Annotated in this window: 57 protein-coding genes and 3 pseudogenes (1 of these 60 cut by a window edge); 34 read left to right on the top strand and 26 right to left on the bottom strand. The window is 71.0% G+C overall.

The annotated features are described in order from the left end of the window. On the top strand, window positions 1–111 hold a 111-nt coding region (locus tag ABZ910_RS28255), incomplete at its 5' end, for a formate dehydrogenase accessory sulfurtransferase FdhD (protein ID WP_361370102.1). A gap of 90 nt (window positions 112–201) precedes the next feature. After that, window positions 202–1,128, top strand: coding sequence for a LysR family transcriptional regulator (locus ABZ910_RS28250; RefSeq protein WP_361370084.1), 927 nt, complete (start codon window positions 202–204; stop codon window positions 1,126–1,128). A 21-nt stretch (window positions 1,129–1,149) separates the two neighbouring features. Here the strand turns inward: ABZ910_RS28250 and ABZ910_RS28245 are convergent, their stop codons facing one another. The 3 genes from ABZ910_RS28245 to ABZ910_RS28235 form a co-directional block, all read right to left on the bottom strand. Then, window positions 1,150–1,542, bottom strand: coding sequence for an NUDIX domain-containing protein (locus ABZ910_RS28245; protein ID WP_361370082.1), 393 nt, complete (start codon window positions 1,540–1,542; stop codon window positions 1,150–1,152). A 126-nt stretch (window positions 1,543–1,668) separates the two neighbouring features. Beyond that, a complete protein-coding gene (locus ABZ910_RS28240; protein WP_361370080.1) occupies window positions 1,669–3,267 on the bottom strand; it encodes a glycerol-3-phosphate dehydrogenase/oxidase in 1,599 nt (532 codons plus the stop codon). Continuing rightward, window positions 3,264–3,863, bottom strand: coding sequence for a TetR/AcrR family transcriptional regulator (locus ABZ910_RS28235; protein ID WP_361370078.1), 600 nt, complete (start codon window positions 3,861–3,863; stop codon window positions 3,264–3,266). Before ABZ910_RS28235 ends, ABZ910_RS28240 begins: the two co-directional genes overlap by 4 nt. A gap of 106 nt (window positions 3,864–3,969) precedes the next feature. On the opposite strand from ABZ910_RS28235, the gene ABZ910_RS28230 reads away from it, so the two are divergent. Further along, on the top strand, window positions 3,970–5,598 hold the full coding sequence (locus tag ABZ910_RS28230; RefSeq protein WP_361370100.1) for an FAD-binding oxidoreductase: 1,629 nt from the start codon (window positions 3,970–3,972) through the stop codon (window positions 5,596–5,598). Window positions 5,599–5,752: 154 nt separating this feature from the next. Next, complete coding sequence (locus ABZ910_RS28225; RefSeq protein WP_361370076.1) at window positions 5,753–6,631, top strand: YegS/Rv2252/BmrU family lipid kinase; 879 nt, start codon at window positions 5,753–5,755, stop codon at window positions 6,629–6,631. 57 nt (window positions 6,632–6,688) lie between these two features. Here ABZ910_RS28225 and ABZ910_RS28220 read toward each other — a convergent pair whose 3' ends face one another. After that, window positions 6,689–6,904, bottom strand: a complete 216-nt coding sequence (locus ABZ910_RS28220; RefSeq protein WP_361370074.1) for a hypothetical protein — start codon at window positions 6,902–6,904, stop codon at window positions 6,689–6,691. Between the two features lie 14 nt (window positions 6,905–6,918). Further along, entirely contained in the window at window positions 6,919–8,115 is a 1,197-nt protein-coding gene (locus ABZ910_RS28215; protein ID WP_361370072.1) for a CapA family protein, read from the bottom strand. Between the two features lie 116 nt (window positions 8,116–8,231). Here ABZ910_RS28215 and ABZ910_RS28210 point away from each other — a divergent pair, with 116 nt between their 5' ends. Both ABZ910_RS28210 and ABZ910_RS28205 read left to right on the top strand, forming a co-directional pair. Further along, window positions 8,232–9,089: a DMT family transporter gene (locus tag ABZ910_RS28210; protein ID WP_361370070.1), complete on the top strand. Its 858-nt coding sequence runs from the start codon at window positions 8,232–8,234 to the stop codon at window positions 9,087–9,089. A 126-nt stretch (window positions 9,090–9,215) separates the two neighbouring features. Further along, a complete protein-coding gene (locus ABZ910_RS28205) occupies window positions 9,216–9,896 on the top strand; it encodes a ScbR family autoregulator-binding transcription factor (protein ID WP_361370069.1) in 681 nt (226 codons plus the stop codon). A gap of 111 nt (window positions 9,897–10,007) precedes the next feature. On the opposite strand, the gene ABZ910_RS28200 is transcribed toward ABZ910_RS28205, so the two are convergent. Beyond that, window positions 10,008–10,604, bottom strand: a complete 597-nt coding sequence (locus ABZ910_RS28200) for a TetR family transcriptional regulator (RefSeq protein ID WP_361370067.1) — start codon at window positions 10,602–10,604, stop codon at window positions 10,008–10,010. 181 nt (window positions 10,605–10,785) lie between these two features. Here ABZ910_RS28200 and ABZ910_RS28195 point away from each other — a divergent pair, with 181 nt between their 5' ends. From ABZ910_RS28195 to ABZ910_RS28180, 4 genes are read left to right on the top strand one after another with little or no spacing between them, the layout of a single operon-like run. After that, window positions 10,786–11,961 carry an alkane 1-monooxygenase gene (locus ABZ910_RS28195; protein ID WP_361370065.1) on the top strand — a complete coding sequence of 392 codons (1,176 nt, stop codon included), beginning with the start codon at window positions 10,786–10,788 and terminating at the stop codon, window positions 11,959–11,961. Next, window positions 11,958–12,128, top strand: coding sequence for a rubredoxin (locus tag ABZ910_RS28190; protein ID WP_361370063.1), 171 nt, complete (start codon window positions 11,958–11,960; stop codon window positions 12,126–12,128). The genes ABZ910_RS28195 and ABZ910_RS28190 overlap by 4 nt, the downstream gene beginning before the upstream one ends. After that, complete coding sequence (locus ABZ910_RS28185) at window positions 12,125–12,319, top strand: rubredoxin (protein ID WP_361370061.1); 195 nt, start codon at window positions 12,125–12,127, stop codon at window positions 12,317–12,319. The genes ABZ910_RS28190 and ABZ910_RS28185 overlap by 4 nt, the downstream gene beginning before the upstream one ends. Then, window positions 12,312–13,517, top strand: a complete 1,206-nt coding sequence (locus tag ABZ910_RS28180; protein WP_361370059.1) for an FAD-dependent oxidoreductase — start codon at window positions 12,312–12,314, stop codon at window positions 13,515–13,517. Before ABZ910_RS28185 ends, ABZ910_RS28180 begins: the two co-directional genes overlap by 8 nt. A gap of 128 nt (window positions 13,518–13,645) precedes the next feature. Here ABZ910_RS28180 and ABZ910_RS28175 read toward each other — a convergent pair whose 3' ends face one another. Next, the gene (locus ABZ910_RS28175) at window positions 13,646–14,143 is read right to left on the bottom strand and encodes a hypothetical protein (RefSeq protein WP_361370057.1); all 498 of its coding nucleotides are present in this window, start codon (window positions 14,141–14,143) and stop codon (window positions 13,646–13,648) included. Window positions 14,144–14,415: 272 nt separating this feature from the next. Between ABZ910_RS28175 and ABZ910_RS28170 the strand changes: the two genes are divergently transcribed. From ABZ910_RS28170 to ABZ910_RS28160, 3 genes are read left to right on the top strand one after another with little or no spacing between them, the layout of a single operon-like run. Continuing rightward, a complete protein-coding gene (locus tag ABZ910_RS28170) occupies window positions 14,416–14,583 on the top strand; it encodes a hypothetical protein (RefSeq protein WP_361370055.1) in 168 nt (55 codons plus the stop codon). A gap of 27 nt (window positions 14,584–14,610) precedes the next feature. After that, window positions 14,611–16,500, top strand: a complete 1,890-nt coding sequence (locus tag ABZ910_RS28165; protein WP_361370053.1) for an ABC transporter ATP-binding protein — start codon at window positions 14,611–14,613, stop codon at window positions 16,498–16,500. Continuing rightward, window positions 16,497–17,420 (top strand): serine/threonine-protein kinase, encoded by a 924-nt coding sequence (locus ABZ910_RS28160; RefSeq protein ID WP_361370051.1) that lies wholly within the window; start codon window positions 16,497–16,499, stop codon window positions 17,418–17,420. Before ABZ910_RS28165 ends, ABZ910_RS28160 begins: the two co-directional genes overlap by 4 nt. A 39-nt stretch (window positions 17,421–17,459) precedes the next feature. On the opposite strand, the gene ABZ910_RS28155 is transcribed toward ABZ910_RS28160, so the two are convergent. The 4 genes from ABZ910_RS28155 to ABZ910_RS28140 all read right to left on the bottom strand — a co-directional run bounded on the left by ABZ910_RS28155 (window position 17,460) and on the right by ABZ910_RS28140 (window position 20,324). Further along, window positions 17,460–18,200 carry a hypothetical protein gene (locus ABZ910_RS28155; protein ID WP_361370050.1) on the bottom strand — a complete coding sequence of 247 codons (741 nt, stop codon included), beginning with the start codon at window positions 18,198–18,200 and terminating at the stop codon, window positions 17,460–17,462. Beyond that, window positions 18,190–18,777 (bottom strand): sigma-70 family RNA polymerase sigma factor, encoded by a 588-nt coding sequence (locus ABZ910_RS28150; protein ID WP_361370098.1) that lies wholly within the window; start codon window positions 18,775–18,777, stop codon window positions 18,190–18,192. The genes ABZ910_RS28155 and ABZ910_RS28150 overlap by 11 nt, the downstream gene beginning before the upstream one ends. Window positions 18,778–19,120: 343 nt before the next feature. Continuing rightward, window positions 19,121–19,600, bottom strand: coding sequence for a hypothetical protein (locus ABZ910_RS28145; protein WP_361370048.1), 480 nt, complete (start codon window positions 19,598–19,600; stop codon window positions 19,121–19,123). Between the two features lie 232 nt (window positions 19,601–19,832). Then, on the bottom strand, window positions 19,833–20,324 hold the full coding sequence (locus tag ABZ910_RS28140) for a DoxX family protein (protein WP_361370047.1): 492 nt from the start codon (window positions 20,322–20,324) through the stop codon (window positions 19,833–19,835). A 479-nt stretch (window positions 20,325–20,803) separates the two neighbouring features. Here ABZ910_RS28140 and ABZ910_RS28135 point away from each other — a divergent pair, with 479 nt between their 5' ends. From ABZ910_RS28135 to ABZ910_RS28110, 6 genes are all read left to right on the top strand, one after another. Next, entirely contained in the window at window positions 20,804–21,721 is a 918-nt protein-coding gene (locus tag ABZ910_RS28135; protein WP_361370096.1) for a cation diffusion facilitator family transporter, read from the top strand. Between the two features lie 25 nt (window positions 21,722–21,746). Next, on the top strand, window positions 21,747–22,535 hold the full coding sequence (locus ABZ910_RS28130) for an SDR family oxidoreductase (protein WP_361370045.1): 789 nt from the start codon (window positions 21,747–21,749) through the stop codon (window positions 22,533–22,535). Between the two features lie 152 nt (window positions 22,536–22,687). Next, a complete protein-coding gene (locus ABZ910_RS28125) occupies window positions 22,688–23,431 on the top strand; it encodes an FCD domain-containing protein (protein ID WP_361370043.1) in 744 nt (247 codons plus the stop codon). A 186-nt stretch (window positions 23,432–23,617) separates the two neighbouring features. After that, window positions 23,618–24,973, top strand: coding sequence for an MFS transporter (locus tag ABZ910_RS28120; RefSeq protein WP_361370042.1), 1,356 nt, complete (start codon window positions 23,618–23,620; stop codon window positions 24,971–24,973). Window positions 24,974–25,098: 125 nt separating this feature from the next. After that, on the top strand, window positions 25,099–25,338 hold the full coding sequence (locus ABZ910_RS28115; RefSeq protein ID WP_361370040.1) for a hypothetical protein: 240 nt from the start codon (window positions 25,099–25,101) through the stop codon (window positions 25,336–25,338). Further along, a complete protein-coding gene (locus ABZ910_RS28110; protein ID WP_361370038.1) occupies window positions 25,338–25,715 on the top strand; it encodes a toxin Doc in 378 nt (125 codons plus the stop codon). The genes ABZ910_RS28115 and ABZ910_RS28110 overlap by 1 nt, the downstream gene beginning before the upstream one ends. Window positions 25,716–26,043: 328 nt before the next feature. On the opposite strand, the gene ABZ910_RS28105 is transcribed toward ABZ910_RS28110, so the two are convergent. The 3 genes from ABZ910_RS28105 to ABZ910_RS28095 form a co-directional block, all read right to left on the bottom strand. Beyond that, window positions 26,044–26,871, bottom strand: coding sequence for an SAM-dependent methyltransferase (locus ABZ910_RS28105; RefSeq protein ID WP_361370036.1), 828 nt, complete (start codon window positions 26,869–26,871; stop codon window positions 26,044–26,046). Between the two features lie 242 nt (window positions 26,872–27,113). After that, window positions 27,114–27,839 (bottom strand): FadR/GntR family transcriptional regulator, encoded by a 726-nt coding sequence (locus ABZ910_RS28100; RefSeq protein ID WP_361370034.1) that lies wholly within the window; start codon window positions 27,837–27,839, stop codon window positions 27,114–27,116. A 4-nt stretch (window positions 27,840–27,843) separates the two neighbouring features. Next, window positions 27,844–29,190, bottom strand: coding sequence for an enolase C-terminal domain-like protein (locus tag ABZ910_RS28095; RefSeq protein WP_361370032.1), 1,347 nt, complete (start codon window positions 29,188–29,190; stop codon window positions 27,844–27,846). 316 nt (window positions 29,191–29,506) lie between these two features. Here ABZ910_RS28095 and ABZ910_RS28090 point away from each other — a divergent pair, with 316 nt between their 5' ends. The 5 genes from ABZ910_RS28090 to ABZ910_RS28070 all read left to right on the top strand — a co-directional run bounded on the left by ABZ910_RS28090 (window position 29,507) and on the right by ABZ910_RS28070 (window position 35,110). Beyond that, window positions 29,507–30,829: an MFS transporter gene (locus ABZ910_RS28090; RefSeq protein WP_361370031.1), complete on the top strand. Its 1,323-nt coding sequence runs from the start codon at window positions 29,507–29,509 to the stop codon at window positions 30,827–30,829. Continuing rightward, complete coding sequence (locus ABZ910_RS28085; protein ID WP_361370029.1) at window positions 30,804–31,745, top strand: fumarylacetoacetate hydrolase family protein; 942 nt, start codon at window positions 30,804–30,806, stop codon at window positions 31,743–31,745. Before ABZ910_RS28090 ends, ABZ910_RS28085 begins: the two co-directional genes overlap by 26 nt. 2 nt (window positions 31,746–31,747) lie before the next feature. Further along, window positions 31,748–33,247 carry an aldehyde dehydrogenase (NADP(+)) gene (locus ABZ910_RS28080; protein ID WP_361370027.1) on the top strand — a complete coding sequence of 500 codons (1,500 nt, stop codon included), beginning with the start codon at window positions 31,748–31,750 and terminating at the stop codon, window positions 33,245–33,247. 106 nt (window positions 33,248–33,353) lie between these two features. Further along, the gene (locus tag ABZ910_RS28075; RefSeq protein WP_361370026.1) at window positions 33,354–34,061 is read left to right on the top strand and encodes a VOC family protein; all 708 of its coding nucleotides are present in this window, start codon (window positions 33,354–33,356) and stop codon (window positions 34,059–34,061) included. 74 nt (window positions 34,062–34,135) lie between these two features. Next, entirely contained in the window at window positions 34,136–35,110 is a 975-nt protein-coding gene (locus ABZ910_RS28070; protein ID WP_361370025.1) for an asparaginase, read from the top strand. Window positions 35,111–35,281: 171 nt separating this feature from the next. Here the strand turns inward: ABZ910_RS28070 and ABZ910_RS28065 are convergent, their stop codons facing one another. The 4 genes and pseudogenes from ABZ910_RS28065 to ABZ910_RS28050 form a co-directional block, all read right to left on the bottom strand. Beyond that, entirely contained in the window at window positions 35,282–35,578 is a 297-nt protein-coding gene (locus ABZ910_RS28065) for a hypothetical protein (RefSeq protein WP_361370023.1), read from the bottom strand. Window positions 35,579–35,601: 23 nt separating this feature from the next. Next, window positions 35,602–35,916: a hypothetical protein gene (locus ABZ910_RS28060; protein ID WP_361370021.1), complete on the bottom strand. Its 315-nt coding sequence runs from the start codon at window positions 35,914–35,916 to the stop codon at window positions 35,602–35,604. A 169-nt stretch (window positions 35,917–36,085) separates the two neighbouring features. Beyond that, window positions 36,086–36,335, bottom strand: a pseudogene (locus ABZ910_RS28055) (IS1182 family transposase); the annotation flags it as partial. Between the two features lie 323 nt (window positions 36,336–36,658). Continuing rightward, window positions 36,659–37,462, bottom strand: a complete 804-nt coding sequence (locus ABZ910_RS28050; protein WP_361370019.1) for a WD40 repeat domain-containing protein — start codon at window positions 37,460–37,462, stop codon at window positions 36,659–36,661. 536 nt (window positions 37,463–37,998) lie between these two features. On the opposite strand from ABZ910_RS28050, the gene rox reads away from it, so the two are divergent. After that, the gene (rox, locus tag ABZ910_RS28045; RefSeq protein WP_361370017.1) at window positions 37,999–39,426 is read left to right on the top strand and encodes a rifampin monooxygenase; all 1,428 of its coding nucleotides are present in this window, start codon (window positions 37,999–38,001) and stop codon (window positions 39,424–39,426) included. Between the two features lie 293 nt (window positions 39,427–39,719). Here rox and ABZ910_RS28040 read toward each other — a convergent pair whose 3' ends face one another. Together ABZ910_RS28040 and ABZ910_RS28035 are read right to left on the bottom strand one after the other, a co-directional pair. Then, window positions 39,720–40,676 (bottom strand): alpha/beta hydrolase, encoded by a 957-nt coding sequence (locus ABZ910_RS28040; protein ID WP_361370015.1) that lies wholly within the window; start codon window positions 40,674–40,676, stop codon window positions 39,720–39,722. 105 nt (window positions 40,677–40,781) lie between these two features. Further along, window positions 40,782–41,324: a GNAT family protein gene (locus tag ABZ910_RS28035; RefSeq protein ID WP_361370013.1), complete on the bottom strand. Its 543-nt coding sequence runs from the start codon at window positions 41,322–41,324 to the stop codon at window positions 40,782–40,784. 120 nt (window positions 41,325–41,444) lie between these two features. Here ABZ910_RS28035 and ABZ910_RS28030 point away from each other — a divergent pair, with 120 nt between their 5' ends. Next, complete coding sequence (locus tag ABZ910_RS28030; RefSeq protein ID WP_361370011.1) at window positions 41,445–41,798, top strand: antibiotic biosynthesis monooxygenase; 354 nt, start codon at window positions 41,445–41,447, stop codon at window positions 41,796–41,798. 188 nt (window positions 41,799–41,986) lie between these two features. Here ABZ910_RS28030 and ABZ910_RS28025 read toward each other — a convergent pair. Next, window positions 41,987–42,272, bottom strand: a pseudogene (locus ABZ910_RS28025) (SAM-dependent methyltransferase); the annotation flags it as partial. Window positions 42,273–42,312: 40 nt separating this feature from the next. Then, a pseudogene (locus tag ABZ910_RS28020) lies at window positions 42,313–42,564 on the bottom strand (MFS transporter); the annotation flags it as partial. Window positions 42,565–42,887: 323 nt separating this feature from the next. Between ABZ910_RS28020 and ABZ910_RS28015 the strand changes: the two are divergent. The 8 genes from ABZ910_RS28015 (at window position 42,888) to hypA (ending at window position 49,555) form a co-directional block, all read left to right on the top strand. Next, window positions 42,888–44,528 (top strand): hypothetical protein, encoded by a 1,641-nt coding sequence (locus ABZ910_RS28015; protein ID WP_361370094.1) that lies wholly within the window; start codon window positions 42,888–42,890, stop codon window positions 44,526–44,528. Then, the gene (locus tag ABZ910_RS28010) at window positions 44,525–45,613 is read left to right on the top strand and encodes a hydrogenase expression protein HypE (RefSeq protein WP_361370009.1); all 1,089 of its coding nucleotides are present in this window, start codon (window positions 44,525–44,527) and stop codon (window positions 45,611–45,613) included. The genes ABZ910_RS28015 and ABZ910_RS28010 overlap by 4 nt, the downstream gene beginning before the upstream one ends. Window positions 45,614–45,665: 52 nt before the next feature. Next, window positions 45,666–47,462, top strand: a complete 1,797-nt coding sequence (locus tag ABZ910_RS28005) for a nickel-dependent hydrogenase large subunit (RefSeq protein WP_361370007.1) — start codon at window positions 45,666–45,668, stop codon at window positions 47,460–47,462. Next, window positions 47,455–48,018: a NifU family protein gene (locus tag ABZ910_RS28000; RefSeq protein WP_361370005.1), complete on the top strand. Its 564-nt coding sequence runs from the start codon at window positions 47,455–47,457 to the stop codon at window positions 48,016–48,018. The genes ABZ910_RS28005 and ABZ910_RS28000 overlap by 8 nt, the downstream gene beginning before the upstream one ends. After that, a complete protein-coding gene (locus tag ABZ910_RS27995) occupies window positions 48,015–48,611 on the top strand; it encodes a DUF5947 family protein (RefSeq protein ID WP_361370003.1) in 597 nt (198 codons plus the stop codon). Before ABZ910_RS28000 ends, ABZ910_RS27995 begins: the two co-directional genes overlap by 4 nt. A gap of 51 nt (window positions 48,612–48,662) precedes the next feature. Further along, complete coding sequence (locus ABZ910_RS27990) at window positions 48,663–48,869, top strand: hypothetical protein (RefSeq protein WP_361370092.1); 207 nt, start codon at window positions 48,663–48,665, stop codon at window positions 48,867–48,869. Between the two features lie 187 nt (window positions 48,870–49,056). Beyond that, window positions 49,057–49,191 (top strand): hypothetical protein, encoded by a 135-nt coding sequence (locus tag ABZ910_RS27985; protein ID WP_361370001.1) that lies wholly within the window; start codon window positions 49,057–49,059, stop codon window positions 49,189–49,191. 7 nt (window positions 49,192–49,198) lie between these two features. Then, window positions 49,199–49,555 (top strand): hydrogenase maturation nickel metallochaperone HypA, encoded by a 357-nt coding sequence (gene hypA, locus ABZ910_RS27980; RefSeq protein ID WP_361369999.1) that lies wholly within the window; start codon window positions 49,199–49,201, stop codon window positions 49,553–49,555. A gap of 57 nt (window positions 49,556–49,612) precedes the next feature. Here the strand turns inward: hypA and hypE are convergent, their stop codons facing one another. The 4 genes in view from hypE to hypF are tightly spaced (at most 3 nt apart) and all read right to left on the bottom strand, a layout consistent with a single transcriptional unit that may run on beyond the window. Next, window positions 49,613–50,695 carry a hydrogenase expression/formation protein HypE gene (gene hypE, locus ABZ910_RS27975; protein WP_361369997.1) on the bottom strand — a complete coding sequence of 361 codons (1,083 nt, stop codon included), beginning with the start codon at window positions 50,693–50,695 and terminating at the stop codon, window positions 49,613–49,615. Continuing rightward, the gene (gene hypD, locus ABZ910_RS27970) at window positions 50,688–51,830 is read right to left on the bottom strand and encodes a hydrogenase formation protein HypD (protein WP_361369995.1); all 1,143 of its coding nucleotides are present in this window, start codon (window positions 51,828–51,830) and stop codon (window positions 50,688–50,690) included. Before hypD ends, hypE begins: the two co-directional genes overlap by 8 nt. Further along, window positions 51,827–52,147 carry a HypC/HybG/HupF family hydrogenase formation chaperone gene (locus ABZ910_RS27965; protein WP_361369993.1) on the bottom strand — a complete coding sequence of 107 codons (321 nt, stop codon included), beginning with the start codon at window positions 52,145–52,147 and terminating at the stop codon, window positions 51,827–51,829. Before ABZ910_RS27965 ends, hypD begins: the two co-directional genes overlap by 4 nt. Window positions 52,148–52,150: 3 nt before the next feature. Continuing rightward, on the bottom strand, window positions 52,151–52,299 hold the final stretch of the coding sequence (gene hypF / locus ABZ910_RS27960; RefSeq protein ID WP_361369991.1) for a carbamoyltransferase HypF. 2,203 nt of this gene lie beyond the right edge of the window; 149 of the gene's 2,352 nt are visible here — the last part of the coding sequence; the start codon falls outside the window, past its right edge; the stop codon is at window positions 52,151–52,153.

The raw sequence follows: 52,299 nt of genomic DNA, 5'->3' as shown, positions 1-52,299 counted from the left end.
GCCGCCGACCTCGCCGCCGAAAGCGGACTCACCCTCATCGGCTTCCTCCGCGGCACCTCCATGAACATCTACACCGGCGCCGAACGCCTCCAACCACAACCCGTGGCCTGACGCTTCCCAGCGTCGCTCCGGTCGGACAACGCCCACCCGGTCGGACGAATCCCCCTTACCGATCCGGCCGGATGGACCAGAGAGACCAAGATGCTGTTCCGCCAACTCGAATACCTGGTGGCGCTGTCCCGCGAACGTCATTTCGCACGTGCCGCCCAGTCCTGCTACGTCTCCCAGCCCGCCCTCTCCGAGGCGATCCGCAAGCTGGAGGAGGAGCTGGACGTGCCGCTCGTCCGGCGCGGACGCAGCTACGAGGGACTCACTCCCGAGGGCGAGCGCATCCTGATGTGGGCGCAGCGGATCCTGGCCGACCGTGAGGCCCTCACGGACGAGGTCGGGGCGCTGCGCACCGGTCTGAGCGGACGGCTGCGGATCGGCTCGGTCCCGACCGCGTCGGGCGCTGTGTCGCTGCTCACGGGCCCGTTCTGCGTGGAGCACCCGATGGTCACCGTGGACGTGATGGGCAACCTGCCGTCCGAGGAAATCCTGCGGCAGCTGCAGAATTTCGAACTGGACGCCGGAATCACCTACGTCCCCGAGAACCTTTCCGAGAATTTCCACGTCGTCACGCTGTACGAGGAGAAGTACGTACTGCTGACCAACATCGGCGACGGCCTGGCCCGGCAGTCGACGGCGACCTGGACCGAGGCGTCACGGCTTCCGCTGTGCCTGCTGAACCCGACCATGCAGGGGCGGCGGGTGCTGGACGAGATCTTCGCCGAGGCGGGCCTGCGTCCGGCGCCCCGCGTCGAGTGCGATTCGGTGGCCGCGCTGTTCTCCCACGTCCGGACGGGCCGGTGGGCCAGCATCGTGCCGCACTCCTGGCTCCATGTCTTCGGCGTCCCGGACGGGATGCGGGCGGTACCGCTGGTGGAGCCCACCCGCACGATGCCCATCGGGCTGGTGACCACGTCCCGCGAGCCGGGTCCGGTCATGGCCAGGGCCCTGGCCGAGACCGCCCGGGCCACGGATGTCGCCGCCATCCTGGAGCGGCTTCCCGGCGCCACCCCGGCCTGATCGGTCGCAGGCGCCGCCGGCTCACACCGGGGTGTGCCCCTCCAGGTAGTCACGTACGACCTGGGGCAGTCCGGCGTCGACGTCGGCGGCTTCCGCGAACGGGACCCAGCGGATCTGCTCCGGGGTGAGCCGGGCCCCGTCCGACGGGTCCTCGCTCAGCAGCTGGCACACCACGGCCGGCGGCGCGTCCGTCCCCGTGCCCGTCGCCGCCGGTGAGCGAAGCGGCTGGGAGCCGTCGACGAGGTAGCCGGTCAACTCGTACACGAGGCGTGCCGCGGTGGCCTCCGGTGTCTCGGCCGGCTCCGGGGCGCCCGACGGCAGCCCCCAGCCGTCCTGCCGTTCCACCAGCAGCAGGCGTCCGTCGTACACGGCGACCGCCTGCACCGCACCTCCGCCGGCGTCTTCCAGCGTCATGGCCCGACCATCCCTTCCCTGTTCCGACGACGTGGTACGGCGTCCGACGACGTACCACGCGCTCTACCCGGGCCCTGCTGTCCTACCCATCGCGCAGTGGCGTACCCCAAGGCCGCGGGCGAACCGTCACGACGAGCGGGACTCGCTCTCGCCGAGCACCTCGCGGGCGGCCTCCAGCGCGGCGGCGCGGTCGCCGGGGACGAGCCCGATACGGGTGCGCCGGTCGAGGAGGTCGGACGCGTCGAGGGCGCCCTCGTGGCATACGGCCCACAGCAGTTCGGCACGGGTGACGGGGTGGCCGGGCAGGACGGGTTCGCTCAGGCGCGGATCGTGCGCGGCGAGCGCGTGCACGGCCGGGGCCTCGGTGCCGTAGCGCCGGATCAGGCGACGGGGTACGGGCAGCGCGCCGAGGCGGTGGGGCGCGGCCGCGCCGACGAGCGGCACGGAGGCGGTGGTGGCCGGGCCGGCGGGGAGACGGCGGGCCGTGACGGCGGCGTCGACGGCGTCTTTCGCCATGCGCCGATAGGTGGTGAGCTTGCCGCCCACCACGGTGACCACGCCGTCGGGCGAGGTCAGGACCGCGTGTCGGCGGGAGATGTCGGAGGTCCGTGCGGGCGCGCCGCGGCGGTCCGCGGCGGTGTCCAGCAGGGGGCGCAGCCCGGCGAAGGCGCCGACGACGTCGTCGCGGCGTACAGGTACCTCCAGGACGGAGCCGAGGACGTCGAGCAGGAAGCCGATGTCGGTCTCGGGAACCTCCGGGACGTCGGGGATCTCGCCCTCGACGGGCTCGTCGGTGAGCCCGACGTACACGCGCCCGTCGCCCTGGGGGAGGACCAGCACGAAGCGGTTGGTCTCCCCGGGGACCGGGACGTGCAGGCCTGCGGGGAGGGGGCCCAGCAGGTCCGAGCGGAGCACCAGGTGGGTGCCCCGCGAGGGCCGTATCCGGATGCCGTCCACCAGGTCGCCCGCCCATACGCCGGAGGCGTTGATCACCGCACGGGCGCGGATCTCGCCCTGCTCTCCGGTGAGTTCGTCGCGTACGCGGGCGCCGCCTCCGGTCAGCTCCAGGGCTCGGACCCGGGTCAGGACGCGCGCACCGTGGGCCGCGGCGGTGCGGGCGAGCGCGGTCACCAGGCGGGCGTCGTCGATCACCCGCCCGTCCCAGGACAGCAGCCCGCCGCGCAGGCCGTCGGCCCGGACGGACGGGGCCAGGGTGCGGGTCTCCACCGCGGACAGGCGGCGGGGTGCGGGCAGGGTGGTGCGGGACGTGCGGGCCGTGAGGCGCAGGGTGTCCCCGGCCCGGAAACCGGCCCACGCCAGCGACGCCTGGCCCCGGGAGACCAGGGGCGTCAGGGGTAGCACGAACGGCTGGGCGCTGACCAGGTGAGGGGCGGTGCGCTCCATCAGCACGCCGCGTTCCACCGCGCTCTCGTGGGCGACGTCGAACTGCCCGGCGGCCAGATAGCGCAGTCCGCCGTGGATGAGCTTGGAGCTCCAGCGGGACGTACCGAAGGCCAGGTCGTGGGCGTCGACGGCCACGACGCTCAATCCGCGGGCGGCGGCGTCCAGGGCCGCTCCGGCGCCGGTCGCGCCGAGCCCGACGACCAGGACGTCGACCTCGGTGCCGTCGACCGCCTGGGCGAGTTCGCGCCGGCGGCGGCCGGCGGAGAGGGACGATCCCGGGGTCGGAGCGGTGGGGACGGCGGGGCGGTGTGCGGGGCTCATGGCGTGAGAGTCCTCTCCAGCAGGAAGCGCATTTCGTCGAGGAAGGCCGCGGAGGTGAGGTCGGCGTCGTTCTCGTCGGTCATGGTCCGCAGGGACAGGGTGAAGGACTGGACGACCAACAGCAGGGCGCGGGCCTGCCGTTCGACGGGGCCGGGACGCACCGACCCGTCCGCGTGACCCGCGCGCAGGGCGTCGCCCAGCAGCCGGAGGAGCGCGTCCTGGCTCGCTCCGCGGCGGTCGAGCACATAGGGGAGGAGCAGTTCGGGATCGACGTCGATGATCTTGCGGAAGAGCGGATGGGCACGGAAGGCCGCCACCCCCGCCACCAGCCCGTCGACGATCAGGCCCCGGGAGTGCTGCCCCGGCCGGCGCTGGGGCATGGCCCCTGTGGCCACGTCGACCCACTCACGGGTCATCAAGTCGCCCACCAGGGTGCGCACATCGGGCCAGCGCCGGTAGAGCGTCATCCGGGAGACCCCGGCGCGGCGGGCCACGTCGGTCAGGGTGGTGCGGCGGACTCCGACGGCCAGAACGCAGTCACGCGCCGCGTCGAGCACGCGATCATTGTCCGAACCGTTGTGACGAATAGGCGTCATGTGTCACAGTGTAACGCCTGAGGCCGCGTCGGATACGGCGCTTCGCGAACCGGCGGACCACCGCATGACGAACCGGCCGACCACCGAACGATGGGGACAACCGTTCATGGACATGCTGTGGAGCGGCTGGGGCGACCCGGCCAAGGCCGCGCCCCTGCCCGACACGGTGATCGGGCTGCTGCGCGACCTGCTCGGCGTCAAGCCGCGCGACACCGCCGTACACGCCCTGGAGGACATCGCCGTCCCCGAAACCCCGCTGGACTCCGCCGCACTCGGCGCCCTGGCGGACGCCGTCGGCGACGCGGCCCACGTCCGTACGGACGCGGAGAGCCGCATCCGGCACACCCGGGGGAAGTCCACCCCGGACCTGCTGCGGATCCGCGCCGGTGACACCGAGGACGTCCCGGCCGCCGTGATCCTGCCCGCGACCCACGACGAGGTGCTCGCCGTGCTGCGCGCGTGCGGTCAACACGGCCTGGCCGCCGTCCCGTTCGGGGGAGGAACCTCCGTCGTCGGCGGACTCGCCCCCGAGCAGCCCGAGCGATCCGACGGGTCCGAGCGGTCCGGGCCGCGCGCCTTCGTCGCCCTCGACCTGCGCCGCATGGACGGCCTGCTCGACGTCGACCCGGTCTCCCGCACCGCCACGCTCCAGCCCGGCCTGCGCGCCCCGCAGGCCGAGGCGCTCCTCGCCGAGCACGGGTTCACCCTCGGGCACTTCCCGCAGTCGTACGAATGGGCCACCATCGGCGGGTTCGCCGCCGCGCGCTCCAGTGGACAGGCCTCGGCCGGGTACGGCCGCTTCGACGAGATGGTGCTCGGCCTGACCGTCGCCACCCCTCGGGGCACCCTCGACATCGGCCGCGCCCCGCGGTCGGCCGCCGGACCCGACCTGCGTCAGCTGATCCTCGGCTCCGAGGGCGCGTTCGGCGTCGTCACCGCCGTCACCGTGCGCGTCCGGCCCGTCCCGCGGACCCGCCGCTACGAGGGGTGGCGCTTCGCCTCGTTCGAGGAGGGAGCCGCCGCTCTGCGCCGCCTCGCCCAGGACGGCCCGCTGCCCACGGTGCTGCGCCTGTCCGACGAGACCGAGACCCTCATCGGTCTGGCCCAGCCCGACGCCATCGGCTCGGCCGACGCCGGGCAGAGCGCCGGCTGCCTCGCCATCGCCGGGTACGAGGGCACGGAGGAGGAGACGGCGCACCGCCGGGAACGCGCGGCGGCCGTGCTGCGCTCGTGCGGCGGCGAGTTCCTGGGAGCCGAACCCGGCGAACGCTGGGCCCACGGCCGCTACTCCGCCCCCTATCTGCGCGACTCCCTGCTGGACGCGGGCGCGTTCGCCGAAACGCTGGAGACCGCGACCTTCTGGTCCCGTGTCCCCGCGCTGTACACGGCCGTCCGCGGCGCGCTCACCGAGACCCTCACCGCGGCCGGCACACCGCCGCTGGTGATGTGTCACATCTCCCACGTGTACGAGAACGGTGCCTCCCTGTACTTCACGGTGGTCTCGGCGCAGGGCGAGGACCCGGTCGCCCACTGGGCCCCGGCCAAGCACGCCGCCAACGAGGCCGTCCTGGCGGCGGGCGGCACGATCAGCCACCACCACGGAGTGGGCACCGACCACCGCGACTGGTACGTCAGGGAAGCCGGCCCCCTCGGCATCGAGGCCCTGCAGGCGGTCAAGCGGTGCCTGGACCCGGCCGGAATCCTGAATCCGGGCATCCTGCTGCCCACCGACTGACCAGTTCCCGCACCCACGCCCCCGTCCCCTGTCTCCCCTGCGGACAACGCCAGTTGCCGGGGAGTACCCCCTCCCCGGCAGCCCTCGGCCACCATCCGTTACCCTCCACCATCCGTCACCGCCGACGTCCCCCTCACCGCCCGGAGGCTCACCGATGCGCCAGTTCACCGCCGTCGTCAATCCCACTGCGGGCGGCTCCACCGGGGCGGCGCTGCTGCGCATAGCCCGCCTGCTGCGGGAGGCCGGGGCCGAACTGGAGACCGAGTACAGCCGCAGCCTGGCCCACGCCCAGGAACTCGCCCTCGCCGCCGGTGCACAGGGCCGGGTCGTGCTCGCGGTCGGCGGCGACGGCATCGCCGGTGGCATCGGCGGTGCCCTCAGCGGAACCGGCACGGTGCTCGGCCTGGTCCCCGCCGGCCGCGGCAACGACTTCGCCCGCGCCCTGGGGCTGCCCGCCGACCCCGCCGACCTGGCCCGGGTCCTGCTCGACCACGAACCGCGCACCGTGGACACCATCGAGGTGGAGTCGGCCGTACACCCGCGCACCGTGGTGCTGGGCAGCGTGTACGCAGGCGTCGACGCGCTCGCCAACCAGCACGCCAACAACGCGCGGCTGCTGCGCGGAGCCGCCTCCTACTACCTCGGCGGACTGCGCGCGGTGACCACCTGGCGGCCGGCGTCCTTCCGCGTCACGGTCGACGGGCAGGAGCACGCTCACCGCGGCTATAGCGTCGTGGCCGCCAACTCCGCCTACTACGGCTCCGGCCGCGCCATCGCGCCCGCGGCCCGCCTGGACGACGGAGTGCTCGACGTCGTGATGATCCGTGAGGCCCCGCGCCACCTCTTCTTCGCCCTCATGAACGAGCTCAAGACGGGCGCCCACATCAACCGGCCCGAGGTGCAGATCCTGCGGGGCCGGGAGATCCGTATCGAGGCCGACCGTGCCGTCCCCTACGGCGCCGACGGCGAGGTCGAGGCCACCCTCCCCGTCACGGCCAGGGTGCGCCCCGGCGACCTCGCGGTGCTGTGCTGAGCGTGCCGAGTGTGCTTCGCGTGCTGAGCACCGGGGCGCCGGGGCATCGAACGTCCCCTAATCGAAGAGCCCTTGGACCACTCGTGCCGCCGCCTCGCTCTCGGCGGCGGCGGGCGAGAGCTCGCTGAGCGTGTCGAGGGCGGTGTCGTCTCTCAGTTCCGTCTCCCAGGCGTCGGCGAGTCTCTCCTGTTCCTCGCGCGGGCGGCGTTGCACGTGTTCCCGGGCGTGCGGGCTGAGGGCGGCGAGGAATCGCTCGACGGTTTCGATCGGCATCTCGTTCTCCTTGATCACGAGGGGTGTCGGCCCTCTGTGGGGCGACTGCGGTGTGCGGGTCCCCAGCGGCGGATGGGCCCCATGCGTTGCGTGGGCCCGTCGCGGTCCGTGGGTACCAGCGTCAGTGACCCGTCGGCCGCCATGCCGATGGACACGCCCTCGCTCACCCGCTCCAGCGTCGCGCGCAGCCAGGCGCCGTCCTCGGCGGACGCGGGCTCCAGCCGCATCCGGCGGGCCCGCAGCGGCACCATGCGCAGACCGGCTAGGCGACCCGTGTCCGCCTCGACCGAGACCAGGAACGCCAGTCGGAGGTCGTCGCGGTAGTCCTCGTAGCCCGTGATGCCTTCGTAGTCGTCGACGAAGTCGCCGCAGCCGTGCAGGACCAGCCGCTCGCCGTACACCTCGACGGGGCGGGGGTGGTGCGAGGAGTGGCCGTGGATCACGTCCACGCCGCCGTCGACGAGGGCGTGCGCGAAGCGGACCTGCCGGCCGGGGACGCGGTAGCCCCAGTTCGAGCCCCAGTGCACGGACACGACCGCGATGTCCCCGGGGCGCTTCACGCGTCGTACGTCCTCGGCGATCGCGTCGGCCGCGGCAGGCGTCAGGGCCGGGACGAAGGCGACACCGGAGCGCTCCGCGCCCGCCGCCCAGTCGTCCGGTATGCCGCTGCACGACGTCCCGATGCCGAACACGAGCACGCGCCGGTCGCCGCCCACCGGGACGGCCGCGGGCGTGCGTGCCTCGTCGGCGTTCCGTCCCGCGCCGGCCGTGCGCAGGCCCCCGTGGGAGAGGGCGTCGAGTGTCTCGGTGAGCCCCTCGCGGCCGAAGTCGAGGACGTGGTTGTTGGACAGCACGCAGACGTCGGGCCGGGCCGCCAGCAGGGCGGGCAGGTTGGCCGGGTGCATGCGGTAGTGGACCGCCTTGCCCGGCGCGAACACGTCGCTGCGGGTGACCGACGTCTCCAGGTTCACGATCCGCGCGTCCGGGGCCGCCTCCTCCAGCACCCGCAGGGCGTCGCCCCACGGCCAGGAGGGGGAGACAGGAGCGGGAATCGGGCCGTTGACGGCCTCGGCGGCCCGGACGTAGCCGCGGGCGTCGCCGACGTACTCCTCCCGCAGGGCCGGATCGCCGGGGTGCGTGAGGATCTGGTCGACGCCGCGCCCGAGCATCACATCGCCGCACAGGAACAGCGTCACCGTGCCGCCGTCCATGTCTCCACGGTAGGACGGGTTCCCGCCGGTGTCCGCCCGCGTGGGTACGCCGGCCCCCGGCGACCGGCGTCGATCACCGCCGAGAGGGGGCGTCCGAGGCGAGGCATGATGGATGCGTGATTGCGCTTGCCGTGTTCTGTGCCGTTCTGGGTGCCGCCAGCAACGCCGCTGGAACGGCGTTCCAGCGCAAGGCGGCCCGCACGGTGTCCCAGGGCGGCGGGCTGCGTCTGGTGCTCGCTCTCGCGCGGCGCACCGCCTGGCGCATCGGCATCCTCGGCGTCATGGGCGCCGCTCTGTTTCAGGCCCTGGCCCTGATCAACGGACCCATGGCCCTGGTCCAGCCGCTGTTCATCCTGGAGCTGCCGTTCGCTCTGTTGATCTCCGCTCCGCTGCTGCACATCCGGCTGCCGCCCGAGGGCTGGTGGGGGGTCGGGGGAGTGGTCGTCGGGCTTGCCCTGGTCCTGGGGGCCGCGGCGCCCTCGGGCAGCCGCAACCAGGCGCCCATGTCGCACTGGGTGCCGGTGCTCGCGGTGTGCCTGGGGGCGATGGCCGCGGCGGTCGTCCTCGCGCGTCCGTCCCGCTCGTCCCTGTTCCGCGCGGCCGCTCTCGCGACGGCCGCCGCGATCGGCAACGCCCTGACCGCCGGGCTGATGAAGTCGGCCACGGGGACGCTCGCCCACGACGGCTTCCGCGCCTTCCTCGCCACCTGGCAGACCTACGGGTTCGCGATCGTCGGGGTCTGCTCGCTCGTGCTCCTGGAGAACTCCCTGCAGGCCGGCCTGCTCGCCGCCTCCCAGCCCGCGCTGACCATCGGCGACGCGACGGCGAGCCTGCTGCTGGGCGTGACCCTGTTCAGCGAGGAGATCCGCACGGGCTGGTGGCTGCTGCCGGAGGTGGCGGGTCTCCTGCTGCTCCTGTGGGGCGTCCTGCGGCTGACGCGTGCGGTGCCCAACATCCTCAAGCTCGTTCAGTAGGGCCACGGTGGACGCGGGGCGCGCTTGTACGCCGTACGCCTTGAAGGCGCGTCGGACGGCTGGAAACATACGCACGCGTCGGTTTATCCAGGGCGGCTTTCAGGAGCCGGCGCGGAGGTGCGATCCGTGGCGCTGCAGGAACGGGCGATCAGGACACGGCAGTCCATTCTGGCGGCGGCCGCCGCGGTGTTCGCCGAGGTCGGGTACGAGGCGGCGACCATCGCGGAGATCCTCCGACGGGCGCGCGTGACCAAGGGGGCCCTGTACTTCCACTTCCCCTCCAAGGAGGAACTGGCCCGGGCGGTGCTGGCGGAGCATCTCTCGGCCGTCCCGCAGCCGCCGCCACGGGAACTGATCCTGCAGGAGAGCCTGGACGGAACGTTCCTGCTCGCCCATCTGCTGAGCCGGGGCGAGCCGTTGGTCCAGGGCGGTGTCCGGCTGGCCATGGACCAGGGCCGCCCGAACGACCGGCTGGAGCGGCGGCTGCCGATCGCCGGGTGGATCGAGCGCAACGTAGCGCTGCTGTCCCGGGCGAAGGAGAAGGGGGAACTGCTGCCCCAGGTCGACGTCGCGGCGGCGGCCCGCAACCGTGTGGCGGTGTTCGCCGGTGCCCAGGTTCTCTCGAAGGTCATGACGGGACACGCCGACCTGGAGGAGCGGGTCGCCGACATCGAGCGGCACGTGATGGCCAGCATCGCCGTACCGGCCGTGCTCGTCCGGCTGGACATGGCGCCGGACCGGGGGGCCCGGGTCTACGAGGAGGCCATGCGCCTGCGCCGGCGGACCGAGGCCGCGACCGCCGGCTGAACGCTGCCCGGCACGCGTGCCGGGCAGGCGCCGCTCGCTCGCGTGCACCGCATTGCTTGCGTCGCCCGCCGGCCCCCAGCTGGTGTCGCAGGCTCAGCCCATCGCGCTCGGTCAGTCACGCCCGCCCGGGTAGGCGATCCGCGAAGTGATCAGCGCGATCCGGCGCGCGGACTCCTCCGGGGGGCCGACCGGCTGGACGATGTGGCTGATCGTCAGGCGGACGATCGTCTCGACCGCCAGGCCCCGCGACTCCGCGTCGACGTCCGGCCACGCCTCGGTCGCGTACCCGTCGAGCATCGCCATGGCGGTCGCGAAGACCGGCTCGGTGCGGGTGGTGAGATAGGCGAGGAGCTCGTCGTCGCCGCCGCGCGCCGCCAGCAGGATGGCCTTGATCAGCGGGTTGTCCACGGCCTGTTGGAGGGTGTACACGACGCCGGCCGCGGCCGCCGCGTTCAAGTCGCTGCGATGCGCGTCGAGTTCGCGCTGGATGCCGATCAGGAAGCCTTCGAGTTCACGCTGGACGAGGGCCTTGCCGATCGCCTCCTTGGTGCCGAACTCGTTGTAGAGGGTCTGCCGGCTGACACCTGCCGCGCGCGCGATGCCGGCCATGCGCAGCCCGCCCCAACCGTCCGCGGCCACCAGGTGGTAGGCCGCGTCAAGTACCTGCTCACGCAGCAGAGATCGAACACTTTCACGGAATCGACTCATCGTGCACTCACTCTAACCAACCCTCCGTGGCGGCCTCATATCCCTCCCGAACGATCCGGTCCGAATACTGCCCGATCTGATCGATCGCTGTCCGAAGTATTGACGAGTACACGCCCCTCTGTCTATCTACTGGACTGAACGCATGCAATGTGTCCAACCAGTGACGGCGAGGAGGCCGCGCATGGCCGTGCAGAGCGAACAAGAAGCAGTACCGGCGGGCATCCCCTGGCGGGATCCCAAGCGTTATCTCTGGCTCATGGGCCTGATCGTCCCGTCCTTCCCGTTCCTCTCCTGGGGGCTCGTGGAGCTCACCGGGCTGCGGCTGTTCTGGTGGACGGGCATCGGCATCCTGTACGTGCTCTTCCCGATCATCGACCAGCTCACCGGCAAGGACTCGGCCAACCCGCCCGAGAGCGCGCTCGCCTGGCTGGAGCGGGACCGCTACTACCGCTGGTGCATCTTCCTCTACCTGCCCGTGCAGTACGCCGGCCTCGCCGTGGGCTGCTGGCTCATCGCCGACGGCGGTCTGTCGACGCTCGACAAGGTGGGGCTGGCGCTCACCCTCGGCGGCGTCGCGGGGATCGGCATCAACACCGCGCACGAACTCGGCCACAAGAAGGAGTCGGTGGAGCGCTGGCTGTCCAAGGTCGCGCTCGCCCAGACCTTCTACGGGCACTTCTTCATCGAGCACAACCGCGGCCACCACGTCCGCGTCGCGACCCCCGAGGACCCGGCGAGCGCGCGGTTCGGCGAGAGCTTCTGGCGGTTCCTGCCGAGGACGGTCGTCGGCAGTCTCGTGTCCGCCTGGCGCCTGGAGAAGGCCAGGCTCGCCCGCAGCGGCAAGTCGCCGTGGACACTGCGCAACGACATCCTGAACGCCTGGGTCATGTCGCTCGTCCTCTTCGGCGCCCTCACCGCCGCCTTCGGACCGGGCGTCCTGCCGTACCTAGCCCTCCAGGCGGTCTTCGGCTTCTGCCTGCTGGAGGTCGTCAACTACATCGAGCACTATGGCCTGTTGCGCCGGCGCGCCGGGAGCGGCCGGTACGAGCGCTGCGCCCCGCGCCACAGCTGGAACAGCGACAACGTCGCCTCCAACGTCTTCCTCTACCACCTCCAGCGCCACAGTGACCACCACGCCAACCCCACCCGCCGCTACCAGGCCCTGCGGCACTTCGAGGACGCTCCCGAACTCCCCACCGGCTACGCGGGAATGATCCTCCTCGCCTATGTCCCGCCCCTGTGGCGCCGGGTCATGGACCACCGCGTCCTCGCCCACTACGACGGCGACGTGACCCGCGCCAACATCCAGCCGAGCAAGCGCCCGGCGGTCCTCGCCCGTTACGGAGCCGCCGCGTGAGCCGTCACCGCTGCCCCGCCTGCGACTACGTGTACGACGAGACCGCCGGCCACCCCCGCGAGGGCTTCCCCGCGGGCACGCCCTGGAACCAGGTGCCGGACGACTGGTGCTGCCCCGACTGCGGTGTCCGAGAAAAGATCGACTTCGAACTCGAGGAGAGTGCGTGACCGGCGACGACCGCCCCGCGAAGAAGTGGCAGTGCCTGGTGTGCGGCTTCGTCTACGACGAGGCCGAGGGCTGGCCCGACGAGGGCATCGCCCCCGGCACCCGCTGGGAGGACATCCCGGACGACTGGAGCTGCCCCGACTGCGGCGCCGCGAAGGCCGACTTCGAGATGGTCGAGATCACCCATGCCTGAGCCCCTCGCCGGCCCCGTCGTCATCGTCGGCACCGGGATCGCGGGCGCCACCGCCGCGCTCACCCTGCGTGCCGAGGGCTACGACGGGGAGCTCACCCTCATCGGCGACGACCCCGAATCTCCCTACCGCAGGCCCCCGTTGTCCAAGGAGGTGCTCGCGGGCGCCCAGCCGCCGTCCCGAACGCTGCTGCGCCCCCAGGGCAATTGGGCGGACCGGGGCATCGACCTGCGTACCGGCACCGAGGCCACCGCGCTGGACACGATCCGGCGCGAGGTCGTCCTCTCCGACGGCACGACGCTGCCGTACCGGCGGCTGCTGCTCGCCACCGGCGGGCGTGCCAGGCCGCTGCCCGCGGCCGAGGGCCTGCCGGGCGTCCACACCCTGCGCAGCCTCGCCGACGCGAACGCGCTCCGGTCCGCGCTGATCGGCGGCGGCCGGGTCCTGGTCGTCGGCGCCGGACTGATCGGCCTGGAGGTGGCCGCCACCGCGCGCGGCCTCGGCTGCGAGGTCACGGTCACCGAGGCCGACGAGCGGCCGCTCGCCCGCGTGCTCCCGGCGGCCGTGGCCGACGCGGTCGCCGGCCTGCACCGGGCGCGGGGCGTGGCGATCCGCGCCGGGGTCCGGCTCGACGACTTCGCACGGCGTGACGGCCGGATCGTCGCCACGCCCCGCGGGGGTTCGGCGGACGGCGAGCTGACGGCGGACACGGTCGTGGTCGCCGTGGGCATGACCCCCGAGACGACCCTCGCCGAACGCGCCGGCCTCAAGACCGACGACGGGATCCTGGTCGACGCGTACGGCGCGACCTCCGCGCCGGGCGTGTACGCGGCCGGGGACGTGGCCCGCGGCCTCTACGGGACCGGGGGCGCGCCCAGGAGGTACGAACACTGGTCCCACGCCCAGGACCACGGGGCGGCCGTCGCGCGTACCCTGCTCGGAGCCACCGTCCCGTACGAGCCCCGCCCGTGGTTCTGGGCCCAGCAGTACGGCAACACCCTTCAGGTCGCCGGCGACCCGCAGGAGGCCGAGACGTTCACCGTCGACGGGGACATGGCCGACCCTGAGGCGTGCGACTTCGCCGTACGGGCGTTTCGCGACGGCCGCCTGATCGGGGTGGTGTGCGCGAACCGGCCGCGGGAGTTCCGGACACTGCGAGCGGAACTGGAGGCCGGAGCGGATCAGGCGCCGACGCCGTGAATCAGCCGTACGGCCGGTGAGATGACGTCGAGTGCGACGCTCCGTGGGGCCGCGCCCGACACCCCCGTCCGAGCTCGCGCCCGCCGAGTGGCGGGCGCGGGCCGGACATCCGACGGCGGCCGTATCGCCTAGCAGCCGCCGCAGTTGTAGTACAAGACGTCCCAGTGGTTGCCCTCGTCGGTGTAGATGTTGCCGGAGCCCGACTGCCACATCGGGTAGCCGTCACCGCGCAGGCCGATGTAGCCGAAGTTGTTCTTGATGTAGTTGCCGATGCACGTGTACTTGCTGTAGTCGAGCTTGTAGCCGTTCCAGTGCGAGTACGTGCCGCTCGCGTGGCCCGTCTCGGTGCCGCCCGTGATGTTGAGCGCGCAGCCGCTGGCCTTCTTGAGCGTCTGGGCGCCCTGCGCGGTGGCGAGGTTGAGCTGGTCGAACGACGTACAGGTGGAGTTGTTGCGGTTGGTGCAGTTGCCCGACGACGACCAGGTGATGCCGACCGAGCGGAACATCGATTCGGCCGTGGCCTGGCTGATCTTCGTGACGGCGAAGGCGTCGGTGGCGGTGCCGACGACCGCGACACTCGGAGCGACGACGAGCGCGAGTGCGGTCAAGGCGGAGCGGATTTTCATGGGGGAACCCTTCCTGCGAACGACCGTGCTTCCTGTGAGGTGGCTGTGCGGGCGGTGCAGGCAGTGCACGCAGATAGTGCCCGAGGTCTACGCGCGTCCGCCAGAGGGCTGCGCGAATTTGCCCGGAAGCGCCATCCGCCGCGGGTTCTCGGCCGTATCCCTGATGGGGGATGCGAGCAAGGGAGAAACTATGGCGATCTTCAGTCACCTCATTCCCGCGAATCGTGACCGCGACCGGTTCACGTCGGAGTTCGGCGGCTACGGCCACGGATATGGCCACGGCCACGGGCACGGTGGCAGCGGCCATGGCGGTCATGGTCATGGCGGCCATGGGCACGGTGGTCATGGCGGCCACGGTGGTCACGGTGGGCACGGCGGCCACGGCGGCTACTAATCACACACGGCTGAGCGGGCCGGGGCCCGCAACTCCGGTCCGCTGAGCCCGCGACCTTCGAGGTGCGCACGCCATGGCCCGCGTCCCGCGGCATGTTCTGCGGCGTCTGCTGTCGGTGGGCGAGGATCCGCATGCCGTGGTCGCCGCCGCACCCCCGGTGCCGCTCCGCGACATCTTCCGGCGCTTCTGGCCGTACACGCGCGGGGGCCGGCGCTGGCTGCTCCTCATCCTCTGCTTCAGTCTGCTCGGGCCCGCGCTCGACGGGGCCGAGATCTGGCTGTTCAAGCTCGTCGTCGACGACGTGCTCGTCCCGCGCGATCTGGGCCCGCTGCTCTGGATCGCGCTCGTCTACCTGGGACTCATCGTCGCTTCCGGCGTGCTGGGCTTCGCCGACGAGGTGACGTCCACCTGGGTCAGCGAGCGCTTCCTGCTGTCCCTGCGCGCGGATGTGTTCCGGCACGTCCAGAGCCTGTCCCTCGCGTTCTTCGAACGACGGCGGCTCGGGGACGTGCTCTCCCGCGTCACGGGCGACGTCGACGCCGTCGAGACGTTCCTCCTCTCCGGCGTGGCCAACGCCCTCTACTACGTCGTCGAGGTGGGCGTCTTCCTCGGTCTGCTGGTCTATCTGCGCTGGGATCTGACCCTTCTCGCGCTCGTCATCGTGCCGCTGTTCTGGGCCGCGGCCCGCCACTTCTCGCGGCTGATCAAGGCAGCCTCGCGGGAGCGCCGGCGCCGCAGCGGCTCGCTCAGCGCGATCGCCGAGGAGTCGCTCGGCAACGTCGCCCTGGTCCAGGCGTACAACCGGCAGGGCTGGGAGGAGGGCCGGTTCCAGCGCGAGAGCCTCGGCAAGTTCCGGGCGGCGATGACGTCGGCACGGATCCACGGCGTCTACGGGCCCCTCGTCGAGATCATCGAGGTGAGCGGCGCGCTCGCCGTCATGGCGCTGGGCACGTGGCAGCTGGCGGCCGGCCGGCTGACGCTCGGCGGCCTGCTGGTCTTCCTCGCGCTGATCAGCAAGCTCTACGCCCCGATCCGCGGCCTGTCCCACCTCAGCACCACGTTCTACGCCGCGTCCGCCTCCGCCGAGCGGATCATCGAGCTGCTCGACCAGCGCCCCCAGGTCGTCGAGGCCGCCGGAGCCCGCCGACTGGCGAACGCCCGCGGCGACGTGGAGTTCGACGGGGTCTCCTTCCGCTACCCGGGCACGTCCCAGTGGGCGCTCGCCGACGTGTCGTTCCGGGTGGCACCCGGTGAGACGCTGGCGCTCGTCGGGGCGAGCGGCGCCGGCAAGTCCACCGTCGCCAAGCTGCAGTTGCGCTTCTACGACCCCGACCGGGGCGCCGTCCGCCTCGACGGAGCCGACCTGAGGGACCTGCGGCTGGCCGACGTACGGGAGAGTGTCGCGGTGGTCCTGCAGGAGACGCTGGTCTTCCACGGCACCGTCCGGGAGAACATCGCCTACGGCCGCCCGGACGCGAGCGAGGCGGACATCGTCGCCGCGGCCCGGGCCGCCGACGCCGACGATTTCATCCGGCTGCTTCCGGACGGCTACGACACCGTGGTGGGCCACCAGGGCCGGATGCTCTCGGGCGGCCAGCGCCAGCGCGTCGCCATCGCCCGCGCGATGATCAGGGACGCCCCCGTACTGCTGCTCGACGAACCCACCACCGGGCTGGACGCCCGGTCGGGCCGGCGGATCATGGAGCCGCTGCGCCGGCTCATGGCCGGGCGCGCCACCATCGTCATCTCGCACAACCTGCTCACCGTGCGCGACGCCACCCGCATCGTGGTCCTCGACCACGGCCGGGTCATCGAGTGCGGCACCCACGAAGACCTGCTGGCGCACGACGGCACCTACGCCCGGCTGCAGCGCCTGAACGCGGCGACAGCGCCGAACGCGGGGACGGGGCGCACCCCCTTGAACTCCGCCGCCGCCCCGAGGACGGGCACGGTGCCGACATGAGCGGGGACACCGCATCGGCAGCGCCGACCCTGGCACCCGGCACGGAGATCGTGCCGGGCTACGAGGTCCTGGCCCATCTCACGCGGACCGGCTGGCTCGACCTGTACGACGCGTGGAGCGAGGAACGGGACTGCCGTTGCGTCGTCAAGGTCGTACGTCCCGACCGCCGCGACGACGAACGACTGGGCCGGCGGCTGCTGCGCGAGGGCCGCTGGCTCCAGGCCTTCAGCCATCCTCATCTGGTCCGTGCGTACGAGACGTTCGCGTCGCCGGAGCCCGTCGTCGTCCTGGAGACCCTCACCGGCGAGACGCTGTCCCACCTCATCCACCGGTTGCGGCGCAGGCCGTCCGCCGCGGACGTGGCCCTGCTCGGCGTCCACCTGTGCTCCGCCATGCACTACCTCCACGGCCAGGGACTGCTGCACCTCGACCTCAAGCCGTCCAACGTCGTCGTCGACTGCGGGCACGCCAAGGTGCTCGACCTGAGCGTCGCGCGGCCGCCCGGCACCGCTCCCGCGGGCCTCGGCACATGCTGCTACCTCGCACCCGAGCAGGCGCGCGGCGGAGCGCTGACGACGGCCGCCGACGTGTGGGGAGTGGGTGTCACGTTGTACGAGGTCGCCACGGGGAGCCTGCCGTTCGCCTGCGGGCGGACGGGGACGGAGGCGGGGGACACAGGGGACACACCGTCGGGGGACGCTCAGGCCGGTGACAGCACGACCGGGCGGGGCGACCGGTATCCGCAACTCGAAGGAACCGCGCCGCCGATCGGGTCCCGCCGACGCCTGCCGCGGGACATGGCCACGGCCATCGACGGCTGCTTGCGGCCGGCACCGGCGGCCCGCCCCACCATCAGAGACCTCGCCGCCGCCTTCGACGCGACCCTGCCGTGGCAGCGGCGCCACGTGCCCCGGGCCTGATGCCGCCGCCGGCCGCGCAGGCGCGCCCGGCCCGGAGGATCACGCCGTCGTGTGGAAGTGCGCCTTGGCGATGACCGTGCCGTCCGGGTCGGTCAGGTGAGCGCCGGCGAGAGTGGTCGGCTCCACCGTCAGCGGGACCTGCCAGGAACCGTAGCCGTCGTGCAGTGCGAAGGTGCCCACGGGCACGGTGGTGCCGTTCTTGCGCTCCAGCAGGCAGTGGACCTTCCCGCTGTACCCGATGTCTTCGAGGTCGATGGACACATACAGCCAGCCGGGCGTTCCGGGGTGAGCGAGGATCTTGCCGGCCGACTCTCCACGGGGGCCGATTGTCGTCAGATCCGCGAGCATCACCCCGGGCACGACCTGAGTGGGCCGCGACGGCGAGGCCTGGTTCTCGAGGGCCGTGCCGATGGCCCAGCCGCCGAACCCGGCGGCGAGCGCGAGAGCGGCCGCGGCGGAGGCGACGCCCAGCCGTACCCGTCCGGGGAAGCCCTTGCGCAGGAGACGCAGCCGGCGCAGGCCCCCACCTCCGTCGCGCGCCGCAGCGGCCTGGGCCAGCGAACGCGCCACCCGGGTCTCGAACCCGACCGGAGGCTCCCGGGCCGGCACCAGGCCGATCAGCCCGTCGCCGACGAGGGTCAGCTCCTCGACGTACCGCCGGCAGTCGGCGCACCGCTCCAGATGCGCGACGGCCTCCGCCCGCTCTCGGCCATGGAGAACGCCGAGAGCCAGCTCCGCGCCGATCTCCCGCAGCGTCTCGCAGGTCACGTCAGGGGACATCGTCGCCTCGCTTCGGAGACGTCAGCGTGGTCCGAAGTTTGCCCATTGCTGTCCTGATCCGGGTCTTGGCCGTGCCCAGCGGGATGTGCTCCCGGTCGGCGACCTGTTGGGCGGTCATCCCGTAGATGCCCGCCATCACCAGGGCACGGCCCTGTTCACGCGGCAGCCGCGCCACGGCGGCCCGCAGGCGGGACGACGCCTCGTCCGCGAGCGCGTACTGCTCGGGGGTCTCGGTCACGGCATCGAGGAGCGTGTCGAGATCTTGGGGTGCCACGGGATCCGGTCGACGTGAGCGGACGGCGTCGATGGCCAGATTGTGTGCGATCGTCGTCAGCCAACTTGTCACCGACCCGCGGCGGGAGTCATAGATCTGCGCGTGTTTCCACGCACGTTCGAACGTCTGCTGGGCGATGTCCTCGGCCAGCTGCGGATCGCCGATGACAGCCATGGCGACACCGAAGACCGTCCGCTGAAACCGCCTGACGAACGTCACCGCGAGCTCTGGGTCACCCGTGGCCAGCCCCGAGAGCAGAGCCTCGTCTGGAAGGCGGCCCACGGGAAGCCCAAAACCCTGCATACCCATATATACGGACCATTCAGGGCAGAAGATTGCCTGGTGGCGGTGCACGAGAACGCTTCCATTGTCCTCCCGTTCCACCGCCCAATCCATCGGAGCGGGTGACCCGTACCCCCTTACCGGACCTTGCGAGCCTCAGCGTGTCTCGCAACACCTGGAGTCACCATGAACCGCCGTACGGCCCCTCTCGCTGCTGGTCGAGGGGATCTTCGTGCTCGCCTTCCTCGCCTGGCTCGGGGTCGTGGCGCGCCGGTCCGAGGACACCGGAGGACTGGTTCACGCGCGGATCGCGGTGGAGGGAGGCGCGGCGGAGAGGCGCTGAAGCCCGTCCGCCCGGAATGCGTCAGTCGACGACGCAGTGGACGTGGGCGCCGCTGCGGCAGGTGGCCCGCTGGTGGTCGTGGAAGCGGGTGTACGTGCCGGCGCTCACCTTGCGGTCATGGCCGCCGGCACCGAACCTGACGTAGTAGTAGCCACTCGAGAGGACGGTGACACCGTCCATGTCGTCCCAGAACCCGGTGGTGGTGTGGGGCCTGACGTCCGTGCCGCTGCACCTCCATGTCACGGGCTTGTACGTGGAGTTGCCGTCCTTGTTCCAGACGTGACAGCTGCTGCGTCCCCCGGAGACGAAGTGGGCGCCCTTCAGATGGCGCCCTGTCCTGTTCTCGATGGTTCCGAACGCACCTCGCACGCCGACCGTGCCGGTGGCGACAGCGGTGGTGGAAGCGATGGCGGTTGCGGGTAGTACCGACGGGACGGCTACGGCCGCCGCGAAGGTGAGGCCGAGCGCGAGGCGCCGGGCGGTGAAGGCCCTCGTCGGCACGGTCGGTCGTGTGTGCCCCGTATCGGTTCGCGAATTCCGTGCCGTGTAGCGCTGGTTCATGAGTCCCCCGTCTCTTCGTTTCTCACCGATCCCGACCAGGGCATCGCGCCCTGTCGGGGCTCCATGCATGCCGAAGCTACGGGAGCGCGACGTACGTCAGGCGCCACGCCGCGCATCTCCGGTCGCCATTTCGCGCACGTCGCCGGAAGCAATGCGGCTCGGCTCAGCTCGTTCAGAGGTTCAGCGTGATCGCGGAGGCGATACCGCCCAGGCCGAGCGCGACGGCGCCATCGGCCCAGCCGCCCCTGCCCCAGGGGAAGAGCCGGTCGACGGCCAACTGCCCAGGGCCGGTGAAGGCGATGGACAGGGCGACGATGGCGATGACGACGTTGTACTCCACGCCGCCGTGCGTCGCCCACAGCCCATGGGCACCGGTGACGGTCACCATGGCGTTGATCATCACGCCGATGAGAGCGGCGGCCGCGAGCGGGGTCAGCAGCCCGAGAGCGAAACAGAGGCCACCGCCGAATTCCGTCAGACCTGCGATCAAGGCGAACACCTCGCCCGGGTGGAAACCGAGGGCTGCGAATCCCTTGCCGGTCGCGGCCAGGCCGGTGCCGCCGAAGATCCCGAACAGTTTCTGAGCGCCGTGCCCGGCCATCAGCAGTCCGAAGGTCAGTCTGATCAGCAGAAGTCCGCAGTCCGCGGCGCCCGGACTCGCCATGCCGGCAGGCCGCGCTACCGGATTCGACGGGTCCGGCGGGTCCGGGTTCCGGTGCGGGACGCGTTTCGTATTCATGGAGTGCTCCGGTGAGAACGCGAGGAGCGCGAAGAACGCACAGTGCGTCAAGAATGCGATGTGCGCGAGGAGCGCGAAGAACGCCGACGGGGCGCTCCCCTCAGCCCGGCCAGGCGCCGAGCCACCGGTCGGCGGTGCTCATCCGCGCGCCACCGCGCAGCGCGGCTCCCTGCCCATCCTTGCGCAGGTGAGCGGGTCGCGCAGTCCGGGCTCGGCGGCAACGGGGCGGGTCGTATCTGCCGTTTTTCGGGCGGAGCACATACTGTCCCGGTATGGGATCGCAGGGTGGTCGAGAGCCGGCGCACGGGGCAGGAGCTGGGGCCGGTGCTGGTGCCGGGGCCGCCGGCGGGACTCCGTCGGGTGCGGCGGGTGATGGCGGTGGAGGCGGGTCCAAGTTCACGGTCATCGTCGCGGCGGCCGCGAACCTGGGTGTGGCGCTGGCGAAGGCCGTGGCGGGTGTGCTCAGCGGTTCAAGCGCGATGCTCTCCGAGGCGGGACACTCGGTCGCCGACACCGTGACGGAGCTCCTCCTGCTGACGGCGCTGCACCGCAGTGAGAAGCCCGCCGACGAGGAACACCCGCTCGGTTACGGCCCGGCGCGGTACATCTGGGCGCTGCTCGCCTCCGTCGCCACGTTCGTGGGCGGCGGCGTGTTCGCGGTGTACGACGGTATCCACTCGCTGACCCACGGCGAGCGCCCGGGCAACCCCCTGGTCTCCTACATCGTGCTGGCCGTGGCCTTCGTGCTGGAGGGCCTCTCCCTGCGCACCGGGTTCCGGCAGGCCACGGGCCAGGCGGAGCGCCGCCGTATGCCGCTCCTGTACTACCTGCGCCACACGCCCGACACCGCCGTCAAAGCGGTCGTCATGGAGGACTCGGCGGCCCTCATCGGACTGGTGCTGGCCGCACTCGGGCTCCTCGGCGCCCAGCTCAGCGGGTCCGGTGTGTGGGACGGCGTGGCCTCGATCCTCATCGGGGTGCTGCTCATCTTCGTCGCCTGGGAACTGGGCCGCTCCAACACCGAACTCCTCCTCGGCCGCGCTCTGCCGAAGCCGCAACGGGAGGAGGTGCGGCGGGTGCTGATGTCGGTGGAGCCGATCGAGGAGGTGCTGGAGCTGATCACGCTGGTGCAGGGCCCCCGGGAGGCCCTGATCGCCGCGAAGGTCGGTTTCCGCGACGTCTACACCGCCGAGCAGATCGAATGGGCCTGCGAGGAAGCCGAAATCCGCCTGCGTGCCGCGCTTCCCTCGGTCCGGCGCGTCTACCTGGACCCGACCCCGGGTCGCCGTACCGACCGCAGTATGGACGGCCGTACCGACTGAAGCTCCGTGTTCGTAGGCTGCGGGAATGATCTCGAACAGCCAACACTCCTACCTTTCCGAACTGTTCTCGCTGGACGGCCGGGTCGCCGTGGTGACCGGCGGCAGCTCCGGCATCGGCCGCGCCATCGCCGGTGCTCTCGCGCGGGCGGGGGCGAGCGTGGTGATCGTGGCGCGCAAGGAGCCGGAACTGACCGCCACGGTCGACGAACTGACGGCGGACGGCTGCCGGGCGGCCTGGGTGAGCGCCGACCTGAGCACCCGTGACGGGGTGCGCGCGGCGGCGGAGCGGGCGGCCGAGGTGTTCGGCGAACCCGACATCCTCGTCAACAGCGCCGGGATCAACCTGCGGCCGCCGATGGGAGAATTGGAAGAGGACGTGTGGGACGCCACCATGGCGGTGAACCTGGAGGCTCCCTACCTGCTGGGTCGGCGGTTCGGGCCAGGCATGGCCGAGCGGGGCTTCGGGCGGATCATCCACATCACCTCCCAGCAGGCGCACCGGGCGTTCGTCCGGAGCGGTGCCTACGGGGTCTCCAAGGGGGCGCTGGAGTCGCTCGCCCGCTCACAGGCGGAGGCGTGGTCGCCGTACGGCGTCACCTGCAACACGCTGGTGCCGGGCTTCGTCATGACCCCGCTCAACGCACAGCTGTCGTCCGACCCGGACAAGGTGGCGGCGCTGGCCGCGCGCACGATGGTCGGGCGCAACGGCCTGGCGGAGGACTTCGCCGGAGCGGCGGTGTTCCTGGCCGGCCGCGCGTCCGGCTATGTCACCGGGCAGGCGATCTTCGTCGACGGAGGCTTCTCCGTTCACTGAACATTGAATAGTCCAGGACTGGATGGACCACTGGACCACTGGGCCGCTGGACCACTGGACCGATGGGCTAAAGTGTTGAGTCGGGTCCGAACAGCTGTTAAGGGGGCAGCTCAGAGGTCCTGGGGACCCCATCCGGGAAGGGACATGCGCCTGTGACCGAGTCGCTGCGCCCGCTGACACGGCCCCGCCTGTACGAACAGGTGGTAGACAGGCTGCGGGAGTACGTGAAGCACGCGCACCTGCAGGTGGGGGACCGTCTCCCCCCGGAGCGTGAGCTAGCCGGGCGGCTCGGTGTCAGCCGCACGTCGGTACGGCAGGCCATCGTCGCCCTCGAAGTGCAGGGACTCGTCGAGGTACGGCACGGCGGCGGAACCTACCTGCTCCGCGACGGTCTGGACGCGCAACCACCGGACGCGCAGACCGGCCGGCAGCCTGAGGTCTCGACCGTCCCGAATGTGCATGACGTCCGCGTCTTCGAGAGTGACGCGGACGTCATGGACGCACGAGACGCCCTGGAGACCAAGCTCGCCGCGCTCGCGGCCGCCCGCCGTACCGACGACGACCTCCAGGAGATCGACGCGGCACTGTCGGCCATGGCGGAGGCGATCGACCGGGGTGAATGCGGTGTCCCCGAGGACGAGCGCTTCCATGCCGCCGTCACCACGGCCGCCCGCAGCCCGCTGCTCGCCGCCTTCCTGACGGAGATCGCGCCGCCCATCGCCGACAGCCGCGCCGAGTCACTGGGCCGGCCCGGCCGGGCCGCGCTGTCCCTCGACCAGCACCGACGTATCGCCGAGGCCGTACAGGCAGGCGACCAGGAAGCCGCCGCGCAGGCGATGCACCACCATGTGGCCGCGGCCGACCACGCCACGTCGCCGCACCGCCGGGCGGACTGAGCCGCAGCCACCCGGACCCACTCCCGCGCGTCGAAGCCGCGTCGAAGCCACGTCGAGGTCACCGGGCAATCCGGGCCTTGACGATCTCCATCTCGCGCATCCTCTTGACATGCCCGCAGCGGGGTAGCACGCTCACCGCAATTCGTTCATTGGTGCAGTGGTTCAACCAATTGTCCGGGAGCCGCCATGACCGCAGTCGAGCCCTCTGCTACCCCTCAAGAGGTGCACAGACACCGCCGCCGCGCCGTCGTCGCCAGTACGGTCGGCACCGCGATCGAGTGGTACGACTTCTTCCTCTACGGCACCGCCGCCGCCCTCGTCTTCCCGCACGTGTTCTTCCCCGGCCAGGACCCTTACACCGGCGTCCTCGCCTCCTTCGGCACCCAGTTCGTCGGCTTCGCCGCACGTCCCCTGGGAGCCGCGATCTTCGGGCACATCGGCGACCGGGTCGGCCGTAAGTCCACACTCGTGACCACCCTCGTCCTGATGGGGCTCAGCACCTTCCTCATCGGCGTGCTGCCCGGCTACGCCTCCATCGGCCTCGCCGCACCCATACTGCTGATCCTGCTGCGGGTGATCCAGGGCATCGGCGTCGGCGGTGAGTGGGGCGGCTCGGTCCTGATGTCCATGGAATGGGGCTCCGAGGGCCGGCGCGGACTGATGGCCAGCTGGCCGCAGTTCGGAGTGCCGCTCGGTCTCCTCGCCTCGACCGGCATGGTCAAGCTGATGAACGGGGTCGCCGGCGGCGGCTTCGACAGCTGGGGCTGGCGCGTGCCCTTCCTCGCCAGCCTGGTGCTGATCGGCATCGGACTCTACGTGCGGCTGAAGGTCATGGAGAGCCCGGCCTTCACCGAGGTGAAGCAGGAGCGCGTGGTGGTGCGCCAGCCGGTCTGGAGCGTCCTGCGCCACCAGTGGCGCACCGTGCTGACCGCCGCCTTCGTGCGCCTGTCGGAGCAGGCACCCTTCTACCTGTTCATCACCTTCGTCCTCACCTACGGCACGGAGAAGGTCGGCCTCCCCAAGGGCGACCTGCTCAACTACACGCTCGTCGCGGCGGCCATCGGGCTGATCAGCGTCCCGCTCTTCGGCCACCTCTCGGACCGCTTCGGGCGGCGCCTGGTCTACGGCATCGGCATCTGCTGCGTCGGCCTGTTCGCGTTCCCGTACTACGCCATGCTCGACTCGGGCAGCTCCTGGATCGTCCTGCTCGCCATCGTGCTGTCCCTCGTCTTCCACGACATCCAGTACGGCCCCCAGGCCGCGCTGATCGCCGAGGGATTCGGGACCAACGTCCGCTACAGCGGCGCCGGGCTCGGGTATCAGCTCGCCTCCGTGATCGCGGGTGGACCGGCACCGCTCATCGCGGCCGCGATCCTCGAAAACACCGGCTCCAGCACCGGGATCAGCTGGTACATCGTCGGCTGCTGTGTCGTCGCCATGGGTGCGCTGCTGCTCATGCCGCGTCAGGTGCCGGCGCTCGCGGCCTCGCAGGAGGCGGCGCCCGTGCCCACGGACGCCGCGGCCTCCTCGGGCGAGAGCTGACCGTGGGTGGCGCCTGTGGCGGGGACACGTACCACGCCCCGCCTCAGGCGCCGCGCCGCCACCGGGCCACGTAAGGCAACCGCAGACCCTCGCGCGCCCGGCACCTACTAGGTACCATCGCGGGCATGCCATCCCTGAACGTGTCCTTCACCGACGAGGAACTCGAGGGCGTACGGGCCGCGGCCGCAGCCGAGGGCAAGAGCCTCAAGCAGTACCTCCACGACCTCGGCGTCCGCGAGATGCAACGCAAGCAGTTCGTCGCCGGCGCCACCGGGTGGGCCGACCGGCTGCGCGAGGAGTTCGACCAGGCCTTCCCCGACGAGGTGCCGCCCGCTCGGCGCGGCAACGGAGCCGCTGCCGCCTGATGCACCTCTACATCGACGTCTCCTGGCTGCTCGACGTCCAGGAGAACGCACTCGGCCACGACGACCTCACCGTCGCCGACTACTCCGCGCTGGTGGCCGCCGTAGCCCGCCACAAGACCAGGCTCCCCACCCTCGCGGCCGCCGATCCCGACGTGGCCTGGCGCGCCGCCGCCCTGATGCACACCCTCGTGCGCCTGGAGCCCCTCCCGCACCGCAACAGCCTGTACGCCGCGTTCATCGCCGCCCAGTACATGGACCAGTCCGGTCAGGGCATCGATCCCCCTTACGGCGCCCTCTCCGACCTGGTGCGCAAGATCCGCGACACGCGCGTCGGAGTCCAGGACGTCGCGGACCAGTTGCGTTCCTGGAGGCTCTAGGGGGCGTGACGTCGCCGTGGTGCGGCGCGTGGAGCACGTGGTGCAAGGCGAGTTGGGGTGCAGGGACAGGCACGTCACGGGGGAACAAGCCTGCCCCTGCACCATGGCGCCCGCGTACCTCCCCCCGGAGAGCGGGCGCCGTGATCCCGCCCGGGATCACTCTCTTCAGCGGATCATCACGCGGGAATGTCACGGGTGACGACGGATGGTCACGAGGTCACCACCCTTGTGGAGAGCGCTACTTGGTGGCGTCACGGATCAGACGCGAATGATGCACACCGGACTGCGGAACAGGCGTCAGCTGATCACCGTCACGCGGGCCCGGCCCTCAAGGCTTCCTGGCCACGCCGCAGAACTGCGTGACGTCCACGATCTCGCCCTCACCCGAGGGGGCCGGCCGCCAGCGCGAGCACGAGACGACGCCGGGCTCCAGCAGCTCCACGCCGTCGAAGAACCCCAGCAGTTCCTCGCGGGTGCGCAGGGTCATGGGCGCCGATCCCTGGCTGTTCCAGTAGCGCACGGCCTCCGCCATCGCCTCGCCGTCGACCTCGGTGGTGGGATGGGAGATCACCAGATGGCTGCCGGACGGTACGGCGTCCAGGAGGCTGCGGACGATGGCCTGGGCCTCGCCGTTGTCGATGACGAAATTGAGCACGCCGAGCAGCGTGAGGGCGACCGGGCGGCTGAAGTCCAGTGTCCGGGCGGCGTGTTCCAGGATGGTGCCCGGGGCGTGCACGTCGGCGTCGACGTAGTCCGTGACACCTTCGGGGGTGCTGGTGAGCAGGGCGTGGGCGTGACTGAGCACGATGGGGTCGTTGTCCACGTACACGATCCGGCTGCTGGGAGCGACGCGTTGGGCGACCTCGTGGGTGTTGTCCACCGTGGGCAGTCCGGTGCCGATGTCCAGGAACTGCCGGATGCCCTCCTCGGCGGCGAGGAACTCCACGGCCCGCGTGAGGAACCCGCGGTCGGCCACGGCTGAGCGGGGCAGTCCCGGGACGAACTCCAGGATCTGGTCGCCGACTTCCTGATCGACGGGATAGTTGTCCTTGCCGCCCAGCCAGTAGTTCCAGATCCTGGCGGAGTGCGACACATCGGTACGGAGCCGGGATGTCCACGCGGAGCCGTCGTCCTGGGGCAGTGAAACGTCTGACATGCCGGAGCTCTCCTCGCGGTCATCGCTTGATCAGTACCGTGCCCAACCTAGACGTCTTCTGCCCCGCCGACATCTGCTTCATCAATCGCCGCAGACATCTTGCTCAACTTCCCATGCTCTGCACCGACTTCGATCCGGGAAGCAGGTCTCCTCGCACGTCTCCTCGCACGCGGTGAACGGCGACCGAACGCCACCGGCACTCGCCCGTCGGGCTGACGGCCCGACGGCCCGCCGAAGCCGGGTCAGGCGCCGTCCCGCAGGGCGTCGAGTCGTTCGCGGACCCAGGTCTCCACCGCGGTGACGTGACGGCTCGCCGCGGCGAAGGCGCCGAGGCTGTCGCGGGCGCGCAGGGCCTCGTAGATGTCCATGTGCTGCTGGTGCGTCCAGTCCAGTACGTCGGACTTGACCAGGGCCCGCCAGATGCGGGCCCGTGCCGTGCGGTGCGTCACCGAGGAGACCAGGGACTCCAGCGTGAGGTTGCCGGTGGCCGCGACCACGGCGGAGTGGAAGGCCAGGTCCTCGCGGACGAGTTCCTCCGGGTCCTGCAGGGTGCGCATGCGCTCGATGCGTTCCAGCAGGTCGTCGAGCGCGGTGTCGTCGATGCGGGTCGCGGCGAGGGCGGTGGCGCCGGGCTCCAGGACCTTGCGGCATTCGAGCATCTCGCCGAGGCCGGCGTCGTGGGCGAGGTCGAGGAAGCTGCCGATGGCGTTCACCAGCCGGTCCGGGCGCAGGTCGGTGACGAACGTACCGTCGCCGCGCCGCACGTCCAGTACACCCGCCATGGCGAGGGCGCGGACGGCCTCGCGCAGCGAGGGCCGGGAGAGTTCGAGCTCGGCGGCGAGCACCGCCTCCGGAGGGAGGCGGTGCCCCGGCTTGAACTCGCCGGTCTCGATGCGCTTCTTCAGGCGACTGATCGCCACGTCGACGACACTGCCGCCCGCCGCGTCCGTGTCTGACTTCGTCGGCATGGGCTCAGTCTGCCACCGGGCGGGCCGTGCTCCAGGCCGGGCCGTCGGGGTAGCGGTACGTCTGCAGGGTCTCGCGGTGGATCTGGGCGCTGTAGCCCGGCGCCTCGGGCACCAGGTAGCGGGCGCCCCGGACGCGGACCGGGTCGTGGAAGTGCTCGTGGAGATGGTCGACGTACTCGACGACGCGGTTCTCCATGGAGCCGCTGACGGCGACGTAGTCGAAGATCGAGAGGTGCTGCACCAGTTCGCACAGGCCGACACCGCCCGCGTGCGGGCAGACCGGTACGTCGTGCGCGGCGGCGAGCAGCAGCGCGGCGACCGCCTCGTTCACGCCGCCGAGCCGGCAGGCGTCGATCTGGCAGATGCCGATCGCCTTGGCCTGCAGGAACTGCTTGAACATGACGGCGTTGTGGGCGTGTTCGCCGGTCGCGACGTGGGTGGGGGCGATGCGCTCGGCGATGGCGGCGTGCCCCAGGATGTCGTCCGGGCTGGTCGGCTCCTCGAACCACCAGATGTCGAACTCGGCGAGCGCCTCGGCCCAGGCGACGGCCTCCTGCACGCCGAGGGTCTGGTTGGCGTCGATCATCAGCCGCCGGGACGGCCCGATGATGTCGCGGGCGATCCGGCAGCGGCGGATGTCGTCCTGCAGATCGGCGCCCACCTTGAGCTTGACGGCGTCCCAGCCCTGCGCGACGGCCTCGTGGCAGAGGCGGGCGAGCTTCGCGTCGTCGTAACCGAGCCAGCCCGCGCTGGTGGTGTAGGCGGGGTAGCCGTGCTCCCGGACGTGGGCTTCGCGCTCCGCGCGGCCGGACGCGCGTGACTCGAGCATCTCCAGCGCGGCCTCGGGGGTGAGCGCGTCCTTCAGGTAGCGCCAGTCGACGAGGTCGACGATCTGCTGCGGAGTCATGTCGGCGAGCAGCTTCCATACCGGCTTGCCCGCGCGCTTGGCGGCCAGGTCCCAGGCGGCGTTGACGACCGCGGCCGTACCGAGATGGATCGCGCCCTTGTCGGGGCCGAGCCAGCGCAGCTGGCTGTCGCCGAGCAGATGGCGCGAGAAGCCGCCCAGGTCGTTCACGATCTCGTCGACGGACAGGCCGACGGCTCGCTCGCCGATCGCACGCGCGGCCTGCAGCGCGAGCTCGTTGCCCCGCCCGATGGTGAAGGTGAAGCCGTGCCCCTCGGTGACGGCCGCGGCGGAGTCCGTACCGGCGGAGTTGGTGTCCTCGACGTGCAGCACCACGTACGCGGCCGAGTAGTCGGGGGCTTCGTTCATCGCGTCCGAGCCGTCTAGCTCCAGCGAGGTGGGGAAGCGGAGGTCGATCGTCTCGACGTCGACGATACGAGCGGTCATCGGCACTCACTCCTGTCCATGGGACCCATGGGACGCCTGCGGACGCCATGCGGGCATACGGCTGCGCACGCTTGCGGCCTCACGACCCCGCTCGCGCGGCACTCCGCCCGGCGCACGGTGGGCAGGGCGGGTCGCGCAAGCGGCGGCGTCGTTCGGGGTACGAGGGCTTGCGGACCTCAAGATGTCAGATGTCTGCCGTGAGGGCCAGAGGTGTCTGGCGGAAAAATTGCTGAACGCAGGTGTCTTGCCAGGTGAGTTGATCGGGCCCTACGGTCCAGCGGTCAGATGTCTGATGTCTGAGCCGCTCGGAGGTCCCGTGAACGCGGTCGTCACCGCGGAGGGCGTACGCCGGAAGGTAGCCGGCCGTCTGCTCCCGCCCCTGTTCCTGATGTTCGTGCTGAGCTTTCTTGACCGCACGAACGTAGCCCTGGTCAAAACCCATCTCCAGACGGACGCCGGAATCGACGCTGCCGCGTTCGGTTTCGGTGCCGGTGTCTTCTTCGTCGGCTACGCCATGCTCGGCGTGCCGTCCAACCTCGTCCTGCACCGCTTCGGCGCACGCCGCTGGCTCAGCGCGCTGATGTTCGTGTGGGGTCTGCTGTCCTGCGCGATGGCCCTGGTCAACAGCCCCGGCAGCTTCTATCTGCTGCGCTTCCTGCTCGGCGTGGCCGAGGCCGGCTTCTTCCCCGGCGTCATCCTCTACCTCACCTACTGGTTCCCGGCCGTCGAACGCGGCAGGGCCACCGGCGTGTTCCAGTCGGCCGTGGCCGTGGCCAGCATCATCGGCAACCCGGTGGGCGGTTACCTCATCGGGCTGCACGGACTCGCGGGTCTGGACGGCTGGAAGTGGATGTTCATCCTGGAGGGCGCGCCGACCGTGCTGCTCGCCCTCGCCGTCCCGTGGCTGCTCACCGACCGTCCCGAGCAGGCCCGTTGGCTCAACGACGAGGAGAAGCGGCTGCTCGCCGCGCGCATCGCCGCCGACCAGCCCGACGCCGGCACGACGCCCACGCGCATCCGCGAGATCATCGGCGACAGCCGGGTCCTGCGGCTGATGTTCGTGTACTTCGCCATCCAGATCGGCGTGTACGGCGTGACGTTCTGGCTGCCCGCCCTCGTCGGCCGCATCCACGGCCTCAGTGACGTCGGTATCGGCTTCGTCTCCGCCCTGCCGTGGGTGTTCGCCCTGGCCGGAGTCCTGGTGCTGCCCTGGATCTCGGACCGCACCGGGAACCGTCGCGGCCCGCTGCGGCTCGCGCTGCTGCTGACCGTCGTCGGACTGATCGGCGGAGTCGTCCTGCCGCCGGTGCCCGCCGTGGTCGCGCTGTGTGTCGCCGCCTTCGGATTCCTCGGCGCACAGCCGGTGTTCTGGACGGTGCCGCCGACGGTCCTGTCCGGCCTGCAGATGGCCGGGACCATCGCTCTCATCTCCGGCTTCGGCAACCTCGGCGGTTTCCTCGGCCCCTACCTCATGGGCGTCATCGAGACGTCCACCGGCTCGGGCGCCGGCGGACTGTACGCGGTGGCCGCGATCGTGGCCGTCGGCGCCGTGGTCGTCACCACCTTCCGCTGGGTCGGACAGACCGCGCACGCACACAAGGAGAGGACCCCCGATGACGCGCATCGTGCGCTTCGCTGACGGCACCGGAGTCGTCCGTACCGGCATCGCCGACGAGGCGGGTGACGTACGCGAGTTCACCTCCACGCCCGGTATCGCGGACCTGCTGCGCCTGCCCGTCGCGGAACTCCGCGCCCTCGTCGAGGAGACCGCGGCCCGCCCCGTCCCCGACGTCCCCGAGGCCGAGGCACACCTGCTCCCGCCGCTGGACGGACGCATGGAGCTGTGGGCCGCGGGCGTCACCTACGAGCGCTCCCGCGAGGCCCGCGTCGAGGAGAGCACCGAGCAGTCGATCTACGAGCGGGTCTACGACGCCGAGCGCCCCGAGCTCTTCTTCAAGTCCGTGCCGTGGCGCGTGGTCACCGACGGCGAACCCATCGCCGTACGCGACGACTCCCCGCTCAACGTCCCCGAGCCGGAACTGGGCCTCGTCCTCAACCACCTTGGCGAGACAGTGGGTTACGTCGTCGTCGACGACGTCAGCTCCCGCTCCATCGAGGGCGACAACCCCCTCTACCTTCCCCAGGCGAAGATCTACGCCGGCAGCGCCGCGGTGTCGTCCGGCATCGTCCCCGCGTGGGAGATCGCGGCCCCCGAGGACCTGAAGATCTCCCTCGTGGTGTGGCGGAACGGCGCGCCGGCCTTCGAAGGCGCCACGTCCACGGCCGCGTTCCACCGCGACCCGCAAGGGCTGGCCGACCACCTGCTGCACGCCCAGCCGTTCCCCGACGGCGTCGTGCTGTCCACCGGCACGGGCATCGTGCCGGGCATCGACTTCACGCTCCAGGCCGGTGACATGGTCGAGATCGGCATCGACGGTGTGGGGGTGCTGCGCAATCCCGTGACACACGACACGGCGGCTCTGGACTGGTTGGCCGAGGCGTCGGACCGGCCGTCGGTCCGCCTGGCCCACCGCTCGTACGGCCCCGAGGAGTGACCGTGACCACGACTACGACGACTTCACCCCTTCCCGCCGACACGACGGCGACGGAACTCGACTCGGTGCTCGACGCGGCGGCGCGCGCCGCCGCACCGCTCGCCGACCTCGGACCGCGTGCACGCTCGGGCCTGCTGACCGCGGTCGCCGACGCGCTCGACGCCGCCGGCGACGAACTGGTGCCGATCGCCAAGGAGGAGTCGGGCCTGCCCGAGCCCCGGCTGCGCGGCGAACTCCTGCGTACCACCGTGCAGTTGCGAGCCTTCGCGACGCTGGTGGCGGACGGCGGCCATCTGGGCGTGACGATCGACCCGGCCGACCCCGACTCCCCCCTGGGCCCACGCCCCGAGCTGCGACGCATGCTCGTGCCCCTCGGGCCCGTCCTGGTCTTCGCCGCGAGCAACTTCCCCTTCGCGTTCAGCGTCGCGGGCGGCGACACCGCGTCCGCGCTGGCGGCGGGCTGCCCCGTGGTCCTCAAGGGGCACCCGGGGCACCCCCGGCTCTCCCGGCGCACCGCCGAGATCGTCACCGACGCCCTGCGTGCCGCCGGCGCACCCGACGGCACCTTCGGCCACATCCTGGGGCTGGAAGCCGGCACACAGGCGCTGCGCGACCCGAGGATCGCGGCCGCGGCCTTCACGGGATCACCGACGGCCGGCCGGGCGCTCTTCGACATCGCCTGCTCGCGCCCGACACCGATCCCCTTCTACGGCGAACTCGGCAGCCTCAACCCGGTGTTCGCCACGGAGGGCACCGTAGCCGCCCGCGGCGCCGCACTCGCCCAGGACTACGTCGCGTCCTTCACCCTCGGCTCGGGCCAGTTCTGCACCAAGCCCGGACTGCTCTTCCTGCCGCGGGACCACGGCCTGGAGGACACGCTCGTCCAGGCCACCCGCGACGTACCGGCGGCACGGATGCTCCACCCGGGCGTCCACGAGGGCTTCCGCGCACGCCACGCCGAGCTGACCGCCGTACCCGGGGTGCGCACCCTGGTCCAGGGCGGCACCGGTGAGGACCTGACCGCGACGCCGTCCCTCCTCGCGACCGACGTTCCCACACTGCTGCGGCACCGGGACGTCCTCCTGCAGGAGGCCTTCGGCCCTCTCTCCGTGGTCGTCACCTACGAGGACGAGCGCGAACTGCGCGCCGCCGCCGAGGCGTTCGACGGCAATCTCACCGCGACGGTTCACTCGGAGCCACCCGAGGCCGACGCCGTACGCAGCCTCCTCACGGTGCTGGCGACGCGCGCCGGACGCCTGATCCACAACGGCTGGCCCACCGGTGTCGCGGTCACCTCCGCGATGCACCACGGCGGCCCCTACCCGGCGACCACGGCACCGCTCCACACCGCGGTCGGCACCTCGGCGATCACGCGCTTCCTGCGTCCGGTGGCCTACCAGGGAATGCCGGAGGAACTGCTGCCGGAAGCACTGCGGACGACGCCCACCGAGCCGGAACCCGGCGGCGCGGAGAGCGCTTCGCCCTCCGGGGGGCGGGGCTGACCGCTGACCAGGTGGCGGCGGCGGGCCGGGCGACCGTCCCGCCGCCACCGCGTGAAGTGCCGGGAGAGCCGGGGGAGTTGTCAGTGGCGCAGGCTAACTTGAGCGCATGACTGATGTAGCGAGCGAGGTCGGGCGTCTCAGGCCGCAGCAGTTCCATGCGACCGCCGGTCTGGGGGACTGGCGGGTCCTGGGCGAGGGGGCGTGTGCCTACTTCCGCACCGGATCGTTCGCCGCCGGCGCACGGCTTGTGCAGGCCATCAGCGAGCTGCCCGACATCGAGGCGGGCAACCCTGATGTCGACCTGAGACACGACGGCGTGACCGTGCGGCTGATCACGATCACCGGCGAGTACTACGGCCTGACCGAGCGGAACGTCGAGCAGGCCCGGCGGATCTCGGCCCTCGCGCGCACGCTGGACATCCCGGCCGACCCGTCCGCCGTGCAGACCGTCCAGGTCACGGTCGACGCCCTGGCCGGTCCCGATGTGGTGCGGTTCTGGCGCGCGCTGCTCGGCTATGCGGACCGGGCGAACAGCCCCGAGGACCTGATCGATCCGCACGGCCGCGGGGCGCCGTTCTACTTCCAGCGGATGCAGACGCCGCGAACCGACCGCAACCGGGTCCACGTCGACGTCTGGGTGCCGTACGACCAGGCCGAAGCGCGGATTGCGGCGGCTGTCGCCGAGGGCGGCCGCGTGGTGACCGACGCCCACGCGCCGTCCCACTGGGTGCTGGCCGACCCGGAAGGAAACGAGGCCTGTGTCGGCGCCGCAGGGTGGATCGGCCCGGAGCCCACTGATCACGAAGTTCCCTGATCAGGCAGGCGAGTTGGCCGTAGGGTGCCGGTTGGTGATCGTCTTCCGTGTCGGACGCAAGGGGGAGTGGGCGGATGTGGGTGGCGTTGTTCGCGCTGGGCGGGACGGTGTCGGTCGCGGGTGACACGCCTCGGTTGACGGGCAGTCAGATCGTCGCGGGGGTGCCGGGGTTGGACCGGCTGGGGGTGCGGATCGATGTCCGGGACGGGGAGGCGGTGCCCAGCTCCGGGCTGACGTTCACGAAGGTCCTCGACGTGGTGGACGCGGCGTCACGGGCGATCGCCGAGGGCGCCGCCGCGGCCATCGTCCTGCAGGGAACGGACACCCTGGAGGAGACGGCGTTCCTCGCCGATGTGGTGTGGCCGCACGAGGAGCCGCTCGTACTGACGGGTGCGATGCGCAACGCGTCGCTCGCGGGCGCCGACGGCCCTGCCAACGTGCTGGCGGCGGTGCGGGTCGCGATCGCGCCCGAGGCCCGTGGGCTGGGGGCGCTGGTGGTGTTCAACGACCAGGTACACGCGGCCCGTTGGGTACGCAAGACGAACAGCACGAGCACCGCGGCGTTCGTCTCGCCCAACACCGGCCCCCTCGGTCATGTCGTGGAGGACCGGGTACGGGTGCTGGCCGCGCCGCCCCTGCGCGAGGTGCTGCCGTACCGGCGGCCGGACACGGAGCGACTGGCCGCCACCCGCGTGGCCGTGTACACGGCGGTCCTCGACGAGGACGGCAGTGTCGTCGACGACGTGGCGCGCAACTGTCAGGGACTGGTGGTCGCCGGGTTCGGTGTGGGGCATGTCGCCGGTGCCCTCGCGCCGCGGCTCGGCGAGGTGGCCGCCCGTATGCCGGTCGTGCTGACGTCCCGGACGGGCAGCGGTTCGGTGGCGCGTGCCACGTACCGCTCGCCGGGTTCGGAGTCGGACCTGCTGGGCCGTGGCCTGATCGACGCGGGGCTGCTGGACCCGTGGAAGGCGCGCGTCCTGCTGCGTCTGCTGCTGGCCGGGGGCGCGGACCGGGACGAGATCGCCTCGGCCTTCGGCCGCTGGGGCTGACGGCACCCGGCCTGTCGGCAGGCCGGGTACCGCGGGCAGGGGCAGGTGTCGCAGGCAGGCCGGTGCCGCCGACAGGGGCGGGTGCCGCGGGCGGACCGGCTAGCGGCGGCGTGGCAGGTGTCGCGGGCAGGTGTCGCGGGCGGGCCGGCCGCCGTCAGCGACCGGCTGCCGTCAGCAGAACCAGCCGTCCTGGACCCAGCCGTGACGGTTGATGTTGCCGTACGCGAACCCGTACGCCCAGCCGGACTGCTTGCTCTCCACCAGGAAGGTCTGCCCCTTGTACAGGGTGCCCATCCAGGCGCCTCCCGGGTCGGTGCGGACGAAGAGATCCTCGGCGCAGACGGTCTCGCGTTGGCCGACGGTGCCGTTGGCGGCCTGGGCGGTGCCGGGGCTGAGCAGCAGGGTCGCGCCGACGGCGGCTGTGACCGCCGCGGTACGGACGGCGCGCAGGGTGCGGTGTGCGGACATGGCCTTCCCTCTCGAATCCCGGCTCACCAGGAGCCGTAGCCGCCAATGCATTCGTAGCGCACATAGCCCCAGTCGTTGGGGCCGAAGTCGAACGTGGCTGCCCAGCCGTTGTAGACGGGGTGGACACCGCGGGTGTGGCCGACCTTGTCGCCGTAGTACAGGGTGCGGACAAAGCCGCTGGGACCGGAGGAGCTGTCGTAGTTGGCGTAGAAGCTCGCGCTCTGGCAGACGATGATCGCGTGCTCCGGGACAACCGTGGCGTGGGCCGGAGCCTGGAGCAGTGCGACGGTGGCGACCGCGGCGGCACCGGTCGCGAGGGCGCGCCTGATGTACGGCATAGCGCATCGACTCCTCGTGGGTGATGGCTTGGTTGACGCGAGTAAACCGTAGCCTGATTGTCATGCGCGCAACAGACTGTGGAAGGCCTCGGCCAGCTGGTCAGGCGGTGGGGTGGCTAGGAGCGTGGGTCGGTAACGGGCAAGCTGACTGATGGCCGTGATCGACGGGCTTGGCCATGCGTTCCTTCAAGGTGGCGTTCACCGGTATTCGTCCGCGCGGTGCGGGCGGGACCTGCTCGTCGTGGGCGAGGCGTCCCGTGGCCATGAATGTCTCGGTGCCGCAGGCGAGTTGGCGGTTCTTCGCGGCCTGCGGGTTGCTCTCGGAGCAGTACCCGGCGTCGACCAGAACCTGCTTGGGGGGGGACACCGGTGTTGGCCGCGCACTGGTCGAGCATCGTGGTGTAGTTCAGTGCGTCCGAAGGCGGGAAGCCGCGCTTCTCGGTGTAATCGGCCAGGACCGGTCCGAGGTCCAGCACGTCATCGACCAACTCGGCGACGAAGCGGGCCAGATGATCCTGGGGCAGCCACTCGTCCGGCGACGGGCATCAGCAGGACCTGGTGCGGGTCGAAGGACCTGAACCGCTTGTCCACCGCCGCCGAACGACCGTGCGTCCGCTCGGATCGACCGGCTCAGCCTTGAACAGCCCATCCCCATCACGCATACCCGGATCATCCCACATGAAAGATCACGAGACGCATGCGGCTTACCAGTTACTGACCCCGCTCCTAGGCGGTGAGCCGGTCAGATGGTGAGCCGGTCCAGCACCAGCGCGCCGTCACGGGAACCGGCCGCGAGCAAGGCACTACCGTCGGGCAGCGCCGTCACCGCGGCGGCGCCCATTCCGGGATAGACGGCCGCCAACTGCTCACCGGTGAAGGCGTTCCGCTGGCGCACGGTGTCGTCATCGCATCCGACGATCACGCGCGGTACGCCCTGGACCGGTACGACGGCGATCGTGTTCGGCCACCAGTCGCCGGTCGGCAGGGAGGGGCCGACGGGTTCGCCGGTCGCCGCGTCCCAGCGGAACAGCGCGCCCTCGTCGTCGTGCGCGACGAGCAGCCCCCGCCCGTCCTCCAGAACGCACGCCGCCACGACACACACCCGGCTGCCGGGGCTCACCGGCAGCGGCTTCCCGACCGGTGCTCCGCTCCCGGCGTGCCATCGGCGCACCGTGCCGTCCTCGCCGCCGGTGACCAGGAGTGGGGTGCCGTCCGGCAGTGTGAGGTCGGTGACAGTCATGACGTAGCCGTCGTGGCACTTCCACGGCGCTCCCACCGGCTCGCCGGTCGCGGCGTCCCACCGGTGCAGGTGACCGTCGATCCCCGCTCCCGCGAGAACCGCCCGACCGTCCTTCGATGTCGTCGCGGCCACCTGCCACATGGTCGTGTCGGAGATCCGGTCCTCCAACTGCCCGGTGCGGACGTCCCATGTACGCAGCCCGTCCGGGTCCGAAGTGGCGAGGACGACCCTCCCGTCGGGCAGGGGAGCCAACACGCCGTCGTGGACGATGAGATCGCCGCGAGGCACGTCGAATTCCAGCGACACGCGACCAGTTGACGCATCCCAGCACCGGAGTTCCCTGTGGCCCTCCGAGCCCGCCGTGAACAGCAGTTGCCGACCGTCGGGCGGAAGCCACCACGCGAGGGGATGAGCAAAGGCGCGGTGGGCCGAGGGGATATGGCGCAAGGGGACTCCTGGAGAACCTGAGGAAGACGCCGGCGAAGTGCCGCGGCGGGCCTGCTGATCGGGCCGCTTGAAACCGCTCAGTCGAACTGCTCCGGCCCGTAGAGCGCGTGGTCGACGCCCGTGGTGAACGCCCAGTACGGGGCGACGGACCCCACGGGGTGCGGTCCCGCACCCGGGACCCGGCCAAAGGTGAAGCCCCAAAAGGAAAGGCAAGGAGGTTGATTACCACTCCTTGCCACTCTCAACGTATAGCGCACTGGGGGCCTTGCGGCAAGGCCCCCAGTGTGATGCAGAATCTCCAGCCGCAGTCAGAACCTGCGGAAATCAGGGATTCGGAGCAGTCGGCCGAAAGGCAGCTTTGCTGAGAAGAACAACCGTGTCGAGTGGGGGGTTTCATGATTGACGTGATCGTGGCCGGTGGCGGACCGACCGGCTTGATGCTGGCCAGTGAGCTGCGGTTGCACGGCGTGCACGTGCTCGTGCTGGAGAAGGAGCCGGAGCCGACCGCGTACGTCCGCGCGCTCGGTCTGCACGTGCGCAGCATCGAGGTGATGGACCAGCGCGGTCTGCTGGAGCGGTTCCTCGCGCACGGCAAGAAGTACGCGGTCGGTGGCTTCTTCGCCGGCCTCGGCAAGCAGTGGCCCGACCGGCTGGACACCGCGCATTCGTACGTCCTCGGCATCCCGCAGACCATCACCGAGCGTCTGCTGACCGAGCACGCCACCGAGCTCGGCACCGAGATCCGGCGCGGCTGCGAACTGGTCGGGCTGAGTCAGGACGAGGACGGGGTGACCGTCGAGCTGGCCGACGGCACGCGGCTGCGCTCGCGCTATCTCGTCGGCTGCGACGGCGGCCGCAGCACGGTGCGCAAGCTGCTCGGCGTCGGCTTCCCCGGTGAGCCCAGCCGGGTCGAGACCCTGCTGGGCGAGGTGGAGGTGGCCGTATCGCCGGAGACGCTGGCCGAGGTGGTGGCCGAAGTCCGCAAGACCCACATGCGGTTCGGCGTCATGCCTCTCGAGGGCGGGGGATACCGCGTCATCGTGCCTGCCGAGGGGGTGGCGGAGGACCGCACGGTCCCACCGACCCTCGAGGAGCTCAAGCAGCAGCTGCGGGTGTTCGCCGGGACCGACTTCGGCGTGCACTCACCACGCTGGCTCTCCCGCTTCGGCGACGCCACCCGGCTGGCCGAGCGTTACCGGGTCGGCCGGGTCCTGCTGGCCGGCGACGCGGCGCACATTCATCCGCCGACGGGTGGGCAGGGGCTCAACATGGGCGTGCAGGACGCGTTCAACCTCGGGTGGAAACTGGCCGCCGAGGTGGACGGCTGGGCGCCGGAGGGGCTGCTGGACAGCTACCACGCCGAACGGCACCCGGTGGCCGCCGCTGTGCTGGACAACACCCGCGCACAGATGGAACTTCTGTCCGTCGAGCCGGGTGCCCGGTCAGTGCGCCGGCTGCTGTCGGAGCTGATGGACTTCGAGGACGTGAACCGGTACCTCATCGAGAAGATCACCGCGATCGGTGTCCGCTACGACTTCGGCGACGGGCACGAACTCCTCGGCCGGCGGTTGCGCGACGTGGGGCTGAAGCGCGGGCGCCTGTACGAGCTGATGCGCGCCGGCCGTGGGCTGCTGCTCGACCAGACCGGCCGGCTCTCGGTGGCGGGCTGGGAGGACAGGGTCGACCACGTCGTCGACGTCAGCGAGGAACTGGACGTCCCCGCGGTGCTGCTGCGGCCGGACGGCCACGTGGCGTGGGTCGGCGAGGACCAGCAGGACCTGCGCGACCGACTGCCGAAGTGGTTCGGCGCTCCCGCGCTCTGACCATGAGCCGCATGGCGGTCATGTGAGCTTGCAGGACGCCTACTTGGAGACCGCGACGCAGACGTTGCTCCTACTGGACACACCGCAAGGTCCGTGCCCGGGGCAGGCATGCCTTGACAGGTCATCTCATGTGGCTGGTTCGACGACCTGCTGTCGTGGGGATCGTTGAACGACTGGTGCCGGATGAGCTGTGGAAGCTGTTCCAGCGAGTCGTGCCGAAGGCGCCGACCCGGCCGCTAGTTGGCGGTCGGCGCCGGCACGGCGAGCGGGGAGGTCCTTTATTGCCTGCACCCTCATCTGCTACCGCCGGTTGGTGACGTGACGTGGTCGGCGAGCCATCGGGTCACTTTGTCGAGGTAGCCGGGCGCGAGGTCGTCCGAGTCCCCCACCTGCACACGATGGTCGGCTCCGGGGAACACCTCGACGGCCAGTGTGGCCCGGTCAGGGCGGGCCGGGTGGCAGGCGGCCGTGGCGAACTTGTGGATGCTGTCGGCGACCGGAACCAGCGTATCCGCGCCGCCGAAGAGCGCCAGATGCGGGCAGCGCAGCCCGAGCAGGTCCGACATCGGGTCATGGTCCTGCTTACGTTTGAGGAACGTCCAAAGGCGTTCGTCCATGTCGGCCCAGTAGTGGGTCAGTTTCGACGGTCCACCCGCGGCGTCGACGAGCTGTGCCGCTGTCGGGAAGTCGGCATTGTGTCGGCCGGCTTCGACCAGACGGTCGTACAGAGCCAGAGTGCTGTCGATCTCCGCATGCCGATCCCTGTGTGTCTCCCGCAGATGGTTGGCGAGCGCATACCGTTCTTGTACGGCCGGGCTCACTCCCGGGCAGCTGTTGGTGATCACCCATGGCACGTCGTCCCGCGCTGCGGAAGCGCGCAGGGCGACCCAGCCGCCCTCGCTGTGGCCGAAGAGTCCTGTCGCGCCGGGTTGAATCTCGAGCTGGCCACGGAGGAAATCCAACGCGGCGGCTGCGTCAGCTGCCAGGTCGTTCATGGTCGCGGCGCGCCAATCGCCCGATGACTGGCCGACACCACGCTTGTCGTACGACAGCACAGCGAATCCGGCATTCAATAGGTGCTGCCGCAGCGGCCGGAAGTACCCGCCATTGTCCCTGTCGGACGGCCCGGACCCACCGACCAGCACTACGCCCGCAACACCCGCGTCGGCCTGGCCCGGCACCCTCAGCGAACCGGCCAGCTTCACCGCCCCATTGAAAAACGTGATGTCCCGCACCCTGACGGTCTTCATGCCGTCAGTCTCGTAGATCCGCCCTGGCTCACGTAACACTTCTGTCGATCCGGGCCGTCGTCCATGTCGGCTCCGCGGCCCCCCTCTTGACCGTCGGGCGGCGGCCTAGCCCTTCGAGTCCGGCTTCCATTCCTGGACGAGAAGCCCGAGCAGCACCTCGTCCAGGAACTCGCCCATCACCCAGGACGAGGAGCGCAGCACGCCCTCGCGGACGAAGCCGTTGCGCTCGGCGGAGCGCAGCATCGCGGTGTTGTCCGACAGCGTCTCGATCTGCAGTCGCTGCAGGCCGCGTACGACGAAACCGTAGTGGCACAGCACCGCGACCACGTCGGTGCCGTAGCCCTTGCCGCGGGAGGACGGCAGCAGCCCCAGCCCGATGTGCGCGGACCGGTTGTGGTTGTCGATGCCCCACAGCGTCGCGGTGCCGACCAGGGTGCCGCCCTCAAGCTCCACCACGGAGAACGGGACGTGCCCCTGCTCCGTGTCGTCCACCACGAGCCGCGGATCCTTCGAGCCGGGCGTGATCGGCCGCCACGGCCTGCTTTCGGCCCGCGAGCCGTTGACCACGTCGTCGTAGAGCTCGGCCCGCAGGATCGGGATGTCGTCCTCGTGCCGGGCCCTGAGCCCGACCGTGCTGCCTCTTAGCATGCGAGCTTCCTATCCGGCCGGACTGGCCGGCGGCAAACCAATAAGCGATCGTCGCAGTGGATGTATCCCGTTCAGGAAAGACGCTGGATCGTTGGGCGCAGCCCGCCTTACGCTGGCGCCGTGAGCAACCACTCGGAAGCGCCTGTCGCGCCCGTCGAGGCCTTTGAACCCCCCTACTACGTGGCTGTCTTCACTACGGTGCGAACCGAGGACCAGAGCGGCTACAGCGAGACCAACGCACGCATGGAAGACCTGGTGAAGGACGTCCCTGGGTTCCTGGGGATGGACCATGCGCAGACTCCTGGCGGGCTGGGCATCACCGTCGGGTACTTCCGCGACGCCGACGCCCTCACGGAGTGGCGGAGCAACGCCGAGCACCGCGCGGCGCAGAAGCGCGGGCGAGCCGAGTGGTACCAGAGCTACACGCTGCATGTGGCGAAAGTGGAGCGCAGCCACGGGTTCACGCGAGCGTAGGTCCCGCAGAGCCCGACAGCAGGCTGACCAACCGAAGCCACCTCAGCGCCCGTCCCGCCACCGGCTCGCATCGAATGGCTCGGCATGCCCCTCGCGAGCCTGAACTTGCGCCGCATCAGAGGACCTTCGTCCTGTTGCTGCTCCCTGCGCAGCCTTTACCCCCAGGGCGAAGTTTCTCTGACGCGGCCCTACTTGTCCGAGCCCGCGGCCGACGGCGGGACCTCCACGACGAAGAACAGGAAGCTGGTCTTGGTCGAAAGGGCAGAAGCCGTCGGGGAACAGTTCACGGGTGGCCGGGTCGGGCTGCGGCTCGCTGATGACGGCAACGCGGAAGCCGGCGGTGGTGAAGGCATCGGTCATCGCGTGCAACGGCCTGCGCCAGAACTTCATCGGGAAGGACCGCCCGTTGAGCTTCCAGTCGAAGGTGTAGCTGGTGGTCGCGAAATAGTCGGGACGAGGATCCTCGATCGTGTAGGGCGCCAACGGCGTCGCCGCGACCATGGGCCCGGGCGGCCACGAGCGTAGCGATGTCGGGCGCGAGACCGCACAGCAGTGACGTGATGCCGAAGAGGGCGAACCCCGTGACCACCACGCTGCGGTGCCCCCACCGGTCCCCGACCACTCCCGCCCCCAGCAGGAACGCGGCCAGCGCCACGGTGTAGGAGTCGACCACCCACTGCAACCCGGACAGGTCGGCCCGCAGCGCGTGGCCGATATGGGGCAGGGCGACGTTGACCACGGTCACGTCGAGCTGGACGAGGAACATGCCCGCGCACATCACGGCCAGGATCAGCGGCGCCGCCGTTCCAACGATGCCGTACTCAGCGAGCGGGATCGGGTGTGCGCGGGCGAAGGGCCGGGGGATCGCGATGCGGACATGCGGCCATGGTTCCAGGCAGTTCCAGGCCGATACCCCCAAACAGCTCAGTGAAGCTGGGCCGGAGGAGGCGAGGGTGCGTGAGCGGTGTGACCGTGGTGGAAGACATGGCCGCGCGGAGGAAGCAGAGCAGGCACCACGAACCCGAGTACGCACACGAACCCGAGTACGCACACGAACCCGAGTACGCACACGAATTCCGAGGAGGCGCGATGCCGGAGGGCCTGGTCGAGGACGGCGTGACGTGTGCCGTCACAGCGAGGGGCGCAGACCTGCCGGCGGAACCGTACTGGCGCGGCTTCGAACAGGTCAGCACCGTCGCCGACGCCGTCCTCTACGAGGGCTATCTCCTCTACCCCTATCGCCGGTCGTCCGCCAAGAACCGTGTCCGCTGGCAGTTCGGGGTGCTCTTCCCCCGCGACTGGGTGGAACAGGCCGGCCCGGTGGTCCCGAGCGTGTCCGGTTCCGCGGACTCCTGGTACCAGCAGACCGAGTGCCTCCTGCGTATCCGAGGGCATCGGCCCGGTGCCGTCGTACGGGTGAGGGTGCGATACCTGCAGATGCAGCACAAGCAGATGGAGGAGACCGGCCGGAACGGCAGCCACCGTGCGGTCGCTTCGCTGCGTACCGACGACGGCGTCACGCATCTGACCTTCGACGAGGCGGTGCCCCGCGAGCTCGACCTCGCCGTCCCCCTGGACGAGCTTCTTCGGCGTGAGCACACCGCTCCGCTGGAGGCAGCCGCTTGCGTGGACACCGAGCCGCTGTCCGGGCAGGTCGGAAGGACGGTACGGCGTCGCGAGGAGGTGCGGGCCGACGTCACACTCACGGCCGAGCGGCTGTCGGAGGATGTGTACCGGCTGCGGGTGCGCACCGCGAACACGGCGCCCGCACCGGATCCGCGGACCCCTCGCGACCAGGCGCTGAGCCGTGCGCTCATCGCCACGCACACCCTTGTCGGCGGCGAGGGCGTGGAGTTCGTCTCGCTGATCGATCCGCCTGCCGAGCTGCACGAGCACGCCCGCGCATGCCGGAACGAGTTCACCTTCCCGGTCCTGGGCGGCGCCCCGACCCCCACCGGTGACACCTCCGCCCCGCAGGACGGCGCCACCGGCGCCCTTCTCCTCTCCGCGCCGATCATCCTTCCCGACCACCCGCAGGTGGCACCGGAGAGCCCGGGCGATCTGCACGACGCCGCGGAGATCGACGAGATCCTCACGCTGCGCACCATGCTGCTGACCGACGAGGAGAAGCGCGAGGCACGCGCCACCGACCCGCGGGCCGCCGCGATCCTCGACCGGGTCGACACCATGCCCCAGGAGGTCTTCGCGCGCCTGCACGGCGCCGTCCGCTCTCTGGCACCGGTCACCCCCGCCGGCCCTGCCGCGACCCCCGTCCCGGACTTCGCCGATCGCCCCGCCTGGTGGCAGGAGGGCGCCGACGACGGTCTGTCCCCGACCACCGACACCGTGCTCGTCGACGGGGTGCCCGTCGGCAAGGGCAGTCCCGTACGGCTGCGCCCGCGCGGCCGGGGAGCCGACGCCCAGGACATGTTCCTGGCCGGGCGGACCGCACACGTGGGTGCCGTCTTCCACGACGTGGACGGCAGCGTGCACCTCGCCGTCACCCTCGACGACGACCCCGCGGCCGAACTGCACATCTGGTACGGCCGCTTCCACTACTTCCGGCCCGACGAACTCGAGCCGCTTGAGCCCCTCGACCCTCTCGAGCCCCTCGAACCCCGCGAGGCCGCCGAGGCCCCGGACGAGCCGCCGGCACCGGCTCCCGCCGCAGCCCCCGGCGCGGCACCCGACCGACTCCGAGACCCATGGCAGCGGAGGCCGATGACATGACCAAGCACAGCGGCACCACCGACGTCAGCGCCGGACCCGGGCGTTCCGCGGAACGCAAGGGCTTCGACGAGATGACCATCCTCTGGATCTCCGAGGGGATGAGCTGCGACGGCGACACCGTCTCCCTGACGGCCGCCGACCAGCCCTCCCTGGAGGACCTCGTCCTCGGCCGGATCCCGGGCCTGCCGAAGGTGCACCTGTACAACAAGGTGCTCTCCCCGACCCTGGGCGGCGAGGAGTTCCTCGCTCCCTACCGGAAGGCGGCACGCGGCGACCTGTACCCGTTCATCCTCGTCATCGAGGGCTCGGTCCCCAACCAGAAGATCATCGAGGGCGACGGCTACTGGACGTCCTTCGGCAACCACCCGGACACCGGTGAGCCGGAGACCCTGAACACCTGGATCGACGAACTCGCGCCCAAGGCCTGGGCGGTGGTGGCCGCGGGCACCTGCGCCACCTTCGGCGGCATCCACTCGATGGCGGGCAACCCGACCGGCTGCATGGGCCTCGCGGACTACCTGGGCTGGGACTTCACCTCGCGCGGCGGGCTGCCCGTGGTCAACGTTCCCGGCTGCCCGATCCAGCCGGAGAACTTCATGGAGACCCTGCTCTGGGTCCTCTACCACGCGGCCGGCTCCGCGCCGCCACCCCCGCTGGACCACATGCTGCGCCCGCAGTGGCTGTTCGGCAGGACGGTGCACGAGGGCTGTGACCGCGGCTCGTACTACGAGCAGGGCAGCTTCGCCATGGACTACAACTCGCCCAAGTGCTTGGTCAAGACGGGCTGTTGGGGTCCGGTCGTGAACTGCAACGTGCCCAAGCGCGGCTGGATGGCCGGCGTCGGCGGCTGCCCGAACGTCGGCGGCATCTGCATCGGCTGCACGATGCCCGCCTTCCCCGACGCGTTCATGCCGTTCATGGACGAGCCACCCGGCGCGACGCTGTCGACGCTCGTCATCAAGCCGTACGGCGCCGTCATCCGCCGCCTGCGCGGCTTCACGAACGAGACGGTCAACCGCGAGACCAAGTGGCGCCACAAGGGGCGAAAGCTGACCAGCGGTTACGACCCGTACTGGCGTTCCTGATGCGCGACTCGACCCACCCACCACACACCGAGACCGAGGGGCAGTACCACCGATGACCGCAACCGAAGCCCGGCCCGCGGCGGCACGCAAGACGCCACAGATCGTGGACATGTCCTGGGATCCGATCACCCGCATCATCGGAAACCTGGGCATCTACACGAAGATCGACTTCGCCAACCGGGAAGTCGTGGAATGCCACAGCACCTCGTCGCTGTTCCGCGGCTATTCGGTCTTCATGCGGGGCAAGGACCCGCGGGACGCGGGCTTCATCACCTCCCGCATCTGCGGCATCTGCGGCGACAACCACACCACCTGCTCCGACTACGCCCAGCAGATGGCCTACGGTGTCAAGCCGCCGCCGCTGGGCGAGCAGATCGTCAACCTCGGTGAAGCGGCCGAGTACATGTTCGACCACACGATCTTCCAGGACAACCTGGTGTTCGTGGACTTCTGCGAGGCGATGGTCAAGGCCACCAACCCGAGTGTCCTGGCCCGCGCCGAACGCACCGACGCACCCCGCGGGGACATCCACGGCTACCGGACGATCGCCGACATCATGAAGGCCTTCAACCCCTTCGAGGGCGAGGTCTACAAGGAGGCCCTCAAGGTCAGCCGGGTCACCCGCGAGATGTTCTGCCTGATGGAGGGGCGGCACGTCCACCCCTCCACGCTGTATCCCGGAGGCGTCGGCACCATGCCCACGCCGAGCCTCTTCACCGACTACCTCAGCCGGCTCATGCGGGTCATCGACTTCGTCAAGAAGGCCGTCGCCATGAACGACGACGTCTTCGACTTCTTCTACGAGGCGCTGCCCGGTTACGAGGAGGTCGGCCGCCGCCGTATCCAACTGGGCTGCTGGGGCGCCTGGCAGAACCCCGCCGTCTGCGACTACCGCTACGCGTCGATGAACGAGTGGGGCAAGGCGATGTACGTCACCCCAGGCATCATCGTCGACGGTGAACTGGTCACCAACAACCTCATCGACATCAACCTCGGCATCCGCATCATGCTCGGCAGCTCGTACTACGAGGACTGGGTGAACGAGGAGCCCTTCGTCACCCACGACCCGCTGGGCAACCCCGTCGACATGCGCCACCCGTGGAACCAGACGACGATCCCGCAGCCGCAGAAGCGCGACTTCTCCGGCAACTACACCTGGGTGATGAGTCCGCGCTGGTACGACAAGCGAACGGGCCAGCACCTCGCCCTCGACACCGGCGGCGGTCCGCTCGCCCGGCTGTGGTCGACCGCGCTGAGCGGGCTGGTCGACGCCAAGTACGTCAAGGCCACCGGCCACAGCGTCCGTATCTCGCTGCCCGCGGGCGAGTCGCTGCCTGAGACGACCCTGGAGTGGCGCATCCCGAAGTGGAGCAACACCATCGAACGCGACCGCGCGCGGCCGTACTTCGTGGCGTACGCGGCCGCCATGGCCCTGCAGTTCCTGGAGGAGTCCATGGGGATGGTGCGGGCCGGCGAGACCAAGGTGTTCGAGGACTTCGAGGTGCCCGACGAGGCGATCGGCTGCGGCTTCCACGAGGCCGTACGCGGTGTCCTCTCCCACCACCTGGTGATCAAGGACAAGAAGATCGCGAACTACCACCCGTACCCGCCCACCCCGTGGAACGCCAGCCCCCGCGACAAATTTGGCACCCCCGGCCCGTATGAGGACGCCGTCCAGGGCCAGCCGATCTTCGAGGAGAACGGGCCGGACGACTTCAAGGGCGTCGACATCATGCGCACCGTCCGCAGCTTCGACCCCTGTCTGCCGTGCGGCGTCCATATGTACGTCGGCAAGGGCAAGACGCTGACGACCCTGCACTCGCCGACGTACGGGGCGAACCATGGCTGACGCCCCGGCCGTCGAGCGCCTCCCGGACCCGGCCGTCGAGGCCCGGCTCGCCCGGCTCGACACGCTCCTGGAAGGACTCGAATCGGCGCCCGGGCCCACCCCCGGCTCCGCGATCGAGGCGGTGCGGCTGCTGACCGAGGTCTACGGCGAGGCACTCGCCCGGGTGCTGGACCACGCGGACGGGCAGCTGGCCGAGCACCTGGCCGACGACGAGCTGCTCGGCCACCTGCTGGTACTGCACGCGATCCATCCGGAGCCCGTCGAACGCCGGGCCGCCCGCGCCGTCGAACGGCTGCGGCCCGCCGTACGCGAACGCGGCGGCGACGTGGAGTGGGCCGGCGTGGACGGGCAGGTGGCCCGGGTGCGGCTGACGGCGGGCGGCGGCTGCGGCAGCGGATGCGGCGGGGGAGCGGGGGAGGTCACCGACGCGGTCCGCGAGGCCGTGCTCGCCGTGGCCCCGGAGCTGACCGGGGTGGAGCCGCTGCCGGCCACCCCCCGGCGGTCCGCTCCGGCCTTCGTACCGCTGGCCACGCTCACCCACCGAGGTGCACGGTGACCACGGACGGAGCGCTGGCCCGCCTCATCCGCACTTCGGCCGACCACGCGGCGACGGCCGCGGCCGAGGTGTGCGAGCTGTGCGCCACGCGGGTGCCCGAGGAGCACCGCCATCTGTACGACGTCGGCGACGACGAGGTGCGCTGCGTCTGCGGCCCCTGCTCGGTCCTGTTCGCGGACGACGCCGCGGGCGAGGGACGCTACCGGCTCGTCCCGCGGCGCCGGGTCCGGCTCCCGCGGGTCGACACGGAGATCCTGGGCGTGCCCGTCGGGCTGGTCTTCTTCGTGCCCTGGGCCGACGGCACCGTCACCGCGCAGGGGCCGAGCCCGGCCGGCGCCATGCGCTGGGAGGTGGACGCGGCGGCCTGGCAGCGGCTGACCACCGTGTGTCGGCAGCTCGCCTCCGTGGAACCCGACGTGGAGGCACTGCTGGTCAACACCGTCCACGGCCTCGACCACCACTGGATCGCGCCGATCGACGACTGCTACCGCATGGTCGCGGTCGTACGCCGGGAATGGCGCGGCCTGTCCGGTGGCGGCCGGGTCTGGCCGGCCGTCGAGCGGTTCTTCGAGGACCTCACCGAGCGGTCGTGAGCGCGTCCTCCGCGGCGCGGAGGCGAGAAAGGAGAGCACCCCATGGGCACCATCAGCAACGTCAGGGTCGGCCGAGCCCAGGCCAAGCCCGACACGCCCACGCACGTGCCCGGTATGCACGAGGGCAACGAAGGGCCGTACGAGGACCAGGCGGGGCACCACGAGGACGGCACCGCCGACGCCCGCCGATCCACCGGGATCGGCTCGAAGCGGCATGACGCGCTCCTCGACATCATGCCGAACATCCCGCCGGGTTGAGGACAGCGAACAGCAGGGAGCCACCGCGATGAAGATCCGGCGAGCAATGGTGAGAAGAGCAATCGTGGGAACAGCGATCGTGAAAGGAGTGAGAGCGAGAAGAGCGAGAAGAGCGAGAGCGCGAAGGAGGCACGTCGCCCCGTGCCCGGCCGCCCCCCGCGCACGAGCCGGGACGACGGGAAGGCGGGTGCTGAAGGCCCAGGCCTGCGTGCTGGGCGTGCTCGCCCTGGCGCTGTTCGTCCGGGAGATCCCCAGCCTCGTACGTGAGGCACGGATCCGGCGGATGACCGGCGGATGCCGCGCCAAGCACCGGTACCCGTGAGGCGGCCGTGCACGAGCTGTCGATCGCGACCGCGATCATCGAGCAGGCCGACGAGCTGGCCCGGGCCGACGGGACGGACGCCGTCTCGGCGGTGACCGTCCGGGTCGGCGAGCTGGCCGGAGTCGTTCCCGACGCCCTGAGTTTCGCCTTCGAGGTGGCCCGCGACGGCACTGCCCTCGCCGCGGCCCGGCTCGTGGTGGAACACGTCCCCGCACATGCCTACTGCGGCCCGTGCGCCGAGGAGTTCCCGGTGGGCATGCCCCCGTTCTTCTGGTGCCCGCGCTGCGACCAGCCCTCCAACGACCTGCGCAGCGGCCGGGAGCTGGAGATCACCGGCATCGAGCCGGCAGCGGCGGCGGCCTGACGCACACAGGTGGCCCCGCCGGCGTGTATCTCGCCGGCGGGGCCACCTGCGCGCGGATCAGCAGATGCGCGGCAGTTGCTCACCGAGCGGCAGGTCGACCACCCGGGTGCCGCCGAGGCCGGTCGCGACCACGACCATGCCGGGGTGCTCGGCGACGCACTCCCCGATCAGGGCGGCGCCGGTGCCCTGCGGGTGCGCCTGCATCGCCGCGAGGACCTCCTCCGCCGCCGGGCCGGGCACGAACGCCACCAGCCGTCCCTCGTTGGCGACGTAGAGGGGGTCCAGGCCCAGGAAACCGCAGGCGTTCGCGACGGCGTCCGGCACCGGAAGGGCACGCTCGCGCAGCCGGACGCCGGTGCCCGAGGCACGGGCGATCTCGTTGAGGGACGCGGCCAGACCGCCACGCGTGGGGTCGCGCAGCACATGGATGTCCGGCGTGACGGCGAGCATGGCCGCCACCAGGTCCGCCAGCGCAGCGGTGTCGCTGGCGATCTCCACGCCGAACTCCAGCCCCTCCCGCACGCTCATGATGGCCACACCGTGCAGCCCGATCGGACCGCTGACGATGACGGCGTCGCCGGGCCGCGCCCGCTGCGGGCGGATGTCCACCCCGTCGGGGACGAGCCCCACCCCGGCGGTGGTGACGTACACCCCGTCGCCGTGCCCGGACTCCACGACCTTCGTGTCACCCGTGGCGATCGCGACGCCCGCCGTCCGGGCCGCCGCCCCCATGGCGCGCGCGACCCGGTCGACCACGGTCAGCTGCACGCCCTCCTCCAGTACGAAGGCGGCGGACAGGTAGGCGGGCCTCGCACCGCTCATCGCCAGATCGTTGACGGTGCCGTTGACCGCGAGGTCGCCGAGGCTGCCGCCGGGGAAGAACAGCGGCTTGACCACGTAGGAGTCGGTGGAGAACGCCAGCCGGGCGCCGCCCAGTTCGAGGACCGCGGAGTCGGCGAGCGCGGCCAGGGTGGCATTGCCGTAGGCCGGGGTGAAGACCTGCTCGACCAGCTCGGCGGAGAGGGCGCCTCCGCCGCCGTGCCCCATGACCACGACGGGCTGGTCGCGCAGCGGGGCGGGGCAGCTCCAGTCGGCGGGATCGACGACCGGGTCGACGGTCGTGTCGGCGAGTTCAGGCAACGGGGTTCATCTCCTTGCGCGCGGCTCGGTCGGCCTGCGGCGTCGGGCCGTTCATCCGGCGGTACAGGTAGTAGGCCGCGCAGGCGCCCTCGCTGGAGACCATGGTCGCGCCGAGCGGGGTGCGCGGGGTGCACGTGGTGCCGAACGCCGCGCACTCGGTCGGCTTGATCAGCCCCTGGAGCACCTCGCCGCTGCGGCATTCGGCCGGTTCCTCGGTGCGGATGCCGGTGACGTCGAAGCGGTGCTCGGCGTCGTACGCCCGGAAGGCCTCGCTCAGGCGCCAGCCGCTCGACGGGATGGGCCCGATGCCGCGCCAGTTCCGGTCGGTGACCTCGAAGACCTCCTCGATCATGCGGACGGCGGCCGGGTTGCCGTCGTCGCGCACCGCCCGCGCGTACGCGTTCTCCACCCGGTGCTCACCGCGCTCCAGTTGGCGGACCGCCCGGCGGATGCCCTCCAGGATGTCCAGCGGTTCGAAGCCCGTCACCACGATCGGTACGCCGAACCGCTCGGCGAGCTCCGGATACTCGGTCGTGCCCATCACGCTGCACACGTGACCGGCCGCGAGGAAGCCCTGCACCCGGCAGCTGGGGGCCGTCATGATGGCCTCGACGGCGGGGGGTACGCGCACATGGGACACCAGCAGGCTGAAGTTGGTCAGGCCCAGGCGGCGTGCCTGGTGCACGGCCATCGCGTTGGCGGGGGCGGTGGTCTCGAAACCGATGGCGAAGAACACCACCTCGCGGTCCGGGTGCCGGCGCGCCAACTCCAGTGCGTCCAGGGGGGAGTAGACGACGCGGACGTCACCGCCCCCGCCCTTCACCCGGAACAGGTCGCGGTCGCTGCCCGGCACACGGAGCATGTCGCCGAACGAGCAGAAGATCACCCCCGGACGCGAGGCGATCTCCAGTGCCTTGTCGATGACGTCCAGCGGTGTGACGCACACGGGGCACCCCGGACCGTGGATCAACTCCACCTTTTCGGGCAGCAGTTGGTCGATGCCATGCCGGATGATGGAGTGCGTCTGACCGCCGCACACCTCCATCAGGGCCCATGGCCGGGTGGCGGTGGCGTGGATCTCGTCCAGCAACCGCCGTGCCAGAGCAGGGTCGTTGAACTCGTCGATGTACTTCATCGGGCCTCACTCGTGCCGTTCTGGTGCTCCGCCGGTACAGCCGCCCCGGCCTCGTGCGCCGCCTGCTCCCAGGCGTCGCCGAACTCCTCCTCCAACAGGCCCAGTTCCTCGAAGAGCTTCAGGGAGGCCAGCGCCGACTCCTCGTCCAGACGCTGGAGGGCGAACCCGACGTGCACGATGACGTACTCCCCGACCCGTACATCGGGGACGTACTCCAGACACGCCTGCTTCTGCACACCGCCGAAGTCGATCAGCCCGGTGAGCGGGTCGGCACGGTCGTCGATGGCCACGACTTTGCCGGGCACTGCCAGACACATGGGTCACTCCTCCTGTCGTTCGTGCGCCGCGACCATCAGCTGGCCCAGCGCCAAGCCGCCGTCGTTCGGCGGGACTTCGCCGTGACGCAGGACGCTGAAGCCGTCGTCGGCCAGCAGCGCCGTGCACGTCTCCTCCAGGAGGGCATTGGCGA

Source organism: Streptomyces sp. NPDC046805 (assembly GCF_040645355.1).
Lineage (GTDB): Bacteria > Actinomycetota > Actinomycetes > Streptomycetales > Streptomycetaceae > Streptomyces.
This window is presented reverse-complemented; position numbering and strand designations above follow the sequence as displayed.

Bases quoted from the DNA above. Each gene is read 5' to 3' on its own strand.
- ABZ910_RS28200 (WP_361370067.1), bottom strand. From the start codon at position 10,604: ATGAGTCGATTCCGTGAAAGTGTTCGATCTCTGCTGCGTGAGCAGGTA.
- ABZ910_RS28215 (WP_361370072.1), bottom strand. From the start codon at position 8,115: ATGGACGGCGGCACGGTGACGCTGTTCCTGTGCGGCGATGTGATGCTC.
- ABZ910_RS28195 (WP_361370065.1), top strand. From the start codon at position 10,786: ATGGCCGTGCAGAGCGAACAAGAAGCAGTACCGGCGGGCATCCCCTGG.
- ABZ910_RS28175 (WP_361370057.1), bottom strand. From the start codon at position 14,143: ATGAAAATCCGCTCCGCCTTGACCGCACTCGCGCTCGTCGTCGCTCCG.
- ABZ910_RS28130 (WP_361370045.1), top strand. From the start codon at position 21,747: ATGATCTCGAACAGCCAACACTCCTACCTTTCCGAACTGTTCTCGCTG.
- ABZ910_RS28165 (WP_361370053.1), top strand. From the start codon at position 14,611: ATGGCCCGCGTCCCGCGGCATGTTCTGCGGCGTCTGCTGTCGGTGGGC.
- ABZ910_RS28240 (WP_361370080.1), bottom strand. From the start codon at position 3,267: ATGAGCCCCGCACACCGCCCCGCCGTCCCCACCGCTCCGACCCCGGGA.
- ABZ910_RS28035 (WP_361370013.1), bottom strand. From the start codon at position 41,324: ATGCTAAGAGGCAGCACGGTCGGGCTCAGGGCCCGGCACGAGGACGAC.
- ABZ910_RS28095 (WP_361370032.1), bottom strand. From the start codon at position 29,190: ATGACCGCTCGTATCGTCGACGTCGAGACGATCGACCTCCGCTTCCCC.
- ABZ910_RS28070 (WP_361370025.1), top strand. From the start codon at position 34,136: ATGTGGGTGGCGTTGTTCGCGCTGGGCGGGACGGTGTCGGTCGCGGGT.
- ABZ910_RS28040 (WP_361370015.1), bottom strand. From the start codon at position 40,676: ATGAAGACCGTCAGGGTGCGGGACATCACGTTTTTCAATGGGGCGGTG.
- ABZ910_RS28115 (WP_361370040.1), top strand. From the start codon at position 25,099: ATGCCATCCCTGAACGTGTCCTTCACCGACGAGGAACTCGAGGGCGTA.
- ABZ910_RS28060 (WP_361370021.1), bottom strand. From the start codon at position 35,916: ATGCCGTACATCAGGCGCGCCCTCGCGACCGGTGCCGCCGCGGTCGCC.
- ABZ910_RS28170 (WP_361370055.1), top strand. From the start codon at position 14,416: ATGGCCACGGCCACGGGCACGGTGGCAGCGGCCATGGCGGTCATGGTC.
- ABZ910_RS27965 (WP_361369993.1), bottom strand. From the start codon at position 52,147: ATGTGTCTGGCAGTGCCCGGCAAAGTCGTGGCCATCGACGACCGTGCC.
- ABZ910_RS28225 (WP_361370076.1), top strand. From the start codon at position 5,753: ATGCGCCAGTTCACCGCCGTCGTCAATCCCACTGCGGGCGGCTCCACC.
- ABZ910_RS28120 (WP_361370042.1), top strand. From the start codon at position 23,618: ATGACCGCAGTCGAGCCCTCTGCTACCCCTCAAGAGGTGCACAGACAC.
- ABZ910_RS28110 (WP_361370038.1), top strand. From the start codon at position 25,338: ATGCACCTCTACATCGACGTCTCCTGGCTGCTCGACGTCCAGGAGAAC.
- ABZ910_RS28085 (WP_361370029.1), top strand. From the start codon at position 30,804: ATGACGCGCATCGTGCGCTTCGCTGACGGCACCGGAGTCGTCCGTACC.
- ABZ910_RS28180 (WP_361370059.1), top strand. From the start codon at position 12,312: ATGCCTGAGCCCCTCGCCGGCCCCGTCGTCATCGTCGGCACCGGGATC.
- ABZ910_RS28005 (WP_361370007.1), top strand. From the start codon at position 45,666: ATGACCGCAACCGAAGCCCGGCCCGCGGCGGCACGCAAGACGCCACAG.
- ABZ910_RS28100 (WP_361370034.1), bottom strand. From the start codon at position 27,839: ATGCCGACGAAGTCAGACACGGACGCGGCGGGCGGCAGTGTCGTCGAC.
- ABZ910_RS28220 (WP_361370074.1), bottom strand. From the start codon at position 6,904: ATGCCGATCGAAACCGTCGAGCGATTCCTCGCCGCCCTCAGCCCGCAC.
- ABZ910_RS28075 (WP_361370026.1), top strand. From the start codon at position 33,354: ATGACTGATGTAGCGAGCGAGGTCGGGCGTCTCAGGCCGCAGCAGTTC.
- ABZ910_RS28150 (WP_361370098.1), bottom strand. From the start codon at position 18,777: ATGCAGGGTTTTGGGCTTCCCGTGGGCCGCCTTCCAGACGAGGCTCTG.
- ABZ910_RS28015 (WP_361370094.1), top strand. From the start codon at position 42,888: ATGCCGGAGGGCCTGGTCGAGGACGGCGTGACGTGTGCCGTCACAGCG.
- ABZ910_RS28250 (WP_361370084.1), top strand. From the start codon at position 202: ATGCTGTTCCGCCAACTCGAATACCTGGTGGCGCTGTCCCGCGAACGT.
- ABZ910_RS28245 (WP_361370082.1), bottom strand. From the start codon at position 1,542: ATGACGCTGGAAGACGCCGGCGGAGGTGCGGTGCAGGCGGTCGCCGTG.
- ABZ910_RS28230 (WP_361370100.1), top strand. From the start codon at position 3,970: ATGGACATGCTGTGGAGCGGCTGGGGCGACCCGGCCAAGGCCGCGCCC.
- hypD (WP_361369995.1), bottom strand. From the start codon at position 51,830: ATGAAGTACATCGACGAGTTCAACGACCCTGCTCTGGCACGGCGGTTG.
- ABZ910_RS28010 (WP_361370009.1), top strand. From the start codon at position 44,525: ATGACCAAGCACAGCGGCACCACCGACGTCAGCGCCGGACCCGGGCGT.
- ABZ910_RS28235 (WP_361370078.1), bottom strand. From the start codon at position 3,863: ATGACGCCTATTCGTCACAACGGTTCGGACAATGATCGCGTGCTCGAC.
- rox (WP_361370017.1), top strand. From the start codon at position 37,999: ATGATTGACGTGATCGTGGCCGGTGGCGGACCGACCGGCTTGATGCTG.
- ABZ910_RS28065 (WP_361370023.1), bottom strand. From the start codon at position 35,578: ATGTCCGCACACCGCACCCTGCGCGCCGTCCGTACCGCGGCGGTCACA.
- ABZ910_RS28105 (WP_361370036.1), bottom strand. From the start codon at position 26,871: ATGTCAGACGTTTCACTGCCCCAGGACGACGGCTCCGCGTGGACATCC.
- ABZ910_RS28155 (WP_361370050.1), bottom strand. From the start codon at position 18,200: ATGTCCCCTGACGTGACCTGCGAGACGCTGCGGGAGATCGGCGCGGAG.
- ABZ910_RS28140 (WP_361370047.1), bottom strand. From the start codon at position 20,324: ATGGCGAGTCCGGGCGCCGCGGACTGCGGACTTCTGCTGATCAGACTG.
- ABZ910_RS28000 (WP_361370005.1), top strand. From the start codon at position 47,455: ATGGCTGACGCCCCGGCCGTCGAGCGCCTCCCGGACCCGGCCGTCGAG.
- ABZ910_RS28160 (WP_361370051.1), top strand. From the start codon at position 16,497: ATGAGCGGGGACACCGCATCGGCAGCGCCGACCCTGGCACCCGGCACG.